The following is a 56,254-nucleotide window of genomic DNA, read 5'->3' on the forward strand; positions in this document are numbered from 1 at the left end:
AGAAGAGGTAAGAAGAGGTAAGAAGAGGTAAGAAGAGGTAAGAAGAGGTAAGAAGAGGTAAGAAGGTCTAGTAAGTTCTACTTGAAAAGCCTTAGAAGTATACTTACTATAACGGGCTATATTATGGATGAAATAAAAAATCCCTTTTCACCAGGTGCTGGCTCTCCTCCTCCCGAGTTGGTAGGGAGGTCCAGCATTCTTAGACAAACAGAGATTTTATTAGGGCGTACTTTGAATAGGAGACCAGAAAAAAGCATGCTTCTAACTGGTTTGAGAGGAGTAGGGAAAACGGTTCTACTCAATGAAATGGAACGATTGGCGCAACAACATGGATATCATACGATCTCGATTGAAGCACATGAAAATAAATCTTTAGGTGCCAGTCTTGCTCCATATTTGAGGAGGTTGTTTTTTGAATTGAACAGATTGGCCGGAACAGGTGATAAAGTTAAAAGGGGGCTGATTGCTCTTAGAAATTTTATTGGAACTATCAGAATTAACTATGGAGATTTGGGATTGGACTTGGATCCGTTACCGGGTGTAGCGGACAGCGGAGACCTTGAAAATGATTTGCCTGAGCTTTTTCAGGCATTGTCGGAGGCAGCCATGGAAAAACAATCCGCTGTTGCCATTCTTATTGATGAAATCCAATATTTTAAAGAGAAGGAATTAAGTGCATTGATTATGGCAATGCATAGAATTCAACAGAAACAGAGTCCTATTGTCTTATTAGGTGCCGGGCTTCCTATTTTGCCGGGTTTGGCCGGAGATTCTAAATCCTATGCTGAACGCTTATTCAGTTTTCCTGATGTTGGAGCTTTATCCCAGGAAGATGTTGCTCGCGCATTGCAGGAACCGGCCAGAAGGGAGGGAGCTGTATTTGCAAATGATGCTCTTGATAAAATATATGAACTTACTCATGGATATCCGTATTTTTTACAAGAATGGGGATATCAGGCTTGGAAACAGGCGCAAACTGAAAATATTACATTGGATGTAATTAATCGGGCAACGGAGAAGGTTATAGAGAGATTGGATCAAAATTTTTTCCGTGTAAGATTTGATCGGCTTACTCCGGGAGAAAAAAGATTCCTGAGAACCATGGCAGAATTAAGATCTGAAAGGATGCGAGCCGGAGAAATTGCACATGCTCTGGGAGTTACTGTGAACAAGATAGGTCCAACCCGGGCCCATTTAATGAAAAAGGGAATGATATATAGTCCTTCTTATGGAGAATTGGCATTCACGGTACCTTTATTTGGAGATTTCATGCTGAGAACAGTTCCTAAAGAACATTAGTGAATGATTTATAAGCCGTTCTTTATGGAATAAAAGGTAAAATATCATATGTGTGAAAATGATGGCATGCCCCTGAAACGGGCGGATTTGCGGAAACGCGCGGAAGAGAAGGCGGCGGAACTGGCCGCGGAGGGGATGGAGCTGCATCCCGTGACGGCTTCCGGGCGAAATCTGGCGAAAAAGTTCTGGGGAAAGGAATGGATGAAGAGCCTGGCCGCGTGCGAGGTGTACGGCATGCGGCTGGCCCCCGGGCGTACTTATTTGCGCTATGGCTGCGTTCTGGACGTGAAAGCGGCTCCCGGCCGCATTGACGCGCTGGTGATGGGGGAGCATTTGTATGAGGTCCGCGTGCATGCCGCCCCTCCGGATGAAGAGGCGCTTGCCCGGCTGCGTGCGCGGTGCGCCGGGCATATCGGTTCCTGGATTGACTTGCTGAAGGGGAACCTCTCCCCGGAGCTGCTGGAAATCCTGTGCGATCCGGAGGGCGGCCTGTTCCCCGCGCCGGAAGAGTGGCGTTTTTCCTGTTCCTGCCCGGACTGGGCGGATTTGTGCAAGCATGCGTCCGCGGTCCTGTATGCCTTCGGTGTGATGCTGGACGAACAGCCGAAACTGCTGTTTACCCTGCGCGGGATGGACGCCTCCGTCCTGATTCCGAAGGCTCCGGAAGCCGTTCCCGGCGGAGAAGACGCGCTGGACAAGGATGCCGGGTCCCTGTCGGACATGTTCGGCATCAGGCTGGATTGATTCCCGCCGCCGTGACGTCATGGCCTTGTTCCGGTCTTGAACAGCCACGCGGGGAGAGGATGGCCGTCCTTTTTGACGAATTGGCGGCAGACGGGGTCTTTCCGGCGGTCAAGCATGCCGCCGTGCGCCGTCAGCTGGTGCTCCTGCATAGTGCTTGCCCGGGTGGAGAACGTACCCGCTTTTTCCATCATGCATTGCAGGGACGGAAGGGCCGTGCAGGCCAGGTAAAGAATCAGGAGTGTCCGGTATTTCGTGCCCCCCTGGCGGAAGGCATGGAGAAAGAGCAGGGAGAGGAAGGGATAGAGGACCGCCGGGGCTTTAAAGAGAAGTTCATTATTCATGATGCCCGTGCGGAAAAAGAGGCTGCCTGCCATCATCCCCAGCGTGATGTAATACAGCGGATTCCTCCGGCATGCTTGGAAGAGCAGCGCACCCGGCAGCAGAACGCCCAGGGCCAGAGCCAGCAGGAAGCTGGCGTATTTGACGGAGCCGGGATAGAGCAGCAGCCGCTGCTGGCCGTAGTGGTAGATTTCCGCATACTTCCCGGCAAAAAGGCAGGAAAACTGCCCCCCACCGTCCAGATGGGCATAAAAGACGGCCATGACCGCCGCGCACAGGACGGCAATCCAGAAAACCGGCTGGAGCAGGAGGAACCGGAGCCGGGAAGGAGGAGCCTGCTCCGTTGGACGGCGGAACAGGGTTTCATACATTATGTACGGAAGGAGCAGAAGAGCGCCCAGCGGGGAGGACGGCAGCAGCAATGCCCCCATGAAATAATATCCCGCGGCAGGCAGGGAGCGGGTCAGAATAAGCACGGCGCACAACAGCGCCGGAACGGCATGGTTGAACGTGTTGAAGAGTTGGGCGGGCATGCCGATGAACAGCACCATCTGGGCATTGTATTCCGCGAACAGGGAGGGGAGGGGCATTCCCAGGCAGTCCAGCGCCGCTGCCGGAGATCCCAGGCAGAAGAGAACCAGCGCCCACCAGGCCGTTTGCCGGACGCCCCAGCGGGAGGCAGCCGCCAGCAGCGCCAGTTCCAGCCCCAGGAAGGTCCACAGGGCCAGCAGCCAGGGAGCCCATGCATCCGGACAGCAGGAGGCGGCCAGCGCGGGAGGCAGCCAATGGCCCAGATAGTAGATGAAGTGGCGCCCGTCCGCCATGACGAGGGGCCAGGAGCCTGTCGCAAGCTGTTCGTAAACGGCGTTGCGGACCGCAAAGTCCGCGTGCTGCTGGCAGTGGCCCGTGAAGCCGCACAGCAGCACCAGCAGCAGGCAGAAGGCGGACAGAAAGCCCAGCACGGCCAGTCCGCGGGCTTTCAGAGGAAGCCGCTGTTCCGGAAGATTCCGGGTGCAGGCGTACAATCCATACGCCAGTGCGGCGCAAAGCGGAACGGAGAAGGCGGGATGCAGCCATCCCCACAGGAAGAGGCCCAGAGGAAGCGCCAGGTACGCCAGTGCCGCGCACAGCAGGGGGCGTGTGGGCAGGGAAAGGCTGGGAGACATGGCGCGGAACGGAGATGGGGCTTTTTGGCAATGCGGAATCCGAAAGCCCAGCATTGCATATTTTGTCCCAAAGAAAAGGATGCAATTACCCCGGAGAATGAAAAATCCCCGCGCCGCCTCACGACGACCGGGGATTTGGGTTGCTTTATACCAGTTCCGGCAAAAGAGGTCAGAACAGGCCGAATCCGTTGCCGTAGCGGGCGGATTCCCCCAGTTCCTCCTCAATCCGGAGAAGGCGGTTGTATTTGGCCATGCGGTCGGAACGGCTCAGGGAGCCGGTCTTGATCTGGCCGGCGTTGGTCCCCACGGCGATGTCCGCGATGGTGGCGTCTTCCGTTTCCCCGGAGCGGTGGGAAATAACGGCGGTGTAGCGGTTGCCCATGGCCAGCTCCACGGCATCCAGCGTCTCCGTCAGGGAGCCGATCTGGTTTACCTTCACCAGAATGGAGTTGCCCACGCCCAGATGAATGCCTTTTCTGAGGAATTCAACGTTGGTGACGAAGAGGTCGTCCCCGACGAGCTGGGTGCTTTTGCCCAGTTTTTCCGTCAGGATTTTCCAGCCGTCCCAGTCGTTTTCCGCACAGCCGTCCTCAATGGAGACGATGGGGTATTTCTTCTTCAGTTCCACGTAGTAATCCGTCAGTTCCGCGGCGGTTCTGCGGCTGCCGTCGGACTTCTTGAAAACGTACAGTCCGGATTCCGGATCGTAGAATTCGGAGGAAGCCACGTCCAGGGCAATGGAAATGTCTTCCCCGAATCGGTAGCCGGCGTTGTCCACGGCCTGGGCGATGCAGTCCAGCGCGTCTTCCGCGGAGTTCAGCTTGGGAGCGAAGCCGCCTTCATCACCCACGGCGGTGGAAAGGCCGCGGCTGTGCAGGACGGATTTCAGGGCATGGAAGACTTCCGCGCCATAGCGCAGGGCTTCCCGGAAAGTAGGCGCGCCGGACGGAACGATCATGAATTCCTGAAAGTCGATGGGCGCGTCGGAGTGGGCGCCCCCATTGATGATGTTCATCATGGGGACGGGCAGAACCTTGGCGTTCGGACCGCCCAGGTAGCGGTACAGGGGCTGTTGCAGCTGGGCCGCCGCCGCCTTGGCAAGCGCCAGGGAAACGCCCAGAATGGCGTTGGCTCCCAGTTTGGCCTTGTTGAAGGTGCCGTCCAGGGAGCTCATGAGGGCGTCCGCCGTGGTTTGTTCCGTCGCTTCCAGGCCGATCAGGGCCGGGGCGATGACGTTGCGGATATTGTCCACAGCTTTGGTGACGCCTTTGCCCTGGTAGCGGGCCGTGTCGCCGTCCCTGAGTTCCCAGGCTTCATGTTCCCCGGTGGAAGCTCCGCTGGGGACGCCCGCCGTGCCTGTGGCTCCGCCTTCCAGATAAACGTCCGCCTCAATGGTGGGGTTGCCGCGTGAATCCAGAATTTCACGCCCTGTTATTTTTGCGATGCGCATTTCTTTCATAAAAGCCGGATGGGTTCTGCCTCGAAAAGCAGATATTGGAATTAGTTTAAACTAATTTACAGGCCTTATGTATCCCGTATCTGGCGCGCATGCAAGCTTTTTCTCCATCACAGGCAACCCGGTTGATCCGGGAATCACGCTCAGCCGCGGTAATGTTCTTTCAGCCAGGCTATTTCCTCGCCGTGCCCGGCGTCGTCCCGGGGCGTTTCCAGGAAAAAGGGCACTTCCCGGAGGGAAGGATGGTTGATGATGTTGATGAAGGCCTGTTTTCCCAGGCTCCCCTTGCCGATGGTTTCATGGCGGTCCTTGAAGGAGGAGAAAGGCGTCATGCTGTCGTTCAGGTGGATGGCGTGCAGGCGTTCCAGGCCCAGCACGGAGTCGAACTGTTCCAGCACGGCGTCCAGGTTGTTGACGATGTCGTACCCGGCGGAATAAACGTGGCAGGTGTCCAGGCAGACGCCCAGCTTTTCTTTCAGGTCCACGCGCTCAATGATGGCGGCCAGTTCTTCAAAGGTCTTGCCGAGCTCGCTTCCCTTGCCGGACATGGTTTCCAGCAGAACGGTCGTTTTTTGGTCCGGAGCAAGCACGCCGTTCAGTTGGTCCGCCACCAGTTCAATGCCTTTTTCCACTCCCTGTCCCACGTGGCTGCCGGGATGGAAGTTGTAAAGGTTGCCCGGCAGATGCTCCATGAGCTCCAGGTCTTCCCTCAGCACCTGGGCCGCAAAGCGGGTGACTTTGGGGTCAGCGGAGCAGGGGTTCAGCGTATAAGGGGCGTGCGCCAGCAGCGTGCCGAAGCCGTTGTCTTCCGCCAGCTTCAGAAAACGGGCAATGTCCGGTTCGTCAATGGCCTTGGCCTTGCTTCCGCGCGGGTTGCGGGAAAAGAACTGGAAGGTGTTGGCGCCGATGGAAAGGGCAACCCTGCCCATGGCTTCGTAACCTTTTGCGGAGGAGAGGTGGCATCCGATGTACAGCATGGCGGTAAAGGTGTGTAAGCGAGCATATCGGAAGGGAATTGCCGTGTCCAGCATGGGGGGGTGATTTCAAGCGGCTGCCTCTGTGCGCTGTGCCTGCGTGGTGTGCCATGGCCGTGGCGGGAAAACAGATTGACATTTTTACGATTTTAAAAATAATAAATCCATTGCTTATGTCCGATTGTTCCTGCACCTCTTCATTCCGTCCGGTTCACTCCGTCAAGGAGCTGGAACCTCTTGCCGGTGTTTTCAAGGCGCTGGGGCATCCCGTGCGCCTCATGATTGTGGAGATGCTTCTGGATGGAGAACGCTGCGTCTGCGAACTGCAGAAGGATTCCGGACGTGACATGTCTACCGTTTCCAGCCATTTGAACGTGTTGAAGAACAGCCGGATCGTGTCCTGTGAACAGCGGGGGAAAAATGTGTATTATTCCCTGTGCTGCCCCTGCCTCAGCAGCGTGCTGTCGTGTTTGCAGGAAAGCCCGGCGTTAAAGGGGTAATGGTATTGGTATTCAGTTTGTTCAGTATTTTTTATTCATACATTTTGATATTCTTAAAAATATAAATCAATAATTACATGAAGAAGATAGTAATTTACGGACCGGGGTGCGCCAAATGTACGGCATTGGCGCAGGTGACGGAGCAGGTCATGCGGGAACTCTGTCTGGAACCGCTTCCGGAAAAGGTGACGGATGCCGCGCAACTTGCCGCCGCCGGAGTGCTGGAAACCCCGGCTCTTGGGGTGGACGGCAGGATTCTTGTTTCCGGCACGGTACCCTCCCGGGATGAAATCAGTAGGATGCTCCAAAAAGCGCTTCAAGCGGATTCTCCGGAGGAGGGTTGCTGTAGCGGAAGGCCGGAGGATTCAAGGGCAGTAAAGGGGAATCTTCCCCATCCGGAGGCAGGTTCCTGCGGGTGCGGAGGAGGGGGCTGCTGCGGCAGCGCTTCCTTCAAGCGAAAGGGCGGATGGAAAAGGGCTGCCGTCTGGGCTGCGGCGCTGCTCATTCTGCTGGCGGTGGTTAAGATGATGAATCACCAGGAACGTTCCGGGGGCGGGGAACCTCCCCGCCCGGCTGTTTCCGCAGAGCGGTAGGAGAATTCTTCCCGGTTATGATTCAGGATTTTGCCGACTGGCTGGTTTACGGGGTGTTGGAGTTCACACCCCATACCCGTCTGGGGGAGGCGGTCAACTTCTTCGTGTACGACACGGTGAAGATCCTCTTCCTGCTGTACGCGATCAGTCTTTTCATGGGCGTGGTGAACGCCTATTTCCCGGTGGAACGCATCCGCGTGTTTTTGACGACAAAGAAGCTCTACGGATTTCAGTATTTTTTCGCCGCCCTGTTCGGGGCGGTCACGCCGTTCTGTTCATGTTCCTCCATTCCCCTGTTTATCGGCTTTGTGAAAGGAGGGATTCCGCTGGGCGTGACGTTTGCCTTCCTGATCACATCGCCTCTGGTGAATGAGGTTGCCATCGCCCTGTTCCTGGGGGCGTTCGGGGTCAAGATCACGGTGATTTATGCGGTCTCCGGCATTTTGCTGGGGATGATGGGAGGGGCTGTGCTGGAGAGGTTCAGGCTGGAACGCTATCTGTCCCCCTGGATACGGGGGCTGCTTGTCCAGTCCGGGGAGGAAAGCGGCGCGTGGGAGCGGAAGGGGACGCCGTTCCGGAAGAGATGGGCCGTCATCATGCATGATGCGTGGGAAATCGTAAAGGGAGTGGCGCTGTATGTGGTGATCGGCATCGCTATGGGAGCGGCGGTGCACGGCTATGTGCCGGAGGGATTTTTTGAAGCGTCCATGAGCCGGGAGCATTGGTGGGCGGTGCCGGTTGCGGTAATTTGCGCGGTTCCGATGTATGCGAATGCGGCGGCGATAGTTCCGGTGATCCAGGTGTTTGTGGCGAAAGGCGTTCCGATCGGCACGGCGATAGCGTTCATGATGGCGACGGTAGGGCTTTCCGTGCCGGAGGCGGCCCTTCTGAAGAAGGTGATGACCTGGAAGCTGATCTGGATTTTCTTCGGAACAGTGACGGCGTTTATCATTCTGTCCGGATACGTGTTCAATATATTGATTGCTCCATAATCCCTGATGGGCGGAAAAGGAAAAAAGCGCAGGCGCCCCGTTTCTCCCGCGATTGCGGGAAACAGGCCATCTTCAGCGGGCGGTACGGCTTTAACTCGTAGAGTTGTCTGAAAGAACGGGATGCCCGGAGCGTACATAGTTCCGAACGTTAGTTATGCATTTGATGAGAAGATTGAATCAATTGGCCCCGGCCCTTCTGGGAACCTGCATGCTGGCCGCCGGGTTGGCGGAAGCGGGAGTGAAGAATGGGGTTCCCCCGTTGAAGCCTGTTCCTTCTCCGGCTCAACTGGCATGGCACGATATGGAGATGTATGCCTTCATCCATTTCACCATCAATACCTTTACCGGGAAGGAATGGGGTTATGGCGACGAGAAGCCGGAGCTGTTCAATCCTTCCGATTTCAATGCGGACGAAATTGTAAAGACGCTGGCGGACGCCGGGTTCAAGGGGGTGGTGCTGACCTGCAAGCACCATGACGGCTTCTGCCTGTGGCCCACGAAGACCACCCGGCACAGCGTGGCGGCCTCCTCGTGGAAGCAGGGGAAGGGCGATGTGGTGAAGGAGGTTTCCCGCGCGTGCAAAAAGTACGGCGTCAGGTTCGGCATTTACCTGTCTCCGTGGGACCGCAACGCTTCCTCCTACGGAACGCCGGAATATATCAAAATGTACCGTGAGCAGTTGAAGGAATTGTCCACGGGATACGGCCCAGTTTTCCTGGCGTGGTTTGACGGAGCGAACGGAGGGGACGGCTATTACGGTGGAGCGCGGGAGAAGCGCTCCATTGACCGGAGCACGTATTACGACTGGAAGAAGACGTGGGGGGAACTGAAGAAACGGCAGCCCGGAGCGGTGATTTTTTCCGACGTGGGGCCGGGCGCCCGCTGGGTGGGGAACGAAAGCGGTTATGCGGGCTATCCCTGCTGGGCCACGTACACCCCCGTTCCGCTGCAAGCCGGGACGGAACCCGCCCCCGGCACCGTGCGCTACCAGTTGGGCACGGAAGGCACCGTGGACGGCAAGTACTGGATTCCCGCGGAAGTGGATGTTTCCATCCGCCCCGGCTGGTTCTGGCATGAGCATGAGAATTCCCGCGTCCGGACGCCGGAGAATCTGCTGAAGCTGTACTTTGACAGCGTAGGCAGAGGGGCCAACCTGAATCTGAACGTGCCGCCGGACCGCCGCGGCCGCATTCATGAAGAGGATAAAAAGTCCCTGGCGGGTTTCCGTGCGCTGCTGAATGAACTGTATTCCCGCAACTTCGCTTCCGGGGCACGGGCGGATTCCTCCTCCTCATGGAAGGGGCACGGCCCGGAACAGGTTCTGGACCGGAAGCGGGCGACGTACTGGGCGGCCGCTCCGGAAGATAAAAATCCCTGCCTGGCGTTGAAATTGCCGGAACCTGCGGCGTTTGACGTCATCCGGCTGGCGGAACCCGTCCAGCTGGGGCAGAGGGTGAGCAAGTTCCGCGTGGAGGTGAGTGAAAACGGCCGTTGGAGCAAATGGACGGAAGGTTCCAGCATAGGAGCCAGGGTTCTTTTGAAGGGCAGGCCCGTGACGGCGGATGAAGTGCGCGTGGTGCTGGAAGAGTCCCGGGCCGTTCCGGCCTTGTGCGAGGTTTCCCTGTGGAAGTACCCTGTTATCCTGAATGCTCCGGCAGTGAATTACGACCGCGATGGCCGGGTGACCCTGGCATCCGCGGAGGGCGTGGTGACCAGGTACACCACGGACGGAACGGACCCCGGCCCGCAGTCCGCCGTGTACAGGGAGCCTTTCCTTCTCCCTGCCGGGGGGACGGTGAAGGCGGTAAGCGAATACCGCGGCAGAAGGTCTTCCGTAACCGCGCAGATCATCCCCGTCCCTACGCGGGACTGGAAGGTAGCGGCCGGGGAAAGAAGCGCCGCCGCTCCGGAGCTGGCCATTGACGGCAACCCCTCCACCCTCTGGCATACGCATGCCGCCCAGGGGGAAATAGCTCCTCCGCAGGCGCTGGAAATCGACATGGGGCGTCCGGTCAACGTTGCCGCCGTCATCTACACGCCCCGCAAGGATTCCGCAAAGGGGACGGTTGACCGCTACGCCGTCTACCTGAGTGCGGACGGAAACGATTGGGGAGCTCCCGCCGCGGAGGGGGAGTTTTCCAATATCCGCGCCAATCCCGTTCCGCAGCGGATTGACCTGGAGACGCCCGTGAAAGCCCGTTACCTGCGTTTTGTAGGCAAGCGGGTAGTGGAAGGTAGCCATGTTGCCGTTGCCGAGTTGGGAGTATTGGAAAAATAAGCAGTTTCCTTTTTTTATCATCGTAGTCCTCCGGCGTTTTCTTGACGGATGGAGGGAAGCGGGGCAAGATGGCCCGCATGGAACAAGTCAGTCTCATGGAGTTGGGCAAGCTGGCCGCGGAGGGCCAGGTGGAAGCGGAAGTTTTTGCCCAGATCGCCCAGTGCGCGCAGAAGATGACCAAGAGCAACAAGCCGTATCTGGACGTATCTTTTGCCGATGCGGAAGGGACGATGGGACTGAAGGTGTGGGAGGACAAGCCCTGGTTCCGCACGCTGGCCTCCCTGCCTCTCCGCAGTTTCGTGAGCCTGCGCGGCCAGTGGACCAAGGGGGGCTTCGGCATGGAAGCGGCCGATCTGGAAGTGCGCCCCCTGGACGAACAGGAGAAGGAAAGCTTCCTGGCCGGGTCCGGAACCTTGAAGAAGAAGCAGGAGGCGGACCTGAAGGAGATTTGCGTGCTCATCAAGGGCATGAATGATCCGCGCATTCGCGCCCTGTGCATTGAATTCATCGAACAGTTCGGGGAACGCCTCCAGCGCGCCGCCGCCGCCCGCACTTACCATCACGCCCGCCGCGGCGGACTGGTGGAGCATGTGGCGGGAATGATGCGCACGGCCTCTGCCGTCTGCCAGGCGAATCCGGAGCTGAACCGCGATCTCCTGCTGGCCGGATGCCTGTTTCACGACTGCGGGAAGCTGTGGGAAAACTGCTACCCGAAGGAGGATTTCACGATGCCCTATTCGGAAGCCGGGGAACTGCTGGGCCACATTCCGCTGGGCATTGAACTGGTCAACAATCTGTGGAAGCGCATCATGGCCCTTCCGGAAGCGGAATCCTGGAAGACGCTGGACCCCGCCTCCCCGGACGTGCGCATGCACCTGCTGCACCTGATCGCCTCCCACCACGGGGAACTGGCCTTCGGCTCCCCCGTGTTCCCCAAGACCCCGGAGGCGGTGGCCCTGCATTACATTGACAATCTGGACGCCAAGCTGGAGATGTTCCGCGGCGCCTATGAGACGAGCGAGGCGCTGGCCCCCAAGGTGCTCCAGCGCAAGGCCCCCCTGCCTGCCAACGTCGTTCTTCCGCTGCCTTCCGTTCTTCCCCTGGAACGGGACGGCGCGGACGCCATGCAGTAAGCTTTTCCCCGGATGGAACAGGAGCGCCACCTGCGGCGGCCGTGGCTGGAACGGACCATGGCCGCGGCTCCCCTGCTGGCTCCCGCTCTCGCCATGCTGTGCGCATGCGCGGCGGTGGACGTTTCCCCCTGGTTCTGGGGCCTCTGCCTCTGCTGGGCGCTATTGCCCTGCCTGTTCCGGGCTCCTTCCATGAGCCTGCTGGCCATTGCCCTGGCGGTGTGGGCGGCCATGCATCTGCTGGCGTATGACCGGGAATACGTGAATGTTCCCGTGGAGGCGGGAAGGACTGTCGCCATGGAGGGCTCCGTTAACGCCGTTTCCGGAAAGTCCGTGCTGTTCCGCCCGGACGGTTCCCGGTGGCTGTACGCAGTTTCCTCCCGTGGCGGGGAATGCCCCCTGGCAGTAGGGGAACGGTACCGGATTGACGGAGAGACATATCCGCTCCAGGCCCCGTGCGGCCCCGGCATCTTTGACCGGGAGCGGTGGGGATACCTGCACGGCATTATTGCCGGGATTCGGCTGGATGGCGCCTGCCGGGTGGGGCCGGGCGACTGGCGCAGCCGCCTCCGGGCGTTTTCCCTGCGGCTCCGGGAGGGGGCCGCAGGCCTGCTGAGGGAAGGCGCGCCGGCGGATGACGAGGCCCGGCAGGTGATGGTCTCCGCCGTGCTGGGGGACAAGACGGACGCGAGGCCGGAAACGATGGCGAAGTTTCTGGAAAGCGGCTGCATGCACGTGTTCGCCGTCAGCGGCATGCATGTGGGGGTGGCGGCCATGCTGGTTCTGGGAATGCTGAGGCTGTTGTACGTGCGCCCCCGTGCGGCGCGGCTGGCCTGCATTCCGTTGCTGGCGGTGTACGTGTTTGTGACCGGGATGTCCGCCTCCGCCCTGCGGGCCTTCATCATGGCGGCGGTCTGGCTGCTGGCGTCCGTGCTGCGCCGGAAGGGGCATCCGGCCAATATTCTGGCGCTGGCTTTCATCCTCCTTTGCCTGATGGACCCGCTCCAGGTTTTCCAGCCGGGGTTCCAGCTCTCCTTCTGCGTCTTCGCCGTGATTGTCTGCCTGGCAGGATGGAGCATCCGGGAAAGGCCCCTGTGGGCTCCGGACCCGTTCATTCCTTCCCGGATTTACAATGCGCGGGAAAAAGGCTTTGTGCGCCTGGAAAAAGCGTTCCGCGGCGCGCTGCTCATCTCCGTGGGGGCGTGGCTGATGTCCATTCCCCTGACGGCATGGCACTTCGGCACCTGGAACCTGTACGCTCCCCTGACCAATTTGTGCTTGAGCGTGCTCGTTTTTCCGCTCATGGGCGTCTCCCTGTTCGGGCTGGTGTTCGCGTGGTGCCCGTGGATTTTATGCGTCTGCAATACGGCGGCTTCCTGGATGGCCTCCGTCATGCTGGCGGTAGCCGGGGGAGTGGCTTCCCTGCCGTGCAGCTATCTTTCTTCCGCACCTCCTGCCGGGGAAAATGAAGCGGTCATCGTTCCGTTGCAGAAGGACGCCTGGTCCGCGGTCATCTCCAATCCCGCGCTGGTCGTGGCCGCAGGAACGGAAAATGCGGTCCGGTACACCCTTCTTCCCGTATTGAAGGCGCGTGGTATCCGGCCTTCCGGGGTGCTGGCTTCCAGGAACGGCAGGGCGGAGCGCGCCGGAGTGGAAGCGCTGGCGAAGGAATATCCCGGAATCCGGAACTGGGGCGCAGCGGATGCGGAATGTTCCGTTCGGAAATGGCGGTTTCGCCCTGGAAATGAACTTGTTCTGGAAGATTTTCCCGTACCGTTGTCCACGGGAATCCATCAGGACCGGAGCCGGGTGCTGTCGTGGAAATGCCGCGGGCAGTGCGTCCTGATGATAGGGAATGCCGGGTTTTCCTCCCTGGCGCGGGCGGCAATGACGCCGCGGGCTGATGTGCTGGTCATCGGGCACCATCCGCGCGATCCGGTGGCCAGCGCCGCGTGGATCAGGGCCACGGGCGCCCGCGCGGTCATTTTCACCACGGAGCATGAATGCCCCGTGCCGGAGGGAACGGCCGTGTACCGTCTCTCGGAAACCGGAGCCATCTATTTGCGGGTGGAAGAGGAAGGCGTTCAAATCATCCCCTGGAAGGGCATGGGACGCCGTACAGGGTAAACCCCGTGCTTTCTTCAATGCGGATGGGCAGAAGCTCTCCCGCCAGGTCCGGGGCGGCATCCACCATCACGGGCTTGTTCTGGGAGGTGCGTCCGGAGAGGCGCGCTTCATTCGTTTTGGACGGCCCTTCCAGAAGGACTTCCTGAACGGTGCCGACCAGTTCCCGGTTTTTCCGGATGGCTATTTCATTGACCACGGCCAGCAGGTCCTGGTTGCGCGCTTCCTTCACTTCCTCCGGAATTTGTTCCTCCATGGCGGCGGCGGGAGTGCCGCGGCGCGGGGAGTAGCGGAAGATGAAGGCGTTGTCAAACTGGACCCGTTCCACGGCCTGCCGGGTCAGCAGGTAGTCTTCCTCCGTTTCTCCGGGGAAGCCTACGATGATGTCCGTGGTGATGGACAAATCCGGGCGCGCCTGCTTCATCCGGGCGCAAAGGTCCAGGTAGGTTTCATTCCTGTACGGCCTGCGCATCATTTTCAGGATGCGGTCACTGCCGCTCTGCATCGGGAAATGGATGTGGCTGCACAGCTTGGGCAGGTAGGTGAATGCCTGCACCAGATCCTGCCGGAAGCCGATGGGATGGGGGGAAACGAAGCGGATGCGCCGGAGGCCTTCCACCTCATGCACGGCTTCCAGCAATTGGACAAAGCCGCCCTTGCCGTCCGCCGTTTCCATCTGCCTGCCGTACCGGTTGACGATCTGGCCCAGCAGGGTGACTTCCTTCACGCCGGCGTCCACCAGCATCTTCACCTCGTCCACCACGTCCCGGACGGGGCGGCTGCGTTCCTTGCCGCGGGTGTAGGGGACGATGCAGTAGGCGCACTTCATTTCACACCCCTGCATGATGGAGACATACGCCGTGGAGCGCGCGCCGGGATTCAGGTGGTCCCGGATGCGGTTCTGGGAATCCTCCTCATCCGCCACGTCGCACACGTGAGTGCCTGAAAAAGCGGTCTGCAATTCATCCATGCGGCGTTCCTGGCGCGCGCGCAGAATGCCGTCCACATGCTCAAACACGCGGTGGTACTTCTGGGTGCCGATCACCAGGTCCAGGCGCGGCAGTTCCTTGAACAACTCATCCTTCCTGCTCTGGGCCATGCAGCCCATCATGCCGTAAACCACGTGCGGGCGGTGCCGCTGCTGCTTGGCCAGCAGGCCCATCTTCCCCAGTGCCTTCTGTTCCGCCTGCTCCCGGATGGAACAGGAATTGAACAGGATGACGTCCGCCTCATCCTCGCGGTCCGTCATGGTATAGCCCTTCTGCACGAACATGCGGGCCACCTGCTCGGAGTCCCGCTCGTTCATCTGGCAGCCGTAGGTTTTGATGTAAAGCTTGGGCATGGGGAAAATCAGATGTTCTTTTTCAGGGTGACCACGCATTCCAGGTGCTTGGTCTGGGGGAACAGGTCAAAGGGCTGGACGGCGGTAACGGCGTACCCGGCCTTGTCAAATTCCGCCAGGTCCCGTATCTGGGTGGCGGGATTGCAGGAAACGTAAACGACCTTTCCGGGGCCAAAGGCGAACAACTGGGTCAGGAACTCCATGCTGCATCCCTTGCGGGGCGGGTCGATCACCACGGCGGTTTTTTCCGCGGGGAAATCCACCTGGGCGAAAATGGCCCCGGCGTCCGCCGCCAGGAATTCCGCGTGTTCAATCCCGTTGCTCCGGGCATTGCTGCGCGCCCAGTCCGCGGAAGTCTCGCTGACTTCCACGCCCAGCACTTTTTTAAATTTCTTCGCCAGGCTCAGGGCGAACAGGCCGGAACCGCAATAGGCGTCCACCAGGAACTCCTCCCCGTCCATGCTCGCCTGTTGGGCCACGTAGTCCGTAAAAAGCGGAAGAATGAAAGGATTGTTCTGGAAAAAATCTCCCGCCAAAAAATGAAATTCCAGACCGCCCACGCGCTCGCAGGCCACGGCGTTGTTATTGGTAATGACGGTCCCTTCCGAGGCGCGGAGCAGAATGGTAGCTCCCCGCTTGAACCGGGCCGCGGCCTGGTAAACGCTCTTGCGGGCCAGGGGCAGGGCCTCGTTGATGCACTCCATGGCAATCGGGCATTGCGGCACATCCACCACTTCCCTTCTGGAACCCGCCTTCAGGAAGCCGATGGCCGGCCGGCTGGCTTCCCTGGGCTTGTCAAAATGGGGCGTAATCTTGGAGCGGTAATGGTATTGGCGGGGGGAGGCAATGGCCGGATTGACGGGCAGTTCCAGCCCTGCCTGCAAGCGGAGCAGGTCCGCCACCTGCCGGGTTTTCCAGAGAAGCTGGCGGTCGTAGGAAAAATGCTGGTACTGGCATCCGCCGCAGGTGCCGAACAGGCGGCAGCCGGGCTCCACGCGGTCCGGGCTGGGGTGAAGCACTTCCACCAGGTCCGCGGAGGAATAATTCTTGTCGTTGCGCCAGACGCGGGCCTTCACGCGGTCTCCCGGCAGGGCGAAGGGGACGAAAACCACCCAGCCGTCCACGCGGCCGATGCCGTCGCCCGCATTGGAAAGGGCGTCAATGTCCAGTTCAAGCTCCTGATGGTAGGAAAAAGGTTCCGGGTGGAAGCCCTTGGGAATGGTCGCAGTCATGGTGAAGGAAAAGAAAAGGGTTACGGGGCGGAGGGGGTGATCAGCTTGCCGTCCAGATCATACAGCAGGGTTTCCGGCAGCCGGGGGGTGCGCAGCCCGGGGCGGAAGTCGCCAGGCAATACGGCTGGTCCCGGCACGGACTCTGCGTTCTCCTCCTGCGGAAGAATGGCCGGTTTCACCGGGGCCGGAGCCCAGGGGGCGGGGCGGTCCGCCGCGGTGGTTTGTTCCGGTTGAACGGCTGGGGCGGGAGCGGGTTCCTGAGGTGCCGTTTCCTTGTTGGAGGAACAGGAAGCGGTCCAGGCCAGCCCAGCAATCAGACAGGAGCGGATCAGGAGCTTTTTCATGGCGCGGATTCTTACAGCTTCATCCGCGCTTGGCAATCGAATTTCCGCTTTATTCCCCTTCTTCCCGTGTACGGGGAACGGAATAAGGGAAAAAGGCTTCCGTACCATGCGGCTCAAATGCGCTCGCTCGTTTTTGTCCGCGGATGGCGGAAGTGGGGGATGCGGTGCGCCTGCCTCCGCTTCCTGCGCATGTGGCGGAGCATGCGGAAGAAGATGAACCCTCCGGCGGAAAGAAGCAGCGTGACGCTCCACCAGTCCCAGCCCACAGGAGCGTCCGGCAGCCCTATGCGCCCGATCATCGGAAGTTTAAGGGCGGGGCGCAACAGGTCAAAGCCTGCGTTCAGGCCCAGCAGGCTGACTTCCGCTCCTTCCGCCAGCCCCAGGCTGAACCCGGCGAGACCCCATAAATTGATGCGGATGCCCGTGCCGCTTTCCGTCCGTCCGGCAATGCCGCCGGGCAGATAATCCTTCCCCACCGCATGAGGCGGAAGCTCCACCGTCAGATCCGGCACTTCCCTCATCAGCGCGGCGGTGAACGTGTTGCTGTTGGGGCCGGGAATGATCCAGTAGGTATCGGCATAGGGGTAATCCTGCGCCGTGCGGCTGATGACGGGAATGGCCTTTTCCGCCGCTGCTCCGCGCAATTCCTGAATCAATTCCGGTTCCGCGCCGAACCATTTGCGGTCCGGAATGTCCCGCGCGATGGAAACGCTGGTTCCCCGGGAGGGAAGCTGGTAGCCCATGACTTGGTACACGGTGTAAAAGCCGGCATTCTTCTCCTTCACGGCTATCCAGGTGTGCACGGCGAAATACCTGCGCCAGCCGAAGGCGCGTGCCGAATAAACCTGGACGACGGCTTCCGGTTCTTCAGCGGGTAGAGGGGCCAGGCTGCTGCTGCTGCGGTCCGCAGTTTTCCAGTCTTCCGCAGGGTGGAAATAAACCAGGGCTGCGCCCAGGAGCAGGAACGCCATGAACAGCCAGAAAACAAAGCGCCATTTATTCCGTGAGGGGTGCCTGCGGTTATAGGGGTTGGAATGGCGCATGGCGAATGTATATACCTTGAACGGCAAATGATGGCAATGGCGGAATCTTGAAGTTTGACTTCTGCGCAGGGAGACTTATGGTTACTGTAATATGATCAAGTTTGCCGTTTCCGTGCTTTGCGCCGCCGCCGTGGCAGGCATGCTGGCTCCCGCTTCCGCCCTGGCGCAGCAGGCTCCCGTTCCAGCCGTGAATGAATCGGGCAGTCCCGCCTTTGACAAGCTGCGCAATGAGGCCATCGCCAAGAAGGTTCCCCTGGTCATCTACCTGACGGGGTCTTCCTGGTGCGTGTATTGCAACATTTTTACGGACAAGCATATCAAGGAGCGTGCTTTTAAGAGGGCCTCCGGCAAAAAATTCATCTTCTGGATGGTGGATACCAGGCAGGCCCCGGGAAGGACACCGGGTTCCTTTACCTTCCAGTTCGTTCCGGAGGAAGCGGGCAAAGTAGTAGGATGCATAGGCTCCAAGGCCCCCTATGTCGTTTTCGGGCCTCCCGCCGTCATCATCCTGGACCCCGTTTCCGGAAAAATGATTAAGAAAATGGTAAGCCAGGGGGATATGGACAAGGAAGGCAAGTCCCTGCCCGCGGTTATCGAGGAATGCTGGAAAAACTTCCAGAAGGAAGGTCAAAAGACCGCCTGAGCATTCGGACCCCTCCCATGAAGAAAGGAGTGAATCCGGAATGTTCATTTCCCGGGCGTTTTTCCCGCAACTGTTTTCTTTACGTCAAAAACGGTAAATGAAGCGTAGCCATGGGCGCGGCGTGCCGGAATAATAGGGATGCCACCGGTGTCCGGGATGGTGCATGGTGCGGCCCCATTCATCCTGGTGGCGTGCCTGCGGCGCATAGGTGAGTTGCCGCCATTCCCGGCAGGGAAAGGAGGAAGGCTCCGTGCATGAGGCGCAAGGCGTCAGAAATGCCTGGAGGGCGCTGGAAGAACAGCAGTAATAGGGAACATTGAACCGGGGCGCCAATCCGAGCGCCAGCAGAAGCCATATCCATATCCGGAGACGGGGATGCCGCGCCCAGGTGGAGGCCAGAAAGGCGAGCAGGCAGGCCATCGCCGGAACGCTCCCCTTGCAGAGCAGGTCGTTGACGTCTCCGTTGACGTAAAAGAAGGGCAGCAGCAGTCCGGTTGCCAGCGTACAGATAAAGAGGGAATTCCGCCGGAAATCCCGCCAGCAGAACAGGGCGTACAGCAGGAAGGAGGTCCCTGCCAGCAGAAAATCCCCCGGCCGCGTATAAAAAGGCCGCCAGCCCATATGGGAGGACGGCGCGTTTACCGCCGCATAATAAAGAAGGAAGCACGCCCCCAGCATGACGGCTGCCGGAAAGGAGGGATGAAGCAGGCTGCGCCGGGGGGAGCGGCTGCCTTTCCATTGCCGGAGCCACTGGCAGACCGCCAGGGGCAGCCCCCCCAGGGCCGCGAGGGGAGAATAAAAGGCCGTGGCCGCGAACAAAAGGGGCATCCAGTGCGGGGGCATGCGTCCCGAAGCCAGGAAGATGAAAAAAAGCATGACAGGGATGGAGGCGTTTGCGCTGCACATGATCTGTTCCGCCGTGCCGAAGTAATGCAGGCGGAACAGATCTAGCCCCAGCCAGCATTGGAAATTCAGAAGGGAGCCGAACATTACCATCAGCAGGGCGAGCAGCAGGGAACGGCGGCCGGAGAAAACGCAGAGCCACAGCCAGGCAAGAAACAGGCCCCATGCACCCCACAGCACGACAAATGCCCGGGCAATTTCCTGCCCAGCCACTTTGCCTGCCAGGGCCGGAACCAGCCAGAACCCTGTGTTGTAGATCAAGACGTCTCCGTCCGGAAAAACGACGGGCCACGGGCTGGCGACCAATTCACGAAGGCAGGCGTTCCTGACGATGTGGTCCGGGTGCTGATTGACCCATTCCCCCCATCCGGACAGGACCATCAGGGCGATGAATGCGCCCAGGACAAGAAACGAGGACCGGTTGAACAGGGGAAAAGAGGGGAGGGATTTCCTTTCCGGTAGTTCCTTGCGCCTTCCGGGAGCCAGTCCCGCGGCCATCAGGGCCGCGAGGGGGATAGAGACATACCAGTGCATCCACCAGGCCATGAACACCAGGACGGGCAGCAGAAGCCAGGCGCAGGTATTCCATTTCAACGCGGTCACGTTGAAAGCTCGTTCCGGGAATGGAGCACCGGCGGCGGGGGAAGACATCTTCCCTGAACCTTAATGGGTCCGCCGGAGGGGGGCAAGGATGAAACTTGCAGCCCGGAACGGAAGGGCATCCCCGTATGGGGCTGGTGGCAGGAATGCCTGCGTTCCTTCTCCGCTTTACCGGGAGAACGGGGCATATCATGCTGGGCGGCCTATGAATAAAACACAATTCGTCAGGGAACTTCAGCGGGAGCTGGGAGACGGCGTTACCCCCAGGCAGGCGGAACGTGCGCTGAACGCGGTGCTGGACACGATTGCCCGGTCGGTCCTGAGGCGCTCACTGGTCAAATTCCGCGGCTTTGGTTCGTTCAGCATCAAGCGGCGGCGTGCCCGCGTGGTACGCCATCCGGAAAACGGCAGCAAACTGTTTGTGCATGAATCAAGCACCATGAAATTCCGGCCTTCCTCCCGTTTGTGGAAAAAGTAGGAGAAACGCCCGGGCTCTCCTGCCATTTTGCCATTGACTTCCCTGTCCGGGGCAGGGATTAATGGACAAGGCAGGAGCGGCCGTGCGCCTGCCCGGAAAAAATGACCTACCCTTTCCCCATTTGCCGACCATGACTCCGGATTCCGTTCATTTGCTGACCCGTTCCTCCCAGATGACCCTGTTCAGGGATGAACAGGGCCGCGTGCGCCGCGCCTATTACGGACCGCGGCTGCGTGAACCGGAGGATGCCCTGGAAAGCACCGCGGATGCGCCTCTTCTGTATTCCGCGCTGGCGGACTCCGTGACAGGGCTTCCCAATGCGTCGGATGAATACTGCATTTGCGCGACCCAGGCGGACGGAACTCTTTCCCTGCGCCTGGAATGCCAGGGATGGGAAGTGCTGGAACTGGATGACGACCGGGAAGAAGCCGTCTTCTATGGGAAAGACCCTTCCTACCCCGTGCGGGTGGAAATTCACGTGCGCTCCCACCGGGAATCGGACGCCTTCCTTCAATGGGCGGTGATACGGAACGAGGGGAGGGAAGGCATCCGCCTGCACCGCGCGGCGTCCGCGCAACTGAATTTGCGAGCGGAACGTTACTTTGTCACCAGCTTCCGCGGCACATGGGGCGGGGAATCCCTGATGAGCGAGGAGGAAGTGGCGCGGGGGCATGAACTTGCCCTGGTTTCCGGAACCGGTACCCGCGCCGCCCAGGAGGGAAGCCCCGGCTTCGTCATCTCCCTGGACGGTCCGGCGCGGGAGGATGCGGGGGAAGTGGTTCTGGGGGCGCTGGCGTGGCCCGGCAACTACCGGATATGGTTCCGCCACAGCCCGTATCACTACCTCTTTGCGGGGGCGGGGCTGGACGTGGCTCCCGCTCCCTATCTGCTGGACGGCGGCGGAGTGTTTGAAACGCCTCCCCTCATTCTGGCGCACAGTGGAAACGGCAAGGGGGAAGCCTCCCGGCGCATCCACCGCTGGGCGCGCCGCTACGGCCTGCGCGGCGGCGGCACGGAGCGGCTGACCTTGCTGAACTCATGGGAGGGAGTGTACTTTACCTTCACGGAAAAAGTGCTGCACGGCATGATGAAACGTGCGGCGGACTTGGGAATAGAGCTTTTCGTGCTGGATGACGGCTGGTTTGGCGGCCAATTCCCGCGCAATGACGCCCGGGCCGGTCTGGGGGACTGGCAGGTAAACCGTGCTAAACTGCCCCATGGGCTGGAAGGCCTGATCCGCCAGGCGGAAAAGCTGGGGATGCGCTTCGGCATCTGGGTGGAGCCGGAAATGGTGAACCCCTGCTCGGAACTTTATCAGAAGCATCCGGAATGGGTCATCGGCCTCCCGCACCGGGAAAACAGGCTGGAACGCAGCCAGTACCTGCTGGACTTGAGCAATCCGGACGTGCGCGCATACATTCTTGAAGTCATGCGGAAACTGTTGGGAGAACATCCGGGCATTTCCTACGTGAAATGGGACTGCAACCGCAAGATTTCCGATCCCGGCTCCCCCTGGCTGGACGCCAGCCATCAGGGGAACCTGTCCATTGACTACGTGCGCGGCTATGAAGCCATTCTTGATGCGCTGGCGGCTGAATTCCCGGGCGTGACGTTCCAAGCCTGCTCCTCCGGCGGAGGCCGCGCCGACTACGGGACCATGCGGAGGCATCATGAATTCTGGACGTCCGACAATACGGACGCCTGTGAACGCGTGTTCATGCAGTGGGGCATAGGCCATTTGTTCCCGGCCATCTCCATGGCCGCCCATGTGACGGCCTCCCCCAATCATCAGACAGGGCGCGCCACGCCGCTCAAATTCCGGTTTGACGTGGCCATGTCGGCCCGTCTGGGATTCGAGCTTCAGCCCTGCGACATGACGAAGGAGGACGCGGCCTTTTCCAAACGGGCGCTGGCGGAATACAAGCGCATCCGCCCCGTGGTCCAGTTCGGGGACCTGTACCGCCTGTCCTCCCCGTATGAAAGCCGGGTGGCCGCCCTGATGTACGTTCATGAGAAACGGGCCGTCGTCGTCGCCTGGCTGATGGACAAATGGCTGGCGGATTCCCCGCCGCCCCTGCGCCTGAAAGGCTTGAATCCTGCCGCCAGATACCTGGTCAGGGAGATCAACCTGGATGAAAACGGCCCCCTGGCCAACGTCCATGAACGGGTGCTGGGCGGCGATTTTCTGATGAACGCCGGAATCCGCATCAACTGGAAAAATGCCTTCCAGTCCGTCTGCATGGAAGTGACGGAAACGGGGTCTTAAACTTCCGGCTGGTGGCAAGGAGGTAAACGGCGCTGATCCGCAATCGATATTCCTTTTTCCGTGAAGCATGGCGCCCGGAGAGAACCGCCGGAGACGCGGTCTTTCCGGGTGGTGAAGTTTGCGCCTTGGGCTAAACGCCCACCACGCCGCCGATGGTCTGGATGATGACCTTCGCAATGATGGTCATCAGGATGAGGGCCACGGGGTAGGCGGTGGCGTAGCTGACCACGGGGGCCTGGGAGTCCGTTTTGCTGGCGATGGCGCCCAGGGCCGGGGTGGAGGTCATGCCGCCGCAGATGCCGCCCAGGCATTCCAGGATGTTCATCTTGAAGACCTTCATGCCCACAAAGTAGCCGGCGAACATGCCGGAGCAGGTGACGATGACGCCCATGATGAAGACGGCCGCGCCATGCGTCGCCACGGTGGTGACCAGGTCCGCGCCTCCCTTGATGCCGGCGTCAGCCAGGAAGAAGACCAGGCCCAGGTCCTGCAAAAGAAGGCGGGTGGGGCGCGGGATGTATCCCACGATGGGGCCCAGGCGGCCGAAGTGGCCGAGCAGCAGGGCCACGATGAGGGGGCCGCCGGCAATCCCCAGGGAGATGCCCAGGCCGTTGCCGAAGCTGAAGTTGACCAGCCCCAGGATGATGCCCATGGAGAGGCCGAAGCCCAGGGAAAGCAGGTCCGTCTGGTTCATGTCCTGGCTGCGGTGGCCAATCTTGTCTCCGTATTTGGTGAGGTTTTCCGGAGAGCCCACCACGGTCAGCACGTCGTTTCGTTCCAGCGTGGTGTCCCCGGTGGGGACGAAGGTGAAGCCCAGGCGGGAGACGCGGGAGATGATGACGCCGTCCGTGCGCAGGGTTTTCAGTTCGCGGAGCTTGCGCCCGGCGTAGCTCTTGTTCGTCAGGATCAGCTTGCGGCGCTCCTTCTGGGAGTCCATGGGGTAGGGGTTTTCACATATTTCCCCCAGGAAGGCGATGTCGTGCGGCATGGTGTCGCTGTTGCCCACGATGAGGACTTCCGTTCCTTCCCGGAACGTGTCTTCCGGCGTCAGGGGCATGAGCCTGTCATTGCGCACCACGCGGGTGACCATGCAGTGCAGGCCGTCCAGCAGCTTGCAGTCCGCAATGTTCTGGCCGACCAGGTTGGGCTGCGTGACGCGGACAAGGCGGGAAATGATGCTGGCCTCCTGCCTGGAGTGCATGGCTTTGGCCTCCTTGTTCAGGTCAAAGTGCAGCAGGCGCGGCAGAAGCTGGACGAAGAGGACCACGCCCACCACGCCGAACGGGTAGGCAATGCCGTAGCCGATGCTGACGCCGCTGCCGGAGGCTCCCGGCAGGCTTTCCGTGGCTGCCGCCAGGGCCGGGGTGCTGGTGCACGCGCCGGCGAAGATGCCGGAGGAAATCCCCGCGGGAACATTGAACCAGATGCCGAAGAGGCAGGTGAAGAGGGCTGAAACGCCTACAATCACGGCGGACATGACCGCGAGCTTGCTTCCCTGCTTGGCGATGGCGGAGAAGAAGCGGTTGCCCGCGCTGAGGCCCACGCAGTACACAAAGAGCGCCAGGCCCAGCTGGCCCACGCCGTTGGGGATGGCCAGGCGGTAGTGGCCGGCGGCCAGCGCTACGAAGAGAACGCCGGAGAGGCCGAGGTTCAGGCCGTATATTTTAATGCTGCCGAGGGCGATGCCGAAGAAGATGATTCCAAAGAGAACCAGGGTGTTGTGATTGAGCAGGATGTCGAACATGGTCGGCTGGGTCAGACTTTGCCCGGAGCGAACTCGAAGTTGCGGAAGTGGACGGGGATGGAGGCCGGCTCCAGCCTGGTCCGGTCAAACAACCGGCTCGGCGCGGGGAGAGAGTTGAGTGTTTGTTTGGTCAGGTAGAAATTTTGCACGAAGTAGTTGCCCCCATACCCGCGCTTTGTCAAGTCGCGTATGATGTTGTTGACGTGATCTTCCGTCAATAAATCGGGATGGACGGTGGTTCTGACTTCAAAGGCGGTTTGGGAGGCGATCAGGTAGTCCAGAGTTGCGGAAAAGGAGGGGAAAAGGTCGGGCCTGCCGGTGACGGCGCCGTATTGTTCGGGGGGCGCCTTGTAGTCCAGGGCGATGTAGTCGCAAAGCCCCTCTTCCACCAGCGCTTTCACCACGCCGGGCCTCGTGCCGTTGGTGTCTATTTTAATCGCGAAGCCTAGCTGCCGTATCTCGCGGCAGATGGGGATAAGGTCGGGACACAGCGTGCACTCGCCGCCGGACAGGACTACCCCGTCCAGAAATCCCACCCGATCTCTGAGGAAATCAAGGTAGTCCGTCCGGTCTCCGGCAGGAGAGCCCGTTCCTCTGACCAGGGAGACGTTGTAACAGTACTGACAAAACAAGTTACAGCCTCTCAGCCAGAAGATGCAGGCCACCTTGTTTGGAAAATCCAGCAAGGTGAGCGGCGTGATGTCCGCTATGCCCCGGCCCGTTCCCATTGACTTCGCATATGTTATTGGGAAAATTACCGCGGCTGTTCCGTTTGGGCGGAGCAGGAGCAGGGACGGTCCGGTTCCACGAAGTGGACGCGGTCGTGGAATTCGCCCTGTTTGCCGGCGTTAAAGGTTTCCACAGGGCGGTGATAGCCCATGACGCGCGTATAAACGGTGCAGCGGGTACGGTCCTGTGCGTATTTGCTTAATATTTCCTGTTTGGTCATTGTCGTGTTGATGGCTGGGTTTTGAAACGTGGCGGTTGGTTGAAAAGGGTTATTCATGCCTGTGGAGGTGGAGCAGCTCCTCATCACAGAAAGGGCAGTACTGGTGCTCCCCGCGCAGGTAGCCGTGCTTCTCGCAGACGGAGAAGAGCGGGGTGACGGTCAGGTACGGCATGCGGAAGCGGGTCAGCACCTTGCGGACGATGTCCCGGCAGGCTTCCGGGGAGCTGATGGCTTCATTCATGTACATGTGGAAGACGGTTCCCCCCGTGTAGCAGCACTGGAGTCCGTCCTGAAGCTGGAGCGCCCGGAACAGGTCGCTCGTATGGTCCACGGGAAGCTGGGAGCTGTTCGTGTAGTAACGCTGCCCCACGGGTCCGGCCTGGAGGATGTCCGGATAGCGCTTCTGGTCCTCCCGGGCAAAGCGGTGGGTGGTGCCTTCCGCAGGGGTGGCTTCCAGGTTGTACAGGTTGCCCGTTTCCTCCTGGTACTCCTGCATGCGCAGGCGGATGAACTCCAGGATTTCCTCCGCAAAGGCCCTGCCTTCCCCGGAGGTGATGTCCATCGTATCATTGGAGAAGTTGCGCAGCAGCTCGTTCATGCCGTTGACCCCGATGGTGGAGAAATGGTTGCGGAAGGTGGGCAGGTAGCGCCTGGTGTAAGGGTACAGGCCGCGGTCATACATCTCCTGGACGAAGGCCCTTTTCTTTTCCAGGCATGATTTGGCCAGGTCCAGCAGTTCCCCCAGCCGGGCGAACAGGGCTTCCCGGTTCTGCTTGAACAGGTAGCCCAGCCGGGCCAGGTTGATGGTCACCACGCCGATGGAGCCGGTCATTTCCGCGGAGCCGAAGAGGCCGCCGCCGCGCTTGAGCAGCTCCCGCAGGTCCAGCTGGAGGCGGCAGCACATGGAGCGCACGGCGTCCGGCTTGTAGGCCCGTTCGTCCGGCACGCGTTCCCCGTTTTCATTCACGGTGTACTGGCTGCCGATGAAGTTCTGGAAGTAGGAGGAGCCGATCTTGGCGGCGTTTTCAAACAGGAGCGGCACGTTTTCCCCTTCCCAGTCAAAGTCTTCCGTGATGTTGACGGTGGGGATGGGGAAGGTGAAGGGCTGTCCCGTGCTGTCCCCTTCCGTGAGCACCTCGTAAAAGGCCTTGTTGATCAGGTTCATTTCCTTCTGGAAATGCTTGTAGGTCAGCTCTGTCAGCTTGTTCACGCCGCGTTCCCGCGCCAGGGAGAGCAGGCCCGGGTCCTCCACCCCTTCAAAGAGGTGCTCCCCGCCGCTGAAGGGGGCCTGGTCCCGCAGGTCCCGCGGCACGGTCCAGTCGATCGTGACGTTGGTGAAGGGGGACTGCCCCCAGCGGGAGGGCACGTTCAGGTTGTAGACGAAGCTGCGGATGTCCTTCTTGATGCGCGTGAAATCCGCCTGGTCCTTGAAGGCGTAAGGCGCCAGGAAGGTGTCAAAGGAGCTGAAGGCCTGGGCTCCGGCCCATTCGCTTTGCAGAATGCCCAGAAAGTTGGCCATCTGGCCCAGTGCTTCCCGGAAGTGGCGCGGAGGCCTGCTGTTCACGCGGCTGCGCACGCCGTTGAATCCTTCGTTGAGCAGGTTGCGGAGGCTCCACCCGGCGCAGTACCCGGTCAGGCAGTCCAGGTCATGAATGTGGTAGTCCCCTTCCCGGTGGGCGGCCCCCTCCCGTGCGGAATAAACCTGGTCCAGCCAGTAGTTGGCAATCACCTTTCCCGCCGTGTTATTGATGAGGCCGGCGTTGGAATACGTGGTGTTGGAGTTGGCGGCGATGCGCCAGTCGCTCTGGCCGATGTATTCCTCCACCGTCTGCTTGCAGTCCACGTACGTGTTGCCGGAATAGAGGCCCCCGAGCTGTTCGCGCTGCATTTTGTGCAGGAAGCGGTAGGTGATGAAGGTCTTGGCCGTGTCAAAGTATCCGCAGCGGAACAGGGCGCGTTCTATCATGTCCTGGATTTCTTCCACATGCGCGCAGTCCTGATGGCTCAGCTTGGCTTCCACTTCTTCGTAAATGGAACGGTTGTAGGCGGTGCCGGAGCTGTGGAACGCGTTCTTGACGGCTTCCTCAATTTTGTAGCCCTGGTATTGTTCCTTTTTTCCGGAACGCTTGATGATGCTTGTTGCCATGGTGGGTGTCTCGCTTGGAAGGGATGATGACCGCTCATCCGCGAGCCTGGGCAAAAGCCTGGAAAAATCATAGGCAGGGGCCGCCGCATGCGTGCATTTTTAACAAGGGGCACGATGAGGACCTGTGCGTATGTTCATCCTGTCCGCGGGATGGGATACGGGGGCATCAGGTCGTCTTCTGGCTTCCGGTGCGACATGTGATGGGGACTTCCCGACTGCTGGCAGTCAGTGTCCGGTCCATCGTCTACCGGTTACAGCGGCGCGTCCGCGACGGATTTTCACCGTCTTCCGTTACCTGCGCTGAAACGCAATGAACCACAGAAAGAGAACCCCCGCAAGGAAAATGTATAAATAATGTATTAAATATTTATAATGATACAATATGTTGTATATATGCTGCGGGGAATGGTTGATAACGCGGCATTCCCTTCCGTCATGGCACCATATGTGCCCTTGCCTCCCCTTTCCGGGAACCGGGGGAAAACGGGACAGGCCGAAAAGGGAAGATTCATTCCTCACGGAGAAATTTCAGCGCGGCTTTTTCCGTACCAGTCAAATGAATTTCTTTTCCTTTTCAAAAAACGGATGGCGTAAATCCTTCCTTCTGCTGGTTCTTCCCGCGCTTTCTGCGGGGAGCCCCGCTTCCGGCGCTCCCGCGGACTGGAATGAAAAGACCATCCGGGATAATCTCCGCCTGGTGGCGAAATGGCAGGCGGAGCATCCCAGAAAACGCTCGCCGCTGCACTGGACCTACGGCGCCTTTTATTCCGGCTTGGTGCAGTATGGCCTGGCCGTCCCGGAAGGGCCGGGATTGCCGCTGCTGAGGAAAACAGGAGGGGAACAGGAATGGAGAACCCTGAAACGGCATTACCATGCGGACGATCACGCCGTGGGCCACGCCTGGATGGAGATGGCGATGGAAGACGGAAATACCGCTGCGGCGGAGAAAATACGCGCCGTGCTGGACGGGGTGATGAACCGGCCCTCCTCCGCTTCCCTCCAGTTCGGGACTCCCGGCTGCCAGGACCGCTGGAGCTGGTCGGACGCCCTGTTCATGTCCCCTCCCGTGTTCGTGAAGCTGGCGGCCTATACCGGAGACCGCCGGTATCTGGAATTCATGGACAGGGAATACAAGCTCACCTGCGACTATCTTTTTGACCGGAAGGAAGGGCTGTTTTTCCGTGATTCCCGTTACTTCACCATTCCGGCGGCTAATGGGAAAAAGATGTTCTGGAGCCGGGGCAACGGCTGGGTGATTGCCGGACTGCCGCTTATTCTTCAGGACATGCCCGCGGACTGGCCTTCCCGCCCCTTTTATGAGGATCTGCTCAAGCGTATGGCGGCATCCCTGAAAAAATGCCAGTCGCCCGACGGTTCCTGGCACGCCAGCCTGCTGGACCCGGAAGAGCCCCCCTTGAAGGAGATGAGCGGCACCCTCTTTATCATGTACGGGATGCTGTGGGGGGTGAACCAGGGGTATCTGGATGCGGATGAATATCTTCCCGTCATCCGCAGGGCGTGGAAGGCCGCCTGTGATTCCGTCAACGCGGAAGGCGCGCTGGGCTGGGTGCAGCCCATTGCCGACAAGCCGGGCCATTATTCCGGGGAGGATACGGAAGCATACGGCGCGGGCGCCTACCTGATGGCCGGCACCGAACTGCGCAAATACGTCATTGGCCGGGACCATCCGCAGAGAAAGACTGTAACCGTCACGAACCCACTGGCCAAGTTCCGTCCTGCTGAAACCGTGTCGGTGCCCTGGACGTCCGGAACTTCCGGGAATGCCGCCGCCCTTCGCGTGTTTGACGTCCGCCACGGGCGCGTCATCCCGCACCAACTGGCGGATACGGATGGAGACGGAAGGACGGATACTCTTTTGTTCCAGAGCAATTTCCGGCCCGGAACGGCCCGTGATTTCTGGATTCTGAACGATTCCTCCCTGAAGGCGGCTCCTTCCGCGGACGTCTGTTTCAGCCGCCTGGTCCCGGAACGCCTGGATGATTTCGCGTGGGAGAACGATCTTACGGCGCACCGGATTTACGGTCCGGCCGTTGCCAGGCCGGCCCCTGAGGGGGAGGGCCTGGTTTCCAGCGGAACGGATGTATGGAGCAAGCGCGCGGGTGCTCCCGTCATCAATGAATTCTACAAGCGGGGGGATTACCACCGGGATCATGGCAGGGGACTGGACATGTACAACGTAGGACCGGGACGGGGCTGCGGCGGCGTTGCCGTGTTCAGGGATGGGAAACCGCATGCATCCGGAAACTGGGCCAGCGCGCGGGCATTGTACAACGGTCCGGTCCAGACCGCTTTTGAGGTAGTTTATGCGCCGTGGGACGTGGGCGGCGGCGTACGCGTGGCGGAAACGCGGAGGGTGGCTCTGGACGCAGGAAGCCGTTTTTCCAAAGTCCGCAGCACCTTGACTATCCGGGGGGCGGAAACGGTGAAGGCCGGCGTGGGAATGGAGACCGGAAAGGGCAGGAATGATTATGAAACGGTCACGAAGGACCGGGAGGACGGCGGCTTGATGACGGCATGGAGCAGGCCCCGGAAGAATGACGGATGCCTGGGAACCGCCGTGATAGTTCCCTGGGATCCGGAAGGCGGGGCAGTGGACTCGGAAGGCTGTACCTACTGGATCAGGGAGGCGGCGAACGGAAAGCCCTTTGAGTGGTACATGGGGGCGGTTTGGGACAAGGCTTCTCCGTTCAAATCCTCTGCCGCCTGGGAGGAGGAGGCGCGCCGCGTCCGGGAGTGCGTCAGGCATCCCCTGCGAGTCCGGGTACGGTAGAGTTCGTCCTATCCTGCCGTTTCCCGCAGAGGATGACGGCAGCTTCCATCTTTTTTACGGAAGCGGCTGCGGCGGTGCGGGAGCGGCCAGCCATTCCGCCAGCACCTCCGGCTGGATGGGGGCCGGGGTTTCCCGGACGTCCGGAGAAGACAGGTTCAGTCCGTTCCTGACGATTTCCGAGCGGATGGAGGCCAGGGAAAGAAGGGTGTGGAAAATGTGGTCGTGGGAGACGGCTTTCAGGCGGTTGGCCTTCAGCGCGCGCACCATGTCCGGATAGCGTGAGGCGAAGGCGTCCGAATACCACACGAACATGGCGGGACGGTAAACAGGCGGCAGAACATGCCCCTGGAACATTTTTCCTTCCTCGCCCAGCGCCACGCCATGGTCGGAGCAGTAAAAATAAATGGCCGGCCTGTCCTTCAACAGTGCAATCATGCGGTGGACGGAGGCGTCCAGGTCCACGATGGAATTGTCATACGCATTGACGGTTTCTTCCAGACGGGCCTTGGGGTCGTCCATGTTGCAGGACGCCGGGGTAAAGCGTTCCGCCTGTGCGGGGTAGCTGAACGCCATGTGGCTGCCGTTGTTGTAAATGACGTAAAGCTGTTTTTCCCGGCCGTGCCGTTTCAGGGATTCCTCCATGACCAGGGAGGTGCGTTCCTGCATCATTCCGGGCGTTTCGTGCATGGGCGGCGTCTGCTTCCGTTCCCGGCAGTTCCGGGTCAGGATGCCCAGGGAATAGTCATGGATGGAGTCTCCGCACAGGTCCATGATCCGGACGGTGCGGAAACCGTGCTTGTTGAACAGGTCAATGAAGGAGGAATGGGCGGGACGGCGGCGGGACAGTTCCGCATCCGTAAACATGCCGATGGCGGAAATCCTGGTCACGATGCCGAAGGAGGTGGCGTGGGGGAAGGAAACGACGTTGGGTTCCCGGGAAAGCAGGGGCGTCGTGTTCCGGTGGTAGCCGTTGAGGGAAAGGTGGTCCGCGCGCACGCTCTCGCCCATGTGGAAGACCACGGCCAGGTCGTCCGGAGCGTCGCATCCGGAGAGGGGTTCCGCGCAGGACGGCAGGTTCCGGAGTTCATTGAAACGGCTTGCGTCCTGGGTGACGTATTCGTCCGCCAGCTTGTACGCCATCACGAAGTCCACGAGGGGCCAGCCCTTGGCCTTGTCAGAGGTGTAGTAAAGGTAAAGGGGTTCCGAGCTGTAGGAGGTGGCCGGAATGCCCAGCAGCAGAAAGATTCCGTACAGGCTCCAGATGCACGCCAGCGCGCCCCACGTGGCCTTCTGGCGCAGGGAACGGCGGCTCCAGTAAATGGCCAGGTAAATGAAGGCCGCCAGCAGCAGGGCTCCAGTGGCGGAGGCGGCGGTGCAGAAGGCGCAGGCTTCCCGGAAGTTGGTCTCCGCCATGCTGGAAAGGACGGAGAGGTTCAGTGTCAGCCCGTACCGCATCTGCATCATGTACAGGCCCGCGTTGAACAGGATGATGGCCGGAAGGATGACGTAGGCGGTAAAGCGGTATTTCAGGCAGAGAAGGATGGTGCCGCAGAGCAGGGAGGCGGAACAGGCGATGCCCATGCAGCTCATCAGCACGCTCTGGCCGTCATTGAGCACATAAGGATTGACCACCAGAGCCGCCGCGAGTCCGGCTGCCCACAGGCAGCGCATGCGGCGCGGAAAGAACGCGGCGCGAAGAGCCTGGAAGACGGCGGAAAGAGCGCCTGGCCGGTCCGCGTACCGTTCTGCGGAACGGGTGGATGCATGGGGAGGGGTCATCGCAAAGAAAGGATAAAGTATTCTTCCTGCTTGAAGGGGTGAGCCATTGTAAGGGTTTCACGGTGATGCTCAAGCAGAATGTGGCGGAACGCCTTTTCATGGAAGGGCCCGGGCAGGAAAAGGGAACCGCCGTTGCCGATAGCATCCGCCGTTTTTTGCGCTTGGGGCTTGGTATGGATGGCGGCGCAGGCAACTGGCGGTGGGGGCATCCCGTCCGGAATGCGGCGTGGACGGAAAGAGGGGACTTTCCGGTTGTAGTTGACAGGCCCTGTTTTGGGAGGGTATAGGGAAGCTTATGGAAAATCAGCCCGTTGTGCTGCAATGTCCCCAAGCTGTGAAAGGAGCCGCCTGTATTTGTGTCGTGGGGGCCGTGTCATTGCCCTGGGTCGCAGCGGCTTCCGGCCTGGGGCTTGTTCCCGGAACCGTGCTGGGCGCAGCCGGGATTTTGCTGGGGGTGGCTTCCGTTGCCTGCGCCGTTGTCGCCTTGTGCAGAAAATCCGTCGCATTCGGCATCATCATGATTTTAATCGGGATGCTCGCCTGCGCCGTAGCCGGAACGGAATGCATGTATTTAATGTTTTAAATGAACAAGTCCATCAATCCGGGCATTCAAAAAAGGTCCGGGGCCGGATGCACGTGGGAGGAGAGGACCAGGGCCACCCGGACAGTCGGAAGTGGAGAAAAGTCTTGAAGTCCGGAAAAGGGCCGGAACACGGTTCTGGAACGGCGCTTGCGGAATGACCGGAAGGGAAAAGCCGGCGATGCTTCTTCTCTGGCCGCTTCCCCAGATGGCAGCGGTTTCCGGCCTGTAAAAACCCGCCCGGAATGTTCCGGGCGGGTTTTGTGTGCCATGGATGGCCTCCGGTGCTCAGACGGAGTTTACCCGATGACGAGGAATTTTTCAGCCTTGGTGCCGCAGAGGGGGCAGGCGTCCACGCCTTCCAGAGATTTGAAGGTGTCCCCGCACACCAGGCATACCCAGTATTGCCTGGGCAGGGCGCTGGTGTCTCCGTTTTCCAGGGCCTTGAGGGCGGCGGCATAAAAATCGGCGTGTTCCTTTTCCGCTTCCGTGGCCCACGTGAAGGAGCGGACGGCGGCCTTCTGGCCTTCCTCTTCCGCCACGGCGATGAATTCCGGATACATGCTTTCGAATTCGTGGGTTTCCCCGGCGATGGCGGCTTTCAGGTTTTCCGCGGTGGTTCCTACATGAATCTGGATATCGATGGGGTCCATCGTTGCGCCCAGCTTTTCCAGAACCTTGTTGTGGTTGGCGGCGTGGACGGATTCCGCCTTGGAGGCGGCTTCAAACAATTTCTGAATGAGGGGCTGCCCTTCCTGGGCGGCTTTGGCGGCATAGGCTGCGTAAGTGGCGGAGGCGGTGCTTTCGCCCGTAATGGCGGCTTTCAGGTTTTCTATGGTTTTAGTCATCGGCAATGAATTTATAATAATTCTAAAAAGATGCAACTGAAAAAATCCTCCAAGGGAAGAAAAAACGCAAATTCCCCTTTCTGCGGCATCACGGGGAGCCGTTACACAATGATTCATTGACGCATGCATGGCGAGCCTGTACAACGGAAACGTTATGAAGAGCATTGTAACAATTAGTTCGGCATGTGCCCTGGCATTTGCAGGTATGGCTTCCGCCCAGGATGCCCCGGCTCCGGCACCCGCCCCGGCCGCTGAAACCCCTGCCGCGCCCACCGCGCCGGCCGCTGAAGTTTCCAAGGAAGCGAAGGAAGCCGCTGACCAGATGCTGGCTTTGATGAAGGAAATGTCCGCCACGCTCAGCACGGTGAAGGACAAGGCCACCGCAGACGCGGCTGCTGAAAAGATGGCGAAGATCAATGAAAAGGGCGAAGCCCTTTCCAAGAGCGCCCAGAAGGTCCAGGCTGAAATGGATGCCGCCATGCAGGCGCGCCAGGCCGAACTCCTGCCCATTTTCATGGGCATGATGACCGACATGCAGCGCTTGCAGCAGGCCGACTTCTTCGGAAGCCAGGCCCTGAAGGACGCCATGAAGCAGACCGGAGCTTCCGGTCCCGAAGAAGGCGTTGAAGTGGAGGAAGAAGTGGAAGTGGAAGCCGTTCCGGCCCCCGCTCCCGCTTCGAAGGAAGCTCCCGCTCCCGCCGCCAAGTAACTTTCTTTTTCAGGATTGATCCTCCTCCGGCATCTCTGGGTGCCGGAGGATTTTTTATGGGGAGGCCGTCCTGAAAAGCCTCCGTGGCGTGCCTCAGGCCTCTGCGGCAGCTGAAACGCATGCGTCCGACAGGATGCCCTGCTTCAGGGAACAGAGTTCACTGCCGCTCAATTTCAGGTTTGACTGGCGCAAGGGGCTGCGGCGCTTCTTGACGGGACGGAGCAACGCCGCGGGCGTATTGCGCGGAACGCTTGAAGACGTCCGGAAACAGGCAGGCCGCCTCCGTTTCCGGGGCGGCCTGCGGGTGAGTGATCGGTTGGCGCCGGGGCTTTTATTTGGCCTTTTTCTTCCTGGCGGCGGCTTTGGCCGGCTTGGCTGCCGTTTTGGATGCCTTGGCGGGTTTTTCTGCCGGGCATTCGTTGACGGAGTTCCAGGACCAGTCCCATTTGTCCACGTTCATGGCGCAGGCGGTCAGGAGCGCTACGGAAGCGTCCAGGTCATCCTTGTGCGCCATTTCAATGACCTGGTGAACGTTGCGGGTGGGAACGGAGATGGCCCCGGCAATGGAGCCGCCCGGAACAAACTTCTGCATGGCTCCGGCGTCCGTGCCGCCTGCCGGCAGCATTTCCACCTGCCATTTGATCTTGTGGGCGTCCGCCATGGCCTTCATGAACTTCACCATGCGGCGGTCCGCAATCACGGAGCCGTCATACAGCTTGATGGCGGCACCTGCGCCCAGGTGGGAGACCTGGTCGTGCGCCGGGGTGCCGGGAATGTCGCAGGCGATGGTGACGTCCAGGGCGATGGAGAAGTCCGGCTGGATGTCCAGCGTGCCGGCCTGCGCACCCCTCAGCCCCACTTCCTCCTGAACGGTGAAGGCGGCCACGAAGTTGCAGGAGGGCTTCTTTTTGGAAGCCTTGATGGCGCGGAGGGCTTCAATCAGCACGTAGCATCCGGCGCGGTTGTCCAGGGACTTCACGTTCACGCAGTCCCCCATTTCCACCAGGTCGCGTTCACGGGTGACGGAGTCGCCCACGGAGACGTATTTTTCCACTTCCTCCTTGCTCATGCCCAGGTCGATGAAGAAATCGGTCACTTCCGGCAGCTTGGTGCGTTCCGCCGGGGACATCACGTGGATGGGCTTCACGCCCATGACGCCGATGAGGTCTTTTTTGCCGTGGACGATGACGCGCTGGGCCGTCAGCGTCTTGGCGTCAAAGCCGCCCAGGGGGAGGAATTTGATGAACCCTTTGTCGTCAATGTGACGGACCATGAAGCCGATTTCGTCCATGTGGGCGGCGGCCATCATGGTTTTTTCCGTATCCTTGCCTTCCACGATGGCAATCACGCTGCCCAGGTTGTCCACCCGCACGGCGTCCACCAGAGGGGCCACTTCCTGAATGATGAAATCACGGATTTTGTCTTCAAACCCCGGAGCGCCCGGAGTCACGCAAACCTGACGAAGCAGTTCCAAATTCATAATGCCGCCAATGTAATGGTTTTCGTGAAGGTTGGCTAGCCCATAATGCGGCCTCCGGAAGGAGGCTGCGCGGGGGCCTTCCCTCCGTATTTACCGGCGTTCCCGGGTAATGACGGCGTCCGGCTGCGCGGGGGCCCCGTTGTCCGGCCTCTTGTAGTTGACGCCATGGGCGTCCAGGAAGGGAAGCTGGCGGTCGAGGCGCTTGCGGAAGTCTTTCTCGTTTTTCAGCTCCTTGGGGGTCCAGGCTACTTCCGCCAGCGCCAGGGCGCGGGGGAAGGCATGGTATTCCCATTTCGGCAGGTTGGGAATGTACTCCGTCCAGATGTTCGCCTGGCAGCCCAGCACCTGTTTTTCCCGTTCCCGGGGCGTTCCCTGCGGGACGGGCTCCAGCCCATAGACGCGCTGCCAGGTCAGGTTGTCGTCGTTGATGGTTTCATACTCCGGGGCGGAGGGTTTGCCGGGGCCCTGGTCATAGTCGAAGTACAGGTGGCTGTTGGGCGTCATCACCACGTCGTTGCCCTGTTCCAGGGCATGCCGCGCGCTGTTCGGCATCCAGCTCCGCCAGACCATCATGGTGGCGGTGGGGGAGAGGCCCCCTTCCTGGATTTCATCCCAGCCGATGAGCCTCTTGCCGTGGCTGTTGATCATTTTTTCCACGCGCCGGATAAAGTAGCTCTGGAGTTCGTTCTCGTTGGCGAGGCCGTTGTCCTTCATGACCTGCTGCGCCGCGGCGGACTGCTTCCACTGGTCCTTGGGAGCCTCATCCCCGCCGATGTGGATATAGGGGCTGTCCGGGAACAGGGCGCACACTTCATCAATAACGTCTTCCAGAAAATGGAAGGTTTTTTCCGTGGGAGCGAAGGTGTAGGGAAGCACGCCCCAGGTTTCCTGCACCTTGGGCGCGAAGCCCGGAATGTCCGTGTTGCCCAGTTCCGGATACGCGGCGATGGCGGCGGAGGCGTGGCCCGGCAGTTCCACCTCCGGAATGACGGTAATGCCGCGGTCTTTGGCGTACTGGACCACTTCCCGGATTTCATCCGCAGTGTAATGGCCGGAGTACGGGGTGCCGTCCGCCTTGTTGCGGCTGCCGATGACGGGGGACTGCGCCCGGGTACCTCCCACAGCCGTCAGCCTGGGGTACTTGGCGATGGGGAGCCTCCACCCCTGGTCGTCCGTCAGGTGCCAGTGCAGGGTATTGAATTTGTACCTCTCCATCAGGTCCAGGATCTTTTTGATGTCCCGCACGGGCATCATGTGGCGGCAACTGTCCATCATCAGGCCGCGCCATGAAAAGCGGGGCTGGTCCTTCACGTCCAGCCGGGGCAGGGCCGGAGCTCCGTTCACGTCGGCAGCGACGCTTTGCACAAGGGATTGAAGGGCGTACAAAGCGCCGTTCACGGAACCGGAGGCAATGGAAATGGAATCCGGCGTTACGGCAAGGCGGTAGCCTTCCCTGCCCAGGGACGCGTCTTCCGTAAAGATGAGGTCCGCTCCGGTTTCAACCAGCGCCGTTTTGATCCCGTTGTCGCGGAAAATCCGTTCCGCCTGTTTGGAAAGGGGATTTCCTTCCGGGAGCCGGACGCCGTCTTTCAGGGAAAATCCGGCTTCTCCGGTTTTAACGCGCATGGCGGCGGGCTGGGGAATGATGTGGGGCGTCCCGGGAACCGGAGCGGACGGGGCGCCCCAGCAGAGGGAGGATAAGCTGAAAGCCATGGCAGGGAAAAGGTGTCTGGAAATCATAGCGTAACTACGTGGTATTTCCCGAAAAAATTCTGTTCCGGCGATTGTTTTTTTCAAATGCCGGGAAAGGCCGGCGGATAAAAATAGCGGTTGCTCCGCCTGTGCACCTGTGAGAGTATCCCCGCCCTATGAGTGAAGCCGCTTCCCCCCGCATCAGGAAGACGATGATTTTTGTGCTGCTGGCTCTCTTTCTGGGCCAGTTCGGAAGCGGCGTGTATGATCTCATTTTCAGCAACTTCCTGCGTGACGCCCAGCATCTGGACGTGGAGATGCGCGGGTTCATTGAACTCCCCAGGGAACTGCCCGGCATCCTGTCCCTTTTTGTGGTCAGCCTGCTTTTCATGTTCAATGAGGTGCGCATGGCCGGGGTGGCGTGCCTGCTGATGTTCGGCGGCATGTACGCGCTGGCCTTCTGCGGCGCCGGAACCAGCCTGTGGGCGCTGTCTGCGTGGATTCTGACGGTGAGCCTGGGGCAGCACATTCTGATGGGCATGATTGATACCATCGTCATCCATACGGCGAGGCCGGAGAACCGTAGCCTGAGGCTCGGCCAGATGAAGGCGCTGGGGACGGCGGCCGCGCTGCTGGGCGCGCTGTGCGTATGGATCAAGTGGAAATTCAACCAGTCTTTTGCCGTGGACTTTTTCGTTACGGGCGGCGTGTGCCTGCTGGCGTTCCTGTTCCTGAGCCGGGTGAAAACGCCCGTCTTTCCGCAGCGGCGCGGCTGGCGGCAGTGCTTCGTCTTCAAGCGCAGGTATGCCGTTTATTACGGGCTGGAAATCCTGCACGGCATCCGCAAGCAGCTTTATCTGACCTTCGGCTTCTGGCTGATGGTCAGCACGCTGGGCCAGCCGCCCGGATACATCGGAAAAACCCTGCTCATTGCCGGCGTCATCGGGCTGGTCACGCAGCCCCTCATCGGCTGGAGCATCAAGCGGTATGGGGAACGGAAGGTAACGATTTTCGACAGCATTGCGCTGTCCCTCCTGTGCCTGGCGTATGCCTTCGCCCCGGAGCTGCTCCCCCTGCACTGGGCCGTGGGCGTGGTGACCGCCTGCTTCGTGCTGGACAACCTGCTGTTCGCCCTGGGCATGGCCCGCAGCACTTATGTGGCCCGCATCTGCGAGAAGCCGGAGGACATCACGCCGAGCATTTACACCGGGCTGGCCATCAACCATGTGGCTTCCATCACTTACGGCGTGCTGGGCGGCGTGATCTGGATGAATACGGGCGGTCCGCAGGCGGTGTTCCTGATAGGCGGCCTGGCTACCGCCGGGGCCGGGCTGGTGGCGCGGCACATGGATGAGCAGGGGCGGAACGGAGCCTGACAGAAGTTCTAACGCCCGGGTGCGGGTTTGACCGTCCCTTTTTTGAAGGCCTTCATGATCTTGTGGAAGATGTCCGTATTTTCGTAAATGCCGGTGAACGCGCCGCTTCCCGCGCCGAAGGCGTACACCGGAACGGCCATGCCGTCGTGATTGCCGGAGCCGAACTGGGCGTTTATTTCCCCTTTCTCCCGGTTGCCGCCTGTGAGTGCGAACGCGCCCGTGTTATGGTCCGCCGTGATGACGACCAGGGTGCCGGGGTGTTTTGAAGCCCAGTCCAGCACGGCTCCCGCGGTCCGGTCGAAGTCGAGAAGCTCCTCCATCATTTCTTCCAGGTTGTTGCGGTGGGCGGCCTTGTCGATGTTGGAGCCTTCCACCATCAGGAAAAATCCCTCGGGATTACGGGATAGGGTATCCAGCGCCTTCAGCGTGGCCCGGCGCAGAACGTCTCCCCGCCTGGAGGGCGGGGGAAGATTCCCCGGAGCGGTGACGGCCAGCGTTTTTCCGGGCGGCAGTGCGGCGGCTTCCTCCCAGCTGCGGGCGATCCGGTAGCCCTGCGCCTGCATCTCCTTGAAAATGTCCCTCCCGTCCGGCCTTTGCGTGAAATACTTGCCGCCGCCGCCGAAAATGAAGTCGGCGCGGGAACGGGGGTAATCCCCGATGATGCCGTAGGAATCCGACCTTTTTTCATTATTGGCGCAGAAGGCGGCCGGGGTGGCGTCGTTCAGCTCGCAGGTGGCGATCACGCCGGTGGATTTGCCCATGTCCGCCGCCTTGTCCACCAGGGAGTCCAGCTTGTTGCCCCTGGGGCACACGGCCACCCTCTTGTAGAGCGTCTTGGTACCCGTCGCCATGGCGGTGCCTGCGGCGGCGGAATCCGTCACCAGCTTGTCCGCGCACCATGTTTTGGAGATGCCCGTTACCGGGCAGTTTTCAATGAACAGGCGCCCGCGGTTGGCCGCCCAGGCCGCGGAAAGGTGATGGATGCCCATGCCGTCCCCAATCATCAGGATGACGTTGGTGGCAGGGAGGTTCCGGTCAGGCTCCGGAATTTCCGCCACCTGGTAGGGGCGTTCCAGAACGAAGCGCTGGGTCTCCGCCGCCGGAAGCAGGGACGGCGCAAGCAGCAGGGCACAGGCAAGGGAGCGCAGGAGGAAATTCATGCTGCCACTTTCCCGCCCGCGGCGGAACAAGTAAAGAGGAAAAATGTGCCGGTTCAGCGGGAAACCGGCACAAATGCTGTTGGCGGCCTTATTTGACGTCCGCCTGTTTTTGCAGGATGTCCCGGATCTGTTCCAGCAGAACGACGTCATCCGGCTTGGGCGCGGGGGCTGCGGGCGTTTCTTCGCTCTTGCGCCTCAGTGAGCCGATGAGCTTGATGGCCACGAAGATGGAGAAGGCGATGATGATGAAGTCGATGGTCGCCTGAAGCAATTCCCCGTATTTCAATTCCACGTCCCCCAGTTTCAGGGTCAGGTACGCCAGGTTCACGCCGGAGGTGAGGTAGCCGATGATGGGGGTGATGATGCTGGAGACGAAGACGGAAACGATTTTGTTGAACGCGCCGCCGATGACGACCGCCACCGCCAGGTCAATGACGTTTCCTTTAAGGGCGAATGCCTTGAATTCCTCCAGAAAACCTTTGGGATTGAAAAAATGTGCCATGATGGATTGCTGCTGGTTGTAGATTTATTCTGGCGGCAAAAGGATAAAAGAAAAGAAAAATGAAATGCCGCCGAACAGAGATATGACTACCCGCCGGGATAAAATGTGAGAATCATGACGTGGCTCCCAAAAAAATCATTTACAGACGGGGCCAGAAGCGCAAACTACACGCGTATTACCTTAGCTTATGAACACAGAAGAAAAACTCAACCGGTACGTACTCCATTCCTATGGCCGTTATCCCATGGCTGCCGTCCGCGGGGAAGGCTCCCGACTGTGGGACAGCACGGGGAAGTGCTATCTGGACTTCTGTGCCGGCATTGCCACCTGCGTGCTGGGGCATTGCCATCCCGTGGTAACGCAGGCCCTGCAAAAGCAGGCGGCCACGCTGGTGCACTGCTCCAACCTGTACCAGATTCCCCAGCAGGCGGATCTGGCGGAATTCATCGTGACCAAATGCGTGGAGCGTCCGGGGAAGGTCTTTTTCTCCAACAGCGGCGCGGAATCCAATGACGGCTTGATCAAGGTGGCGCGCCGCTACGGCCACCGGAAGCCCCAGGCGGACGGCAAACCCCGTTATGAAGTGCTTACGTTCAACAAATCCTTCCACGGAAGAACGCTGGGCAGCATGTCCGCCACGGGGCAGGATAAAATCAAGATAGGCTTTGACCCCATGCTGCCGGGATTTCGCCATCTGCCTTTCAATGACCTGGAAACGGCCCGCGAAGCCATCAGGCCGGAAACAGTAGCCTTCATGCTGGAAACCATCCAGGGGGAAGGAGGCGTCAACTGCGTGACTCCGGAATTCCTGCGCGGCCTGGCACAATTGTGCAAGGAGCACGATCTTCTTCTGCTGATGGATGAAGTGCAGTGCGGCTTTGGCCGTTGCGGCGACATCATGGGATGGCGCGCCGTGGCTCCGGACGTGGAGCCGGACGGCGTTTCCTGGGCCAAGGCTCTTGGCGGCGGTTTTCCCATCGGCGGCTTCTGGATTTCCGACCGCGCCATTGACGACCAGGGCACGGAGCTTGCCTCCATCATGGATCCCGGCTCCCATGGCTCCACGTATGGCGGCAATCCGCTCGGCACCACGGTCGGCTTGGCCGTGCTGCGGGAAATCGTCTCCCAGGGGCTCCCGGAACGTGCGCGGCGCCTGGGCGCGGAAATCCGCGCGGAAATAGAATCCTGGAACCTGCCCGTGATCCAGGGCGTGCGCGGCCTGGGCCTGTTGCTGGGCATCGGCCTCAATCCGGAGATGGTGGACGCGCCGGAAGGCAAGACGGTTGCCGCCGTGGTGGTGGAGGCCCTGCGGCAGGAGGGCCTGCTTTCCGTTCCCGCCGGGCCGGAAACCGTCCGCCTGCTGCCTCCGCTGAACGTGAGTGAAGAGGAAGTCCAGCAGGCGCTTGCCATCATCAGGCGCGTGCTTAAGACATACGTTAAATAGAACTCAACCCCGTTTGCTTTATTGTCATGAAGGAAGAAGCCATCAAAGCCCCCGGCAGTACGATAAGGCAATATTCCATCATGCTCCAGAACCGGGTGGGGGCGCTGTCCGCCCTCCTCGGCCTGCTGGACATGCACGGCATCTTCTGCCTGGGGTTCAGCATGCACGACTGCCATGAGGCGACCATTGCGCGCCTGATTGTCAGCGATCCGGAACGAACGTCGGAAATCTTTCTGGAAAAGGGCATCTGCTACACGGAGTCCGAGGTTCTGGTGGCGGTTCTCCGCCATGGCCCCGCGGACCTCAAGAAGTGCCTGGATGTGCTGTATGCCGCGGAAATGAACGTCAACTTCCTGTACCCCCTGATGCCCTGCATGGCGCGGGGCTCCCTGGTCGCCCTCCATGTGGATGACCTCAACTTCGGGCGCACCGTGCTGAATTCCAGCGGCATCAAGGTCCTGTTCCAGCAGGATCTCAGCCGGTAGGAACGATGGTTTTTCCGGCCTTTCCGGTCACCCGGCCAAAGGCGTTTTCTCCAAGCGCATCAAGGGTTTGGCGCGTTTTTTCGGCTTGACGGGAGGGGAAAACATGGTATGGTACGGGCCGCATGGCAAAAGTACCCGTAATCAATCTTCGCAAGGGACACGCGGTTAATCATAACAATGACGTTTGCGTCGTGGTCAGCATGGAGCACAAGTGCCCCCCCCGCATGGCCTCCTACGTGCAAATGAGCATCCGCAGCATTTCCACCAAGAAGGTATATAACCTTCGCCTGACTTCCAATGAATCCCTGGAAGGCGTGAACCTCGCCCGTGAGGAATATGAGTTCAGCTACATTGACGGCATGGGCTACCACTTCATGAACCCCGATACGTACGAAGACATTACCGTGTCTCCGGACATCGTGGAACCCGTCAAGGATTACCTGATGGAAGGCAACATCTACATTCTGCTTTTCACGGATGAGACGGTTGTTTCCGTGGAACTCCCCGCCGCCATCACCATGGAAGTGGCGGAAGCTCCGGAAGGCGTCAAGGGCGACAGCGCGAACAACGTTTACAAGTCCGCCACGATGACCACCGGCCTGGTGGTGCAGGTGCCCCTTTTCATCAAGCCCGGCGAAAAGATTTCCGTAAAGACGGAAGACGGCTCCTACCTGGGCCGCGTGAATTAAACGTTCCCTTTTCCTGTTATTTGAAGAGTCCCGTCCGGGTTTTATCCGGCCGGGGCTTTTTCATGAGGGGACGGCACGGAAAAAGACCAGAAGACGGGCCGGAGTACGGGCTTTACATTTGAAGCCGCGTCCAGTAAGCCATTTTCATTGTAATATTTTACTCCATGAAAAAGTTTATTGTCTTGTTGTGGATAGGGCTGCTGGCCGCTTTTCTGCCGGCGGATTGTGCCGCCGCAGTGAAGCTGGCCTGTCTGGGGGACAGCATCACCGCCGGGATGGGGGTTAAAAAGGAAGACTGCTGGGTATCCCGGATTGCGAAAACCCTGGACAGGAAGGCGGAAGTAGGAAACTTCGGCGTATCGGCGCGCTGCCTGCTGTTCAAGGGGGACCGCCCCATCACGCGGGAGAAGGCTTATCAGGACGCGCTGGCGTTCAAGCCTGACATGCTGTTGATAGGCCTGGGCACCAATGACAGCAAAAAAGTGAATTGGAGCCACAAGGATGATTTTGTAAACAATTACAAGGAGATCATTACGGAATTCCGCAAGCAGAATCCCAAATTGAAGGTATACTGCCTGCTGCCCATCCCCTCCCAGGAGGCCAGGGAAGGGGGGATCAGCAGGGAATGCATTGAAAAGGAAATCATTCCGCTCATCCGGCAGGTGGCCAAGAGCACCAAATCCAGGGTGATCGACCTCAACAAGGTGATGAAGGACAAGGGCGGCCTGCTGGTGGACGGCGTGCACCCCAATGCGGAAGGGCACGCCCTCATGGCGGAACACATTCTCCTGGTGCTCAAGGGGAAGGCTGCCGAGTAACAGGCCGCCCCCGTTCCCGAAGGCAGGGACTTTTATATGAATTGGAAGGGGTTAAAGAAACTGGATGGACCTTACGGATACGGCGAAGCCGGAATTCCCTTTTTGCTCTATCCGTTCCATGCGCCCCTGGCCGTTCACGTTCCCTATTCGTCTAGCGCTTTCTGAAGGCGGGACAGTTCCACGGGAGCATCCTTTTTCTTCTCTGTCCGGTAGGGAATGGTGCCCTTGTGGGGGGAATCCTTCTTCTGGTATATGCGGACGTAATCTATTTCATACTTCTGGGGCAGGGGCAGTTTATTCAGATCGCCTCCTGTGGCGCCCATGGCCAGGTTCAGGATGATGAAATGGGGCTGACGGAAGGGATTGGCGACTTCCTTGTAAACGGCGTTGACGGTGTTGTCCAGGGGCGTCCTGTTCAGCAGGATGTCGTCCGCATACAGGCGCACTTCCTTTTCATCCCAGTCCATGCGGAAGACATGGAAGCTGTCCGCCCAGTCCGCATGCCTTTCCTGGAGCCATTTGAGCGGCGTGTAGGTAGTGCTCCATTTGCCCACGTGTTTTTTGGGGGAGGCCCAGCAGAGGTTGGCCAGGTAGGTGGACTGGTAGTACTCCATGATGTCTATTTCCCCGCACATGGGCCATCCTTCCTTGACGCCCATGGTCCAGAAGGCGGGCCACATGCCCTCCCGCGGGCTGAATCTGGCCCGGATTTCAAACCGCCCGTACAGCCAGGAAAACTTGCCGCGCGTGGTCAGGGAGGCGGAGGTGTAATCCGCTTCCTTGCGCGTCGTCTGCCAATTCTTTCCCGCCGGGTCATAATGGGGATTGGCGTGTTTTTCCTTTTTGCCTTCAATAATCAGCATGCCGTCCTCGCACCGGGCGTTTTCCGGCTGGTACCACTGTTCCTCCTTGTTGCGGACGAATCCGTGTTCGTAATTCCACTTGGCGGGGTCCGGGCGGCCGTCCTTGTCGAACTCGTCGTGCCAGACGAGTTCGTAATCGGAATAATCCGCTTTTTCCACCACCCTCTCGGTTTTTTTGACGCCGTCCCCGTGCAGGGTGTAAAGCTGGGCATGGAGGGGGGCGGACAACAGGGCCGTGCAGGCCAGGACTCGGAACAGGGTGGGAGCGGTCATTATGAAGGGATGAAGGTGTTTGTTACTGTTACGGGGCCGCGGGCGTTTTTTTGTCATTTTTTATTGGAAAAGGGTGAAGCCGCGAAAGCGGCTTGAGAAACGGGATTGATGGGATTAGTTTCACCTAACAACATGGGAGCCTTCTTTGGTCCCGGAAAATCAAACACTCCGTTTTAACGACAATGGAAGAAAAGAACTATCTTGTTTCCGGCATGCATTGCGCCGGTTGTGCTGCCAAGGTGGAGCGCGCCGTGGAGGGATTGGAGGGGGTGGAGCGCGTAGAGGTGAATTTGCTGACGGGGCGGATGACCGTTCTGTTTGAAAAGCCAGATTCGCCCGCCAGGGGGCGCATTGCGTCCGTAGTGGAGAAAGCCGGCTTCCACCTGGCGGACTGGCGGGAGGAACCGTTTTCCGGTGCGGATGGGGAGGAAAGCCAGGGGCAGGAGGAAACGGGAGGCTCCCGCCTCGTTTGGTCCGTTCTGCTGCTGGCGCCTCTGATGTATCTGTCCATGGGGCCCATGTGGCACTGGCCCGTTCCGGGAGGGGGCTGGGGGCTCTGGATGAATTTGTGGGCGCAGTGCATTCTGGCGGCCGCGATTCTGTGGCTGAACCGGCATTATTTAATCAACGGCGTGCGCCAGCTTGCCGCGCTGTCTCCCAATATGGATTCCCTGATCGCCATCGGCTCCGGTTCCGCCTTCCTGTACGGGCTGTATCTGTTGATTGCGGCGCTGTGGCAGGGCGCCAACGTGGACGGAATGGAACTGTATTTTGAATCCGCGGCCATGATCGTCACCCTGATTTCCCTGGGGAAATATCTTGAACGCCGTTCCTACCGCAAGACGAACGCCGCCGTGAAAGGGCTGGTGAAGCTGGTTCCCCAGGAGGCCCTGGTTTGGCATGACGGCGCGGAGCGCGCCGTCCCGCTGGATGAACTTCATTCCGGGGACCTGGTGGTGGTGAAAACCGGGCAGAGGATTCCGGTGGACGGCGTCATTGAAGAAGGGCAGGCCGCGCTGGATGAATCGGACCTGACGGGGGAAAGCATGCCGGTGGACAAGACGGCGGGAGACCGGGTGATCAGCGGCACGTTCAACCGGGCCGGGTATCTCAAGGTACGTGCGGAACGCGTGGGCAGGGACTCCACGCTGGCCCGCATGATCCGCCTGGTGGAGGAGGCCAGCCAGTCCAAGGCTCCGATTGCACGGCTGGCGGACCGGGTGTGTTATTTCTTTGTCCCTGCGGTGATTGCGATTGCCCTGGTGTCGTTGGTTGCGTGGCTGGCTGCCGGGGAGGGATTTTCCTTCGCCCTTGCCAGGGCGATTGCGGTGCTGGTGATTTCCTGCCCCTGCGTTCTGGGGCTTGCCACGCCCATCGCCATCATGGTAGGGACGGGCAGGGGCGCGCGGCTGGGCATCCTGTGCAAGTCCGCCGGAGCTTTGGAGGCTTTGAGCCGCGTGGATACCGTCGTTTTTGACAAGACGGGCACCCTGACGGAAGGGGCGCCCCGTGTGGTGGCCGTTCTGCCGGAGCCGGGCATGAATGCGGATGAACTGGTGGAAATGGCGGCGGCTTTGGAGCAGGGATCGGAACATCCGGTAGGGAAAGCCGTTTATGAACACGCCAGGCTGCTGGAACTCCCCATCCGCGCCGTGGCGGATTTGTCCGTTGTGCCGGGCCGCGGCATTTCCGGCGTAGTGGACGGCGTGCCCTATGCGGTGGGCAATCCCGGCTTCATGCAGGACAAGGGCATCTCCTGGAAGGAGGAGGAAGGCCGCCTCCGGGAGTTCATGCGGCAGGGCGCGTCCCCGCTGTATATAGGGAGGGGAGACCGCCCTGCGGGAGTGATCATGGTGGCGGATTCCCTGAAACCGGACAGCCGGGCGGCGGTGGATTATCTGAAGCGGATGAACCTGCGCGTGGTCATGCTGACGGGGGACAATGCCGCCACGGCGCGGCACATGGCCGGGGAACTGCACATTAATGAAGTGATTTCCGACGTGCTTCCGGATGAGAAGGCCTCCCATGTGATGAAGATGGAGGAACGCGGGGACAAGGTGGCGATGGTGGGGGACGGCGTGAACGACGCCCCGGCGCTGGCCTGCGCCCGGGTGGGCATCTCCATGAAGTCCGGAACGGAGCTGGCGATGGAGTCCTCCGACATCGTGCTGATGAAGAGCAATCCCGTGGGCGTGGCGGAAGCCCTTCAACTGGGCCGCACCACCCTGCACATCATCAGGCAGAACCTCTTCTGGGCCTTCTTTTACAACATCATCGGCATTCCGCTGGCCGCCGGGTGCCTGTATCCGGCCTTCGGCCTTACGCTGAATCCCATGATTGCCGCCGGGGCCATGAGTTTAAGCTCCCTGTGCGTGGTGTTCAATTCCCTGCGGCTGCGCGGCTTCAAGCCCCGTCTGGAAAAATAAGGCGGCCTCTTCCTTTTTGGCGCCCTCCGTTCAGGAGGGCTGCAGCATGGCCTGGGCCAGCGTGCGGGCGTGGTCCCCGCCGCCGCCCAGCATGCGGACCAGCTCGTCTATCCGGTCTTCATGGCTCACCTCCCGCAGGCAGGAGATGGTTCGGTTGCCCGCGGAAGCCTTCTGGACCAGGTAGTGATGGGAGGCCAGGGCCGCCACCTGCGGAAAGTGCGTGATGGAGATGACCTGGTGCCTGTTCCCGAGCTGCTGCATCTTGAAGCCGACGGCCCGCGCCACTTCCCCGCCCACGTTGGCGTCTATTTCATCAAATACCAGCAGGGGAGTGGAGTCCTTGTGCGCCAGGGCGCTTTTAATCGCCAGCATGATGCGCGCCAGCTCCCCGCTGGAGGCAATCAGCCGGAGAGGCTTGGAGGGTTCCCCCGGATTGGGGCCGAACAGGAATTCCACCGTTTCCATTCCCTGGGAACCGGGTTCCTGGAGGGGGGACAGGCCCACTTCAAAGACGGCCTGGCGGAAGCCCAGTTCCCGGGAGTGCCTGACGATGGAGGAGGCCAGCCTGGGAGCGGAGGCCAGGCGCGCTTTGGTCAGGGCCTGCCCGGCGGCGTCCACCTGCTTGCGCAGAACGGCCATGGAGGCCCGCAGCTCTTCCAGGCGTTCCGTGCGGTGCTCGATGCGGTCCAGGCGGTGGGCCGCCTCCTCCCTCCGGGCGCAGACGTCTTCAAAGGAAGGGCCGTATTTCATTTTCAGGGATTCCAGCAGGTTGATGCGCTCCTCCAGTTGGAAGAGCTCCCGGGGATCACAATCCAGCTCGGAGGAATAATCCGCCAGGCGTCCTTCAATTTCCTTAAGCTCCAGATTCACTTCCGCCAGCGGGGCCAGCCACGCGGCTGTGGAGGCGTCCATGCGTTCCAGCTCGTGCGCCGCCCGGGTCAGTTCCCTCAACTGGGAACCCAGGCCTGGCACGTCCGTTTCCTCCAGCATGGCAAGCATTCTGGAAACCTGTTCCTGAAGCCTAGTGCCGTTGCGGGCGCGCTGCCAGCGTTCTTCCAGCGTGAGCACCTCCTCCGGCGTAAAGGCGGCGGCGTCTATCTCGTCCACTTGGTGGCGCAGCAGCTCTATTTCCCGCGCGGTGGCCGCTTCCGCATGCTCCAGGTCGTCATAGGCCCGGCGCGCGTCCTGCCATTGCCGCCACGCGTCCGCGTAGGCGTGCAGCAGGGGGGCGTGCTCCCCAAAGGCGTCCAGCAGGGAAAGCTGCCTCTCCTGGGAGATCAGGGAGCGGTGGTCGCTGGGGCCGTGCATGTCCACCAGGCAGGCGCCCGCCTCCCGCAGCAGGTTCAGGGTGCACGGGCTGTCATTCAGGAACTGGCGGTTGGCCGTGGAGGAAATAATGCGCTTGATAATCAGGTTGCCGTCTTCGCAGGGCGGCACGCCGTGTTCGTTCAGAATGCCGTGCACGGGGGAGGATTCCGGCAGATGGAACACGGCTTCCACGCTGCATTGCTGTTCTCCGGACCGGATAAGCGTTTTGTCCGCGCGTTCCCCCAGCGCCAGGCGTATGGCACCGATGATGACGGATTTGCCCGCCCCCGTTTCCCCCGTGATGCAGATGAAACCGGAGCTGGGTTCCCAGAGCAGCTGGTCCACGAGGGCCAGGTTTCTAATTTTCAGCAATGTAAGCATTCGGGCTTTGGATTTTGAATGCATTATGGCATCATTTGCTCTAAACGCAATCATGACCTCTGTGATGAACATTCTCTTTCTGGGCACTGGAACGTCCACCGGAGTTCCGCAGATAGGTTGCTCCTGTGCGGTCTGCACGTCCCCGGACCCCAGAAACAAGCGGTTGCGTTCTTCAGTTTACGTGGAGGCCGCGGGCACCCGCATTCTGCTGGATTCCTCCCCGGATCTGCGTCAGCAGGCCCTGCGGGAAAACATCACGGACGTGGACGCCGTGCTGTACACGCATGCCCATGTAGACCACGTGGGCGGCTTTGACGATTTGCGCGCCTTCTGCTGGCGCAGGTCCGGCGGCCTGCCCCTGTACGCCTCACCGCAGACGATGGAGGCCCTGCGGACCATGTACGGCTGGGCGTTTGAACCCAAAACGACCCGGAGCGGCTATGTCAGGCCGGAACCTCACGAGGTGACGGAGCCGTTCCGTGTAGGGAATGTGCTGGTGACGCCTCTTCCCGTAATGCATGCCGGGGTGGAGACTTATGCCTATGTGCTGGAGGCGGAAGGGCAGCGGCTGGCATACATGCCGGATGTGAAAAGCATTCCGGAGCCTTCCCTGGAAAGGATGAAAGGGGTGGACCTGCTGATTATTGACGGGCTGCGCTATCATCTGCACCCCACGCACCTGTGCCTGAAGGAATCCCTGGCCGCCATTGCCGCCATCCGGCCCAGGCGCGCCGTGCTGACCCATATGTCCCACGACATGGATTACGGGATTCTTTCCGGCAAGCTGCCGGAGAACGTCATGCCTGCCTACGACGGGCTGAGGCTGTCCCTGCCGTGATTTTCACCCTTCATTTCCATCAGGCCATGACTGCTGCAAACAATCCTGACCAGCCCGGCGCGCGGATGCCGTGCGAGACCAGAAAGGTGTTCGGCTTTTCCGTGGCCGTCAGCTCCGTGGAGGAAATGAGCTCTGCCCTGGCGGAACGTGCCCTGGAAGCGCAGGCCCCGTGCCTGGTGGCCGCCGCGGACGTGCACGTGATAACCCTCGGCGTTCATGACCGGGGTTATGGGGCCGTGCTGGAACGGATGGACGTGGTTTGCCCGGACGGAATGCCTGTGGTGTGGAAGCTGAACAGGGGCCTTCCCGCAGGGGAAAGGAGCGCCGAACGCGTGAGCGGGCCGGACCTGATGGAAGCCCTGGTGCGGGCGAATGCGGAGTATCCGGGTCTGCGCCATTTTTTGCTGGGCGGAGATGAAGGGACGCTGGAGACCCTGGCGTCCGCATTGAAGGAGAAGTACCCGGCTTTTCATCTGGCCGGCGTGCATTCCCCGCCATTCCGTTCCTGGACGGAGGAAGACCGGAGGGAGATGCGGGAGGCGGTTGCCTCAAGCGGGGCCAATGTGGTGTGGGTGGGCCTGGGCTGCCCGAAGCAGGAGCGGTGGATGGCGGAGCAGAAGGAGCTGCTGCCTCCCGCGGTTTATGTGGGCGTGGGAGCGGCCTTCGCCTTCCATGCCGGAACGGTGAAGCGCGCGCCCCGGTGGATGCAGAAAAACGGCCTGGAATGGCTATACCGCATTTACCGGGAGCCGGGCAGGCTGCTCAAGCGGTACGTGAAGCATAACAGCCTGTTCGTGTGGTATGTGCTGACGGGGAGGTAAAAACTCTTTTCCCGATGCGGGCGCCCCGGACATGGGGCGCAGGTTATTTTGGCCTTGTACCGTTCCCGTGCGGATTTATCATGGCTTGGCCGGGTTCTGCACGCCCGCAGGGGCGTAGCTGGCGTTTTCCATCCTTCCATCTCCTTTAACTTCTTTTCCTCATGTTCTTTCGCCGCATTCCCCGGAAAAGCTGGTATGAAAAAGCCGTGGAACGCGTTTTCAGGGACAGGAGGTTGTGTGAGGAAAAATTGCCTCCCTTCGGCTGCGTTCGCGGGGAAAATGGTTTTCTATACCGGACAAAGCTGCTGAACGGGCAGCTCTGTATGGAATTTGAAATACACGCGGACGGTTCCGTCAGTGTGGCAATGTATGATGCGGACGGGAAGAGTATCCCTCATCTTGCTCAGGGAGAGGCGGACAGGTTGCGGGAGAGGGCGCTCCGCAGGGAATATGAGGAAGAGCTGTGGCATGTGGCGGAGTGCTGCTTTGAACCTGATTTCTTCAAGGGCGATCCTGCCCGGAGCCTCGTCGCGCACGTCTGGGAGGCTTACGGGGATGAATTGGAATTCCTGTGGAGGAAGTCGCCGGGAAGCGCTGTCGTGCGGCGGAAGGACACGGAAAAATGGTATGCCGTTTTTCTGGCTGTGCCGCGGTTGAAACTGGGCGGCAGTTCCAGGGAAAGGGTGGAGGTGCTGAATCTGCGGGTCCGCCCTGGGGAGATCGAGGGCCTTGTGGACCATCACAGCCGTTTTCCGGCCTACCACATGAATAAGAAAAGCTGGGTGAGCCTTTGCCTGGACGGGACCGTCCCCTTTGAGGAGCTGGCCGCGCGCCTGGAGACCAGCCGCCGGCTTGCCGGGAAGTAAACGCCGCTGCCGGCGGTTTTCCGGAGGGCTTATGTTTTCCTCACCCGGAATGCGGCGGCGGAGTTTGCAGGTGGTAAGGCGGGACGGGGCTCTTGACCCGGAAGGGGGCCGGGCCTACAGTGGGGGCATGAACGTTGAAGAAAAGGCGCTGTCCACCTTCCGCACGGAACCCTGGCGCCACAATTGCGCCCAGGCCGTTTGCGCGGCCCTGGGAAGGGAGGATTTGCTGGAAGCCGTCTCCGCGTGCGGCACGGGAAGAGCGCCTGACGGGGTATGCGGCGCCTTGTATGGAGCGCTCCTGTGCACGCCCGTGCAGTCAAGGGAGGAGCTGAAGCGGCGGTTTGTGGAGAAGCTGGGTTATTCCCATTGCAGGGAGCTGAAAAAAGAAGGCTGCGTTCCGTGCCGGGACTGCGTTGCCTCCGCGGCGTTTATGGCTTTTGATTTGCAGGAGTGAACGCAGAATGACACGACTGTATTCATAGATTTTCATGAAGAAAGAGTCTATTGGAATGAATCCAAATAGAACAACGTCATGAAAAAATTGATATATGCTATAGCAGCGGTAGCCGTTGCAGTTCCGGTAGTGGCCCTGGCGCAGAGCGCCTGCAACAGCGGTTCCTGCACCAAGGGTGACAAGGACATGGCTGAAGCCAAGGAACACATGAAAAAGGGCGCCAAAGCCGCCAAGGACGCCGCTTCCGAAAAAATGAAGGAAGGCAAGCAAGCGGCGAAGGACGCCTACGAAAAGAGCAAGGAAGCCGTCAAGGATACTTACCAGGACAGCAAGGAAGCCGTGGACCATGCGGCGGACAGGGCTGCCGATAAGGCCGAAGCCATTGGCGACGCTGCGAAAAACGGTTAACTCAAACGATTAAAATACAAACCATTTATTTATTATGTGTGACTCCAAAGATCATATGAACCATATGCATGAAGGCTGTGGATGCTCGAAAGATGCCGCTTCCGGCAAGATGGAAGAAGGCAAGAAGGCAATGAAAGACGCCTACGAAAAGAGCAAGGAAGGCGTCAAGGATATGGCTTCCGGGGTAAGTGACAAGGCCAAGTCCATGATGGACAAGGACAAAAACGCTTAATTCCGGCGGTTGAATAAGCCGTTTTCTATTCTGCATCCCGTATGCGGCATGATTTCCCCTTGTCCGGGTTTCCGGACGAGGGGATTTTTATTGGGCGGGATTTTCCGGTTGAGGGCAGCCCTCCCCGGAAGCGTCCATGGCATGCAGGCTGATTTTGTGCCTTTTGCACAGTTCCGCCACCCGGTCACGCTCCAGCAGAATGGTTTTGCCCGCTTCCAGGGCGATTTGCCTGACGCCGCATTCCGCGCACGTCTCAATGGTGACGGGGCCGATCGTAGGAATGTCGAAGCGCATGTCATGCCCCAGGCGCGCCACTTTTGCCAGTGTGGCGGGTTTGCCGTTGCCCAGCTCGCCGCTGCGGCGTATGCAGTTGTTGGTGCCTTCAATGGCTTCCACGGCAACTACGGTGCCTCCGTGCACGACGACGGACTGCCCGATGTGAAGGCGGCTGATTTCCTTGGCCATCTGCATGCCGAAAACGGCGTCCTCCCATTGTTCGGTCGTGGGACGCGGTCCGGCGATGTGGCCCGGCTGCGGCATGTGCTCTTCCATGTAGGTGAAGGCGGGGAGGATGGTGAAGCCTTCTTTTTCCGCCTCCGTGATGACGGCCCCCAGCAGGGAGTCCGCGTTTTTCTCCGGCATGCGCATCAGCACGGAAAGGGCGCGGAGGTCCGGACGGAGGGAGAGAATGTTCTTCGGGTTGATGCCTCCCGCCATGATGACGTTCCGCACGCCGTGCTTTTTCAGGAAGGAGAACGGCTTGCTGATCTGGCCCACGCTGAATTCCTGGTAAGCGTCGCACAGGGGAATGACGGCGGGATTGGTCTCCCCCTTGAAGCCCACGGCCACGATGCGCAGCTCCGGCGTCCGGCGGCGCGCCCCCCGGACGATGTATTCCGGGTAGACGCCGTCTCCGGCTACCAGGCCTAGTACGGGTGGGTCTGTCGTCATGCGGCGTAAAGCGTGCGGGAACGGAGCGGGTTACAGGTATTCCGGGCGCTGAAGCAGTTCCGCCACGCGCTTGAGCAGGCGGCCGATGTCCGCGCCGTCCACCACGCGGTGGTCCCCCGTAGCCACGATGTTGGCCTTGGAGATGGGAATGAACGCCTCCACCTCGTCGCTCCAGACCGGGGTCTTGGTGACGGCTCCCACCCCCAGGATGATGGATTCGCTGGGCATGGGCATGGGGGCGGCAAAGGTGAGCCCGAAGCCGCCGAAGTTGGTGACTGTGGCGATGCCGCCCGTGCTGTCTTCCGGGGCCAGCCTGCGGCGGCGCGCCTGGGCGATCAGCCTGTTGTAGTCTTCCAGCAGTTCTTCCATCGTCCGTTCGTTCACGCGGCGCAGCACGGGAACCATCACTCCGTCCGCCACCTGGGCGGCGATGCCGATGTCAATGGTCTTGGGGGAAAGGATGTTTTCCCCCACCAGGTAGCCGGCGCATTCCGGGCTTTCCGCCAGGGCCAGGGCCAGGGCGCGGGCAAAGTACAAGGTGATGCCGGGCCGCAGCGGGGAATGCTGCCTGTGCTTGATGAGGGGGTCCATGAACACGGGGCGCCCGGCGGAGGCCAGGGGGCGCGTCCAGCTCCGGCGCATGGCGTCCGCCACGGCCAGCCGCATGGAGGAGGCCTTGCGGTGCGGCCACTGGCTCACGTATTCCAGGAATTCCTCCAGGTCGTCAATGGTGACCCGTCCTCCGGCTCCGGAGCCGGAGATGAAAGCGATGTCCGAGGCGCTCATGCCTAGTTCATCCATGCGCGCCTTCATCCGGGGGGACATGTAGTGCGCGCCTTTCATGCCGGCGGGCACCGGCAGGCCGCGCACGCTGGGCTGGACTTTCAGGTCCGTGCCGTTTTCTTGGTAGGATTCCCCCGTCAGGCCAAAGTGGACCCCGGCGGGCTTTTCCTCCCGGGCGGAAGCGTCCGGGACGCGCTGGGGCACGGATTCCGGGCTGGCCGGAAGGGAAGGCTGGGTGGAGTCACCGGCCGGGGTGGCCCCGGAACGCTCAATTTCCTCTTCCGTGGCGTCAATCATGGCCATGCAGGCGCCGACCACGATGGATTCCCCTTCCTTGATAAACACGTCGCTCAGGACGCCGCCGCACATGGTGGTGACGCCCATGGTGGCCTTGTTGGTCTCTACCTCAAAGATTTCCTGGTCGGCTTCTACGGTGTCGCCCGGGGCCGCCAGCAGGCGCAGCACGGTGGCTTCCGCAATGGAATCCCCGAGCTGGGGCATCAGAATGGGTACTTTAGGCATGGTGGAAACTGGGTTGAATCAGATGGATAAAAGATGGCGGATGGAGGCGGCGATGGATTCCAGCGTAGGGCGGTGCGCCTTCCACAGGTTGGGATGCTGGGGGATGGGGGTGTCCCTGGCGTTGAGCCGCTGGGGCGGAGCGTCCAGCAGATGGAAGCCTTCCGCCACGATGCGGGAAACGACTTCCGACGTGACGCCCCCCCACGGGAAGTCTTCCCCGACGACCAGGACGCGGCCAGTGCGCGCTACGGAGGCGATGACGGTGTCCATGTCCAGCGGGCGCACCGTGCGGAGGTCCACTACTTCCACTTCATAACCGCTCTCCTTCGCCAGCAGGTCCGCCGCGCGCACGGCTTCCGGCACCATGGCGCTGTACGCCACTACGGTGGCGTGCTTTCCGGTGCGGGCGATCCGGGCCATGCCGAAGGGAATCACCGGGGCTTCCCGGTAGTTGTCCTCCGCCTTCAGCCAGCGGTACAGGAACTTGTGTTCCAGGAAGATGACGGGATCGGGCACTTCCACGGCCTGGCGCAGCATCCAGTAGGCGTCCGCCACGGTGGCCGGGGTCATGACGTGCAGGCCCGGATAGTGGGCGAACAGGGCTTCCAGGCTCTGGCTGTGGAAGGGACCCGTGCCGGGCGTTCCCCCGCAGGGCAGCCGCACCGTGATGTTGGCGGGAATGCCCGTGCGGTAGTAATGGGTGGCCGCCATGTTGACGATCTGGTTGAAAGCGATGGTGCTGAAGTCGGCAAACTGGACTTCCATGATGGGCTTCTTGCCCATGACGGCGGCTCCGGTGACCATGCCGGCCATGGCGTCCTCACTGATGGGGGCGTCAATCACGCGGTCCGGGAACAGCTCCTTGAGGCCCTTGGTCGCTTTGAAAGCGCCGCCGAAAACGCCTATGTCCTGTCCGTACAGGAAGACGTCCTTGTCTTCCGCAAGCAGGTCTTTCTGGGCGTCGTGAATGGCATCAATGTATGTTACGCTCATGGGAATATTCCGTTTGCAGGCTTAATAAGGTCTCCATACCGTGGCGTTCCAGTCCTCCCGGAAGGGGTCCGGCTCCGGTTCCCTCTGCGCGGTAGCCACGGCCAGCTGGACTTCATCGGCATACTGCTTTTTCAGGTCCGCCACTTCTTCCGGCGTCAGCCAGCCGGCTTCCAGCAGTTGCCGTTCCGCGACGGTGACGGGGTCTTTTTTGTCGTACTCATCCTTCAATTCCCTGGGGATGTAGGAGGCGTCGTCATGTTCCCCGTGGCCGCACATGCGCAGGGTCTTGGCCAGCACCCACTGGGGGCCCCTGCCTTCCCTCGCGTTGTTGACGGCGGTGCGGAAGGCTTCCAGCGTAGCCATGAAGTCCGTGCCGTCCGTTTCATGCACGGTGAAGCCGTAGCCGCGGCCCCTGTCCGCCAGGGAGGCTTCCCCGAATTCACGGACATTGGGAGTGGAATAGGCGAATTGATTGTTGGTCACCACGAGCACCAGCG

At 60.3% G+C, this 56,254-nt stretch carries 50 protein-coding genes and 1 riboswitch (1 of these 51 cut by a window edge); of the genes, 26 read left to right on the top strand and 24 right to left on the bottom strand.

Annotated features, from left to right (window positions below):
- Positions 1-123 precede the first annotated feature (123 nt).
- Complete coding sequence (locus HJW02_RS09550) at positions 124-1,299, top strand: ATP-binding protein (protein WP_022395989.1); 1,176 nt, start codon at positions 124-126, stop codon at positions 1,297-1,299.
- Positions 1,300-1,365: 66 nt separating this feature from the next.
- On the top strand, positions 1,366-2,043 hold the full coding sequence (locus tag HJW02_RS09555) for an SWIM zinc finger family protein (protein ID WP_180976264.1): 678 nt from the start codon (positions 1,366-1,368) through the stop codon (positions 2,041-2,043).
- Positions 2,044-2,060: 17 nt separating this feature from the next.
- On the opposite strand, the gene HJW02_RS09560 is transcribed toward HJW02_RS09555, so the two are convergent.
- The 3 genes from HJW02_RS09560 to HJW02_RS09570 all read right to left on the bottom strand — a co-directional run bounded on the left by HJW02_RS09560 (position 2,061) and on the right by HJW02_RS09570 (position 5,981).
- Entirely contained in the window at positions 2,061-3,548 is a 1,488-nt protein-coding gene (locus HJW02_RS09560) for a hypothetical protein (protein WP_102722192.1), read from the bottom strand.
- Positions 3,549-3,717: 169 nt separating this feature from the next.
- On the bottom strand, positions 3,718-5,007 hold the full coding sequence (gene eno, locus HJW02_RS09565) for a phosphopyruvate hydratase (RefSeq protein ID WP_180970999.1): 1,290 nt from the start codon (positions 5,005-5,007) through the stop codon (positions 3,718-3,720).
- Between the two features lie 140 nt (positions 5,008-5,147).
- Positions 5,148-5,981, bottom strand: a complete 834-nt coding sequence (locus tag HJW02_RS09570; protein ID WP_102722266.1) for a deoxyribonuclease IV — start codon at positions 5,979-5,981, stop codon at positions 5,148-5,150.
- Between the two features lie 170 nt (positions 5,982-6,151).
- Between HJW02_RS09570 and HJW02_RS09575 the strand changes: the two genes are divergently transcribed.
- The 6 genes from HJW02_RS09575 (at position 6,152) to HJW02_RS09600 (ending at position 13,598) form a co-directional block, all read left to right on the top strand.
- Positions 6,152-6,478 (top strand): metalloregulator ArsR/SmtB family transcription factor, encoded by a 327-nt coding sequence (locus HJW02_RS09575; RefSeq protein ID WP_102714813.1) that lies wholly within the window; start codon positions 6,152-6,154, stop codon positions 6,476-6,478.
- Positions 6,479-6,555: 77 nt separating this feature from the next.
- Complete coding sequence (locus tag HJW02_RS09580) at positions 6,556-7,071, top strand: MTH895/ArsE family thioredoxin-like protein (protein WP_102722193.1); 516 nt, start codon at positions 6,556-6,558, stop codon at positions 7,069-7,071.
- 17 nt (positions 7,072-7,088) lie between these two features.
- Positions 7,089-8,063, top strand: coding sequence for a permease (locus HJW02_RS09585; RefSeq protein ID WP_102722194.1), 975 nt, complete (start codon positions 7,089-7,091; stop codon positions 8,061-8,063).
- A 163-nt stretch (positions 8,064-8,226) separates the two neighbouring features.
- A complete protein-coding gene (locus tag HJW02_RS09590) occupies positions 8,227-10,341 on the top strand; it encodes an alpha-L-fucosidase (protein WP_180971000.1) in 2,115 nt (704 codons plus the stop codon).
- Between the two features lie 77 nt (positions 10,342-10,418).
- Positions 10,419-11,474, top strand: a complete 1,056-nt coding sequence (locus HJW02_RS09595; RefSeq protein WP_180971001.1) for an HD domain-containing protein — start codon at positions 10,419-10,421, stop codon at positions 11,472-11,474.
- Positions 11,475-11,486: 12 nt separating this feature from the next.
- A complete protein-coding gene (locus HJW02_RS09600; protein WP_102722196.1) occupies positions 11,487-13,598 on the top strand; it encodes a ComEC/Rec2 family competence protein in 2,112 nt (703 codons plus the stop codon).
- Here HJW02_RS09600 and miaB read toward each other — a convergent pair.
- The 4 genes from miaB to HJW02_RS09620 form a co-directional block, all read right to left on the bottom strand.
- A complete protein-coding gene (gene miaB, locus HJW02_RS09605) occupies positions 13,561-14,937 on the bottom strand; it encodes a tRNA (N6-isopentenyl adenosine(37)-C2)-methylthiotransferase MiaB (protein ID WP_102722197.1) in 1,377 nt (458 codons plus the stop codon). The two genes, HJW02_RS09600 and miaB, sit on opposite strands and share 38 nt — an antisense overlap.
- Positions 14,938-14,945: 8 nt before the next feature.
- A complete protein-coding gene (locus HJW02_RS09610; protein ID WP_102722198.1) occupies positions 14,946-16,169 on the bottom strand; it encodes a class I SAM-dependent RNA methyltransferase in 1,224 nt (407 codons plus the stop codon).
- A gap of 20 nt (positions 16,170-16,189) precedes the next feature.
- On the bottom strand, positions 16,190-16,513 hold the full coding sequence (locus HJW02_RS09615) for a hypothetical protein (protein ID WP_102722199.1): 324 nt from the start codon (positions 16,511-16,513) through the stop codon (positions 16,190-16,192).
- Between the two features lie 113 nt (positions 16,514-16,626).
- Positions 16,627-17,556 (bottom strand): DUF3750 domain-containing protein, encoded by a 930-nt coding sequence (locus tag HJW02_RS09620; RefSeq protein WP_102722267.1) that lies wholly within the window; start codon positions 17,554-17,556, stop codon positions 16,627-16,629.
- A 91-nt stretch (positions 17,557-17,647) separates the two neighbouring features.
- Between HJW02_RS09620 and HJW02_RS09625 the strand changes: the two genes are divergently transcribed.
- Positions 17,648-18,199 (top strand): thioredoxin family protein, encoded by a 552-nt coding sequence (locus tag HJW02_RS09625; protein ID WP_102722200.1) that lies wholly within the window; start codon positions 17,648-17,650, stop codon positions 18,197-18,199.
- An 84-nt stretch (positions 18,200-18,283) separates the two neighbouring features.
- Here HJW02_RS09625 and HJW02_RS09630 read toward each other — a convergent pair whose 3' ends face one another.
- The gene (locus HJW02_RS09630) at positions 18,284-19,705 is read right to left on the bottom strand and encodes a hypothetical protein (RefSeq protein WP_146018185.1); all 1,422 of its coding nucleotides are present in this window, start codon (positions 19,703-19,705) and stop codon (positions 18,284-18,286) included.
- Between the two features lie 202 nt (positions 19,706-19,907).
- On the opposite strand from HJW02_RS09630, the gene HJW02_RS09635 reads away from it, so the two are divergent.
- Together HJW02_RS09635 and HJW02_RS09640 are read left to right on the top strand one after the other, a co-directional pair.
- A complete protein-coding gene (locus tag HJW02_RS09635) occupies positions 19,908-20,180 on the top strand; it encodes an HU family DNA-binding protein (protein ID WP_180971002.1) in 273 nt (90 codons plus the stop codon).
- A 130-nt stretch (positions 20,181-20,310) separates the two neighbouring features.
- Positions 20,311-22,446 carry an alpha-galactosidase gene (locus HJW02_RS09640; RefSeq protein ID WP_180971003.1) on the top strand — a complete coding sequence of 712 codons (2,136 nt, stop codon included), beginning with the start codon at positions 20,311-20,313 and terminating at the stop codon, positions 22,444-22,446.
- Positions 22,447-22,576: 130 nt separating this feature from the next.
- Here the strand turns inward: HJW02_RS09640 and HJW02_RS09645 are convergent, their stop codons facing one another.
- Genes HJW02_RS09645 through HJW02_RS09660 form a run of 4 tightly spaced genes read right to left on the bottom strand, consistent with a single transcriptional unit; the run spans position 22,577 to position 27,285 of the window.
- Entirely contained in the window at positions 22,577-24,190 is a 1,614-nt protein-coding gene (locus HJW02_RS09645) for an aspartate:alanine exchanger family transporter (RefSeq protein WP_102722204.1), read from the bottom strand.
- 11 nt (positions 24,191-24,201) lie between these two features.
- Positions 24,202-24,918: an anaerobic ribonucleoside-triphosphate reductase activating protein gene (locus HJW02_RS09650; RefSeq protein ID WP_102722205.1), complete on the bottom strand. Its 717-nt coding sequence runs from the start codon at positions 24,916-24,918 to the stop codon at positions 24,202-24,204.
- Positions 24,919-24,944: 26 nt separating this feature from the next.
- On the bottom strand, positions 24,945-25,139 hold the full coding sequence (gene nrdD, locus HJW02_RS09655; protein WP_102722206.1) for an anaerobic ribonucleoside-triphosphate reductase: 195 nt from the start codon (positions 25,137-25,139) through the stop codon (positions 24,945-24,947).
- 49 nt (positions 25,140-25,188) lie between these two features.
- A complete protein-coding gene (locus HJW02_RS09660) occupies positions 25,189-27,285 on the bottom strand; it encodes a ribonucleoside triphosphate reductase (protein WP_102722207.1) in 2,097 nt (698 codons plus the stop codon).
- Positions 27,286-27,436: 151 nt separating this feature from the next.
- Positions 27,437-27,634, bottom strand: a riboswitch (cobalamin riboswitch).
- Between the two features lie 207 nt (positions 27,635-27,841).
- Between HJW02_RS09660 and HJW02_RS09665 the strand changes: the two genes are divergently transcribed.
- Complete coding sequence (locus HJW02_RS09665; RefSeq protein ID WP_180971004.1) at positions 27,842-30,076, top strand: glycoside hydrolase family 88 protein; 2,235 nt, start codon at positions 27,842-27,844, stop codon at positions 30,074-30,076.
- A 54-nt stretch (positions 30,077-30,130) separates the two neighbouring features.
- Here HJW02_RS09665 and HJW02_RS09670 read toward each other — a convergent pair whose 3' ends face one another.
- Positions 30,131-31,855: a phosphoethanolamine transferase gene (locus HJW02_RS09670; RefSeq protein WP_102722209.1), complete on the bottom strand. Its 1,725-nt coding sequence runs from the start codon at positions 31,853-31,855 to the stop codon at positions 30,131-30,133.
- Positions 31,856-32,225: 370 nt separating this feature from the next.
- On the opposite strand from HJW02_RS09670, the gene HJW02_RS09675 reads away from it, so the two are divergent.
- Positions 32,226-32,438 (top strand): hypothetical protein, encoded by a 213-nt coding sequence (locus HJW02_RS09675; protein ID WP_146017808.1) that lies wholly within the window; start codon positions 32,226-32,228, stop codon positions 32,436-32,438.
- A gap of 296 nt (positions 32,439-32,734) precedes the next feature.
- Here the strand turns inward: HJW02_RS09675 and HJW02_RS09680 are convergent, their stop codons facing one another.
- Positions 32,735-33,283 carry a rubrerythrin family protein gene (locus HJW02_RS09680; RefSeq protein WP_102722212.1) on the bottom strand — a complete coding sequence of 183 codons (549 nt, stop codon included), beginning with the start codon at positions 33,281-33,283 and terminating at the stop codon, positions 32,735-32,737.
- 205 nt (positions 33,284-33,488) lie between these two features.
- Between HJW02_RS09680 and HJW02_RS09685 the strand changes: the two genes are divergently transcribed.
- Positions 33,489-33,992, top strand: a complete 504-nt coding sequence (locus HJW02_RS09685; protein ID WP_102722213.1) for a hypothetical protein — start codon at positions 33,489-33,491, stop codon at positions 33,990-33,992.
- Positions 33,993-34,323: 331 nt separating this feature from the next.
- On the opposite strand, the gene HJW02_RS09690 is transcribed toward HJW02_RS09685, so the two are convergent.
- Positions 34,324-35,472, bottom strand: a complete 1,149-nt coding sequence (locus HJW02_RS09690) for a M42 family metallopeptidase (RefSeq protein WP_102722214.1) — start codon at positions 35,470-35,472, stop codon at positions 34,324-34,326.
- A 90-nt stretch (positions 35,473-35,562) separates the two neighbouring features.
- Positions 35,563-37,185: a beta-N-acetylhexosaminidase gene (locus HJW02_RS09695; RefSeq protein ID WP_240454369.1), complete on the bottom strand. Its 1,623-nt coding sequence runs from the start codon at positions 37,183-37,185 to the stop codon at positions 35,563-35,565.
- Between the two features lie 155 nt (positions 37,186-37,340).
- Between HJW02_RS09695 and HJW02_RS09700 the strand changes: the two genes are divergently transcribed.
- Positions 37,341-38,540, top strand: a complete 1,200-nt coding sequence (locus HJW02_RS09700; protein WP_102722216.1) for an MFS transporter — start codon at positions 37,341-37,343, stop codon at positions 38,538-38,540.
- Between the two features lie 8 nt (positions 38,541-38,548).
- On the opposite strand, the gene HJW02_RS09705 is transcribed toward HJW02_RS09700, so the two are convergent.
- Both HJW02_RS09705 and mscL read right to left on the bottom strand, forming a co-directional pair.
- On the bottom strand, positions 38,549-39,700 hold the full coding sequence (locus tag HJW02_RS09705) for an alkaline phosphatase (protein WP_022396834.1): 1,152 nt from the start codon (positions 39,698-39,700) through the stop codon (positions 38,549-38,551).
- Positions 39,701-39,788: 88 nt separating this feature from the next.
- Positions 39,789-40,202: a large-conductance mechanosensitive channel protein MscL gene (gene mscL / locus HJW02_RS09710; protein WP_022396833.1), complete on the bottom strand. Its 414-nt coding sequence runs from the start codon at positions 40,200-40,202 to the stop codon at positions 39,789-39,791.
- A gap of 187 nt (positions 40,203-40,389) precedes the next feature.
- Between mscL and HJW02_RS09715 the strand changes: the two genes are divergently transcribed.
- From HJW02_RS09715 to HJW02_RS09730, 4 genes are all read left to right on the top strand, one after another.
- Positions 40,390-41,646, top strand: a complete 1,257-nt coding sequence (locus tag HJW02_RS09715) for an acetylornithine transaminase (RefSeq protein ID WP_022396832.1) — start codon at positions 40,390-40,392, stop codon at positions 41,644-41,646.
- A gap of 26 nt (positions 41,647-41,672) precedes the next feature.
- Complete coding sequence (locus HJW02_RS09720; protein ID WP_022396831.1) at positions 41,673-42,131, top strand: amino acid-binding ACT; 459 nt, start codon at positions 41,673-41,675, stop codon at positions 42,129-42,131.
- Positions 42,132-42,253: 122 nt separating this feature from the next.
- Positions 42,254-42,820: an elongation factor P gene (gene efp / locus HJW02_RS09725; RefSeq protein ID WP_022396830.1), complete on the top strand. Its 567-nt coding sequence runs from the start codon at positions 42,254-42,256 to the stop codon at positions 42,818-42,820.
- Between the two features lie 164 nt (positions 42,821-42,984).
- The gene (locus HJW02_RS09730) at positions 42,985-43,638 is read left to right on the top strand and encodes a GDSL-type esterase/lipase family protein (RefSeq protein ID WP_102722217.1); all 654 of its coding nucleotides are present in this window, start codon (positions 42,985-42,987) and stop codon (positions 43,636-43,638) included.
- Between the two features lie 143 nt (positions 43,639-43,781).
- Here HJW02_RS09730 and HJW02_RS09735 read toward each other — a convergent pair whose 3' ends face one another.
- On the bottom strand, positions 43,782-44,774 hold the full coding sequence (locus tag HJW02_RS09735; protein ID WP_102722218.1) for a glycoside hydrolase family 16 protein: 993 nt from the start codon (positions 44,772-44,774) through the stop codon (positions 43,782-43,784).
- A gap of 182 nt (positions 44,775-44,956) precedes the next feature.
- Here HJW02_RS09735 and HJW02_RS09740 point away from each other — a divergent pair, with 182 nt between their 5' ends.
- Positions 44,957-47,200: a heavy metal translocating P-type ATPase gene (locus tag HJW02_RS09740; protein WP_102722219.1), complete on the top strand. Its 2,244-nt coding sequence runs from the start codon at positions 44,957-44,959 to the stop codon at positions 47,198-47,200.
- Between the two features lie 30 nt (positions 47,201-47,230).
- Here the strand turns inward: HJW02_RS09740 and recN are convergent, their stop codons facing one another.
- Complete coding sequence (gene recN / locus HJW02_RS09745) at positions 47,231-48,889, bottom strand: DNA repair protein RecN (protein ID WP_102722220.1); 1,659 nt, start codon at positions 48,887-48,889, stop codon at positions 47,231-47,233.
- Between the two features lie 52 nt (positions 48,890-48,941).
- Between recN and HJW02_RS09750 the strand changes: the two genes are divergently transcribed.
- The 6 genes from HJW02_RS09750 (at position 48,942) to HJW02_RS09775 (ending at position 52,508) form a co-directional block, all read left to right on the top strand.
- Positions 48,942-49,727, top strand: coding sequence for an MBL fold metallo-hydrolase (locus tag HJW02_RS09750; protein ID WP_240454370.1), 786 nt, complete (start codon positions 48,942-48,944; stop codon positions 49,725-49,727).
- A gap of 26 nt (positions 49,728-49,753) precedes the next feature.
- Positions 49,754-50,548, top strand: a complete 795-nt coding sequence (locus tag HJW02_RS09755; protein WP_146018186.1) for a WecB/TagA/CpsF family glycosyltransferase — start codon at positions 49,754-49,756, stop codon at positions 50,546-50,548.
- Between the two features lie 161 nt (positions 50,549-50,709).
- A complete protein-coding gene (locus tag HJW02_RS09760; protein ID WP_102722222.1) occupies positions 50,710-51,414 on the top strand; it encodes an MmcQ/YjbR family DNA-binding protein in 705 nt (234 codons plus the stop codon).
- A gap of 127 nt (positions 51,415-51,541) precedes the next feature.
- Positions 51,542-51,868, top strand: coding sequence for a hypothetical protein (locus HJW02_RS09765; protein ID WP_102722223.1), 327 nt, complete (start codon positions 51,542-51,544; stop codon positions 51,866-51,868).
- Between the two features lie 78 nt (positions 51,869-51,946).
- The gene (locus HJW02_RS09770) at positions 51,947-52,276 is read left to right on the top strand and encodes a hypothetical protein (protein WP_022396819.1); all 330 of its coding nucleotides are present in this window, start codon (positions 51,947-51,949) and stop codon (positions 52,274-52,276) included.
- A gap of 55 nt (positions 52,277-52,331) precedes the next feature.
- Complete coding sequence (locus HJW02_RS09775; protein WP_156340827.1) at positions 52,332-52,508, top strand: hypothetical protein; 177 nt, start codon at positions 52,332-52,334, stop codon at positions 52,506-52,508.
- Between the two features lie 87 nt (positions 52,509-52,595).
- On the opposite strand, the gene lpxI is transcribed toward HJW02_RS09775, so the two are convergent.
- The 4 genes in view from lpxI to HJW02_RS09795 are tightly spaced (at most 30 nt apart) and all read right to left on the bottom strand, a layout consistent with a single transcriptional unit that may run on beyond the window.
- A complete protein-coding gene (lpxI, locus tag HJW02_RS09780; RefSeq protein WP_102722224.1) occupies positions 52,596-53,459 on the bottom strand; it encodes a UDP-2,3-diacylglucosamine diphosphatase LpxI in 864 nt (287 codons plus the stop codon).
- Between the two features lie 30 nt (positions 53,460-53,489).
- Entirely contained in the window at positions 53,490-54,764 is a 1,275-nt protein-coding gene (locus HJW02_RS09785) for a 2-oxo acid dehydrogenase subunit E2 (RefSeq protein WP_022396815.1), read from the bottom strand.
- Positions 54,765-54,782: 18 nt separating this feature from the next.
- Positions 54,783-55,757 (bottom strand): transketolase C-terminal domain-containing protein, encoded by a 975-nt coding sequence (locus HJW02_RS09790; protein ID WP_022396814.1) that lies wholly within the window; start codon positions 55,755-55,757, stop codon positions 54,783-54,785.
- Between the two features lie 21 nt (positions 55,758-55,778).
- On the bottom strand, positions 55,779-56,254 hold the 3' portion of the coding sequence (locus HJW02_RS09795) for a thiamine pyrophosphate-dependent dehydrogenase E1 component subunit alpha (protein ID WP_240454371.1). 496 nt of this gene lie beyond the right edge of the window; the window shows 476 of its 972 coding nt (coding positions 497-972); its start codon lies off the right edge, out of view; it ends in the stop codon at positions 55,779-55,781.

Source organism: Akkermansia sp. GGCC_0220 (assembly GCF_017566105.1).
In the GTDB taxonomy this organism is placed as follows: Bacteria; Verrucomicrobiota; Verrucomicrobiia; order Verrucomicrobiales; family Akkermansiaceae; genus Akkermansia; species Akkermansia massiliensis.

Bases quoted from the DNA above. Each gene is read 5' to 3' on its own strand.
- HJW02_RS09550 (WP_022395989.1), top strand. From the start codon at position 124: ATGGATGAAATAAAAAATCCCTTTTCACCAGGTGCTGGCTCTCCTCCT.
- HJW02_RS09555 (WP_180976264.1), top strand. From the start codon at position 1,366: ATGCCCCTGAAACGGGCGGATTTGCGGAAACGCGCGGAAGAGAAGGCG.
- HJW02_RS09560 (WP_102722192.1), bottom strand. From the start codon at position 3,548: ATGTCTCCCAGCCTTTCCCTGCCCACACGCCCCCTGCTGTGCGCGGCA.
- eno (WP_180970999.1), bottom strand. From the start codon at position 5,007: ATGAAAGAAATGCGCATCGCAAAAATAACAGGGCGTGAAATTCTGGAT.
- HJW02_RS09570 (WP_102722266.1), bottom strand. From the start codon at position 5,981: ATGCTGTACATCGGATGCCACCTCTCCTCCGCAAAAGGTTACGAAGCC.
- HJW02_RS09575 (WP_102714813.1), top strand. From the start codon at position 6,152: ATGTCCGATTGTTCCTGCACCTCTTCATTCCGTCCGGTTCACTCCGTC.
- HJW02_RS09580 (WP_102722193.1), top strand. From the start codon at position 6,556: ATGAAGAAGATAGTAATTTACGGACCGGGGTGCGCCAAATGTACGGCA.
- HJW02_RS09585 (WP_102722194.1), top strand. From the start codon at position 7,089: ATGATTCAGGATTTTGCCGACTGGCTGGTTTACGGGGTGTTGGAGTTC.
- HJW02_RS09590 (WP_180971000.1), top strand. From the start codon at position 8,227: ATGAGAAGATTGAATCAATTGGCCCCGGCCCTTCTGGGAACCTGCATG.
- HJW02_RS09595 (WP_180971001.1), top strand. From the start codon at position 10,419: ATGGAACAAGTCAGTCTCATGGAGTTGGGCAAGCTGGCCGCGGAGGGC.
- HJW02_RS09600 (WP_102722196.1), top strand. From the start codon at position 11,487: ATGGAACAGGAGCGCCACCTGCGGCGGCCGTGGCTGGAACGGACCATG.
- miaB (WP_102722197.1), bottom strand. From the start codon at position 14,937: ATGCCCAAGCTTTACATCAAAACCTACGGCTGCCAGATGAACGAGCGG.
- HJW02_RS09610 (WP_102722198.1), bottom strand. From the start codon at position 16,169: ATGACTGCGACCATTCCCAAGGGCTTCCACCCGGAACCTTTTTCCTAC.
- HJW02_RS09615 (WP_102722199.1), bottom strand. From the start codon at position 16,513: ATGAAAAAGCTCCTGATCCGCTCCTGTCTGATTGCTGGGCTGGCCTGG.
- HJW02_RS09620 (WP_102722267.1), bottom strand. From the start codon at position 17,556: ATGCGCCATTCCAACCCCTATAACCGCAGGCACCCCTCACGGAATAAA.
- HJW02_RS09625 (WP_102722200.1), top strand. From the start codon at position 17,648: ATGATCAAGTTTGCCGTTTCCGTGCTTTGCGCCGCCGCCGTGGCAGGC.
- HJW02_RS09635 (WP_180971002.1), top strand. From the start codon at position 19,908: ATGAATAAAACACAATTCGTCAGGGAACTTCAGCGGGAGCTGGGAGAC.
- HJW02_RS09640 (WP_180971003.1), top strand. From the start codon at position 20,311: ATGACTCCGGATTCCGTTCATTTGCTGACCCGTTCCTCCCAGATGACC.
- HJW02_RS09645 (WP_102722204.1), bottom strand. From the start codon at position 24,190: ATGTTCGACATCCTGCTCAATCACAACACCCTGGTTCTCTTTGGAATC.
- HJW02_RS09650 (WP_102722205.1), bottom strand. From the start codon at position 24,918: ATGGGAACGGGCCGGGGCATAGCGGACATCACGCCGCTCACCTTGCTG.
- nrdD (WP_102722206.1), bottom strand. From the start codon at position 25,139: ATGACCAAACAGGAAATATTAAGCAAATACGCACAGGACCGTACCCGC.
- HJW02_RS09660 (WP_102722207.1), bottom strand. From the start codon at position 27,285: ATGGCAACAAGCATCATCAAGCGTTCCGGAAAAAAGGAACAATACCAG.
- HJW02_RS09665 (WP_180971004.1), top strand. From the start codon at position 27,842: ATGAATTTCTTTTCCTTTTCAAAAAACGGATGGCGTAAATCCTTCCTT.
- HJW02_RS09670 (WP_102722209.1), bottom strand. From the start codon at position 31,855: ATGACCCCTCCCCATGCATCCACCCGTTCCGCAGAACGGTACGCGGAC.
- HJW02_RS09680 (WP_102722212.1), bottom strand. From the start codon at position 33,283: ATGACTAAAACCATAGAAAACCTGAAAGCCGCCATTACGGGCGAAAGC.
- HJW02_RS09685 (WP_102722213.1), top strand. From the start codon at position 33,489: ATGGCTTCCGCCCAGGATGCCCCGGCTCCGGCACCCGCCCCGGCCGCT.
- HJW02_RS09690 (WP_102722214.1), bottom strand. From the start codon at position 35,472: ATGAATTTGGAACTGCTTCGTCAGGTTTGCGTGACTCCGGGCGCTCCG.
- HJW02_RS09695 (WP_240454369.1), bottom strand. From the start codon at position 37,185: ATGGCTTTCAGCTTATCCTCCCTCTGCTGGGGCGCCCCGTCCGCTCCG.
- HJW02_RS09700 (WP_102722216.1), top strand. From the start codon at position 37,341: ATGAGTGAAGCCGCTTCCCCCCGCATCAGGAAGACGATGATTTTTGTG.
- HJW02_RS09705 (WP_022396834.1), bottom strand. From the start codon at position 39,700: ATGAATTTCCTCCTGCGCTCCCTTGCCTGTGCCCTGCTGCTTGCGCCG.
- mscL (WP_022396833.1), bottom strand. From the start codon at position 40,202: ATGGCACATTTTTTCAATCCCAAAGGTTTTCTGGAGGAATTCAAGGCA.
- HJW02_RS09715 (WP_022396832.1), top strand. From the start codon at position 40,390: ATGAACACAGAAGAAAAACTCAACCGGTACGTACTCCATTCCTATGGC.
- HJW02_RS09720 (WP_022396831.1), top strand. From the start codon at position 41,673: ATGAAGGAAGAAGCCATCAAAGCCCCCGGCAGTACGATAAGGCAATAT.
- efp (WP_022396830.1), top strand. From the start codon at position 42,254: ATGGCAAAAGTACCCGTAATCAATCTTCGCAAGGGACACGCGGTTAAT.
- HJW02_RS09730 (WP_102722217.1), top strand. From the start codon at position 42,985: ATGAAAAAGTTTATTGTCTTGTTGTGGATAGGGCTGCTGGCCGCTTTT.
- HJW02_RS09735 (WP_102722218.1), bottom strand. From the start codon at position 44,774: ATGACCGCTCCCACCCTGTTCCGAGTCCTGGCCTGCACGGCCCTGTTG.
- HJW02_RS09740 (WP_102722219.1), top strand. From the start codon at position 44,957: ATGGAAGAAAAGAACTATCTTGTTTCCGGCATGCATTGCGCCGGTTGT.
- recN (WP_102722220.1), bottom strand. From the start codon at position 48,889: ATGCTTACATTGCTGAAAATTAGAAACCTGGCCCTCGTGGACCAGCTG.
- HJW02_RS09750 (WP_240454370.1), top strand. From the start codon at position 48,942: ATGACCTCTGTGATGAACATTCTCTTTCTGGGCACTGGAACGTCCACC.
- HJW02_RS09755 (WP_146018186.1), top strand. From the start codon at position 49,754: ATGACTGCTGCAAACAATCCTGACCAGCCCGGCGCGCGGATGCCGTGC.
- HJW02_RS09760 (WP_102722222.1), top strand. From the start codon at position 50,710: ATGTTCTTTCGCCGCATTCCCCGGAAAAGCTGGTATGAAAAAGCCGTG.
- HJW02_RS09765 (WP_102722223.1), top strand. From the start codon at position 51,542: ATGAACGTTGAAGAAAAGGCGCTGTCCACCTTCCGCACGGAACCCTGG.
- HJW02_RS09770 (WP_022396819.1), top strand. From the start codon at position 51,947: ATGAAAAAATTGATATATGCTATAGCAGCGGTAGCCGTTGCAGTTCCG.
- HJW02_RS09775 (WP_156340827.1), top strand. From the start codon at position 52,332: ATGAACCATATGCATGAAGGCTGTGGATGCTCGAAAGATGCCGCTTCC.
- lpxI (WP_102722224.1), bottom strand. From the start codon at position 53,459: ATGACGACAGACCCACCCGTACTAGGCCTGGTAGCCGGAGACGGCGTC.
- HJW02_RS09785 (WP_022396815.1), bottom strand. From the start codon at position 54,764: ATGCCTAAAGTACCCATTCTGATGCCCCAGCTCGGGGATTCCATTGCG.
- HJW02_RS09790 (WP_022396814.1), bottom strand. From the start codon at position 55,757: ATGAGCGTAACATACATTGATGCCATTCACGACGCCCAGAAAGACCTG.